Annotated in this window: 52 protein-coding genes (1 of these 52 cut by a window edge); 29 read left to right on the top strand and 23 right to left on the bottom strand. The window is 67.7% G+C overall.

The annotated features are described in order from the left end of the window. Positions 1–58 precede the first annotated feature (58 nt). Genes ACSFBC_RS24025 through ACSFBC_RS24015 form a run of 3 tightly spaced genes read right to left on the bottom strand, consistent with a single transcriptional unit; the run spans position 59 to position 2,857 of the window. Positions 59–1,036, bottom strand: a complete 978-nt coding sequence (locus ACSFBC_RS24025) for a TRAP transporter substrate-binding protein (RefSeq protein WP_435512845.1) — start codon at positions 1,034–1,036, stop codon at positions 59–61. A gap of 47 nt (positions 1,037–1,083) precedes the next feature. Continuing rightward, entirely contained in the window at positions 1,084–1,983 is a 900-nt protein-coding gene (locus tag ACSFBC_RS24020; RefSeq protein ID WP_435512844.1) for an SMP-30/gluconolactonase/LRE family protein, read from the bottom strand. 19 nt (positions 1,984–2,002) lie between these two features. Continuing rightward, complete coding sequence (locus tag ACSFBC_RS24015) at positions 2,003–2,857, bottom strand: NAD-dependent epimerase/dehydratase family protein (protein ID WP_435512843.1); 855 nt, start codon at positions 2,855–2,857, stop codon at positions 2,003–2,005. Positions 2,858–2,951: 94 nt separating this feature from the next. On the opposite strand from ACSFBC_RS24015, the gene ACSFBC_RS24010 reads away from it, so the two are divergent. The 7 genes from ACSFBC_RS24010 to ACSFBC_RS23980 all read left to right on the top strand — a co-directional run bounded on the left by ACSFBC_RS24010 (position 2,952) and on the right by ACSFBC_RS23980 (position 9,934). Further along, entirely contained in the window at positions 2,952–3,764 is an 813-nt protein-coding gene (locus ACSFBC_RS24010; protein WP_435512842.1) for a FadR/GntR family transcriptional regulator, read from the top strand. A 127-nt stretch (positions 3,765–3,891) separates the two neighbouring features. After that, entirely contained in the window at positions 3,892–4,872 is a 981-nt protein-coding gene (locus ACSFBC_RS24005; protein WP_435512841.1) for a Bug family tripartite tricarboxylate transporter substrate binding protein, read from the top strand. A gap of 153 nt (positions 4,873–5,025) precedes the next feature. Continuing rightward, positions 5,026–5,937, top strand: a complete 912-nt coding sequence (gene kdgD / locus ACSFBC_RS24000; RefSeq protein WP_435512840.1) for a 5-dehydro-4-deoxyglucarate dehydratase — start codon at positions 5,026–5,028, stop codon at positions 5,935–5,937. Between the two features lie 39 nt (positions 5,938–5,976). After that, complete coding sequence (locus ACSFBC_RS23995; protein WP_435512839.1) at positions 5,977–6,429, top strand: nuclear transport factor 2 family protein; 453 nt, start codon at positions 5,977–5,979, stop codon at positions 6,427–6,429. Then, the gene (gene gudD, locus ACSFBC_RS23990; RefSeq protein WP_435512838.1) at positions 6,426–7,751 is read left to right on the top strand and encodes a glucarate dehydratase; all 1,326 of its coding nucleotides are present in this window, start codon (positions 6,426–6,428) and stop codon (positions 7,749–7,751) included. Before ACSFBC_RS23995 ends, gudD begins: the two co-directional genes overlap by 4 nt. 84 nt (positions 7,752–7,835) lie before the next feature. After that, entirely contained in the window at positions 7,836–9,272 is a 1,437-nt protein-coding gene (locus ACSFBC_RS23985) for an aldehyde dehydrogenase family protein (protein WP_435512837.1), read from the top strand. An 8-nt stretch (positions 9,273–9,280) separates the two neighbouring features. Beyond that, positions 9,281–9,934: a glutathione S-transferase gene (locus ACSFBC_RS23980; protein ID WP_435512836.1), complete on the top strand. Its 654-nt coding sequence runs from the start codon at positions 9,281–9,283 to the stop codon at positions 9,932–9,934. A 3-nt stretch (positions 9,935–9,937) separates the two neighbouring features. Here ACSFBC_RS23980 and ACSFBC_RS23975 read toward each other — a convergent pair whose 3' ends face one another. Continuing rightward, on the bottom strand, positions 9,938–11,026 hold the full coding sequence (locus ACSFBC_RS23975) for an isocitrate/isopropylmalate dehydrogenase family protein (RefSeq protein ID WP_435512835.1): 1,089 nt from the start codon (positions 11,024–11,026) through the stop codon (positions 9,938–9,940). Between the two features lie 203 nt (positions 11,027–11,229). On the opposite strand from ACSFBC_RS23975, the gene ACSFBC_RS23970 reads away from it, so the two are divergent. Next, a complete protein-coding gene (locus tag ACSFBC_RS23970; RefSeq protein ID WP_435512834.1) occupies positions 11,230–12,231 on the top strand; it encodes a Bug family tripartite tricarboxylate transporter substrate binding protein in 1,002 nt (333 codons plus the stop codon). Between the two features lie 12 nt (positions 12,232–12,243). Here the strand turns inward: ACSFBC_RS23970 and ACSFBC_RS23965 are convergent, their stop codons facing one another. Beyond that, on the bottom strand, positions 12,244–13,785 hold the full coding sequence (locus ACSFBC_RS23965; RefSeq protein WP_435512833.1) for a glycine betaine ABC transporter substrate-binding protein: 1,542 nt from the start codon (positions 13,783–13,785) through the stop codon (positions 12,244–12,246). Positions 13,786–13,899: 114 nt separating this feature from the next. On the opposite strand from ACSFBC_RS23965, the gene ACSFBC_RS23960 reads away from it, so the two are divergent. After that, positions 13,900–15,117, top strand: coding sequence for an ROK family protein (locus tag ACSFBC_RS23960; RefSeq protein WP_435512832.1), 1,218 nt, complete (start codon positions 13,900–13,902; stop codon positions 15,115–15,117). On the opposite strand, the gene ACSFBC_RS23955 is transcribed toward ACSFBC_RS23960, so the two are convergent. From ACSFBC_RS23955 to ACSFBC_RS23945, 3 genes are all read right to left on the bottom strand, one after another. After that, a complete protein-coding gene (locus tag ACSFBC_RS23955) occupies positions 15,114–16,496 on the bottom strand; it encodes a phospholipase D-like domain-containing protein (RefSeq protein WP_435512831.1) in 1,383 nt (460 codons plus the stop codon). The two genes, ACSFBC_RS23960 and ACSFBC_RS23955, sit on opposite strands and share 4 nt — an antisense overlap. Before the next feature lie 335 nt (positions 16,497–16,831). After that, on the bottom strand, positions 16,832–17,791 hold the full coding sequence (locus ACSFBC_RS23950) for a Bug family tripartite tricarboxylate transporter substrate binding protein (RefSeq protein WP_435512830.1): 960 nt from the start codon (positions 17,789–17,791) through the stop codon (positions 16,832–16,834). A 48-nt stretch (positions 17,792–17,839) separates the two neighbouring features. Further along, a complete protein-coding gene (locus ACSFBC_RS23945) occupies positions 17,840–18,757 on the bottom strand; it encodes a dihydrodipicolinate synthase family protein (protein WP_435512829.1) in 918 nt (305 codons plus the stop codon). A gap of 100 nt (positions 18,758–18,857) precedes the next feature. Here ACSFBC_RS23945 and ACSFBC_RS23940 point away from each other — a divergent pair, with 100 nt between their 5' ends. Next, positions 18,858–19,757 (top strand): LysR family transcriptional regulator, encoded by a 900-nt coding sequence (locus tag ACSFBC_RS23940; protein ID WP_435512828.1) that lies wholly within the window; start codon positions 18,858–18,860, stop codon positions 19,755–19,757. Between the two features lie 21 nt (positions 19,758–19,778). Here the strand turns inward: ACSFBC_RS23940 and ACSFBC_RS23935 are convergent, their stop codons facing one another. After that, the gene (locus ACSFBC_RS23935; RefSeq protein ID WP_435512827.1) at positions 19,779–20,900 is read right to left on the bottom strand and encodes a 5-methyltetrahydropteroyltriglutamate--homocysteine S-methyltransferase; all 1,122 of its coding nucleotides are present in this window, start codon (positions 20,898–20,900) and stop codon (positions 19,779–19,781) included. 145 nt (positions 20,901–21,045) lie between these two features. Between ACSFBC_RS23935 and ACSFBC_RS23930 the strand changes: the two genes are divergently transcribed. From ACSFBC_RS23930 to ACSFBC_RS23920, 3 genes are read left to right on the top strand one after another with little or no spacing between them, the layout of a single operon-like run. Further along, positions 21,046–22,152: an aromatic ring-hydroxylating dioxygenase subunit alpha gene (locus ACSFBC_RS23930; protein ID WP_435512826.1), complete on the top strand. Its 1,107-nt coding sequence runs from the start codon at positions 21,046–21,048 to the stop codon at positions 22,150–22,152. After that, entirely contained in the window at positions 22,149–22,925 is a 777-nt protein-coding gene (locus tag ACSFBC_RS23925; protein WP_435512825.1) for a GntR family transcriptional regulator, read from the top strand. Before ACSFBC_RS23930 ends, ACSFBC_RS23925 begins: the two co-directional genes overlap by 4 nt. Positions 22,926–22,960: 35 nt before the next feature. Beyond that, a complete protein-coding gene (locus ACSFBC_RS23920; protein ID WP_435512824.1) occupies positions 22,961–23,947 on the top strand; it encodes a PDR/VanB family oxidoreductase in 987 nt (328 codons plus the stop codon). Positions 23,948–23,966: 19 nt separating this feature from the next. On the opposite strand, the gene ampC is transcribed toward ACSFBC_RS23920, so the two are convergent. Further along, positions 23,967–25,136, bottom strand: coding sequence for a class C beta-lactamase (ampC, locus tag ACSFBC_RS23915; RefSeq protein WP_435512823.1), 1,170 nt, complete (start codon positions 25,134–25,136; stop codon positions 23,967–23,969). 197 nt (positions 25,137–25,333) lie between these two features. Between ampC and ACSFBC_RS23910 the strand changes: the two genes are divergently transcribed. The 5 genes from ACSFBC_RS23910 (at position 25,334) to ACSFBC_RS23890 (ending at position 30,349) form a co-directional block, all read left to right on the top strand. Next, on the top strand, positions 25,334–26,509 hold the full coding sequence (locus ACSFBC_RS23910) for an ABC transporter substrate-binding protein (RefSeq protein ID WP_435512822.1): 1,176 nt from the start codon (positions 25,334–25,336) through the stop codon (positions 26,507–26,509). 383 nt (positions 26,510–26,892) lie between these two features. Continuing rightward, on the top strand, positions 26,893–27,765 hold the full coding sequence (locus ACSFBC_RS23905; RefSeq protein ID WP_435512821.1) for a branched-chain amino acid ABC transporter permease: 873 nt from the start codon (positions 26,893–26,895) through the stop codon (positions 27,763–27,765). 121 nt (positions 27,766–27,886) lie between these two features. After that, entirely contained in the window at positions 27,887–28,894 is a 1,008-nt protein-coding gene (locus ACSFBC_RS23900; RefSeq protein ID WP_435512820.1) for a branched-chain amino acid ABC transporter permease, read from the top strand. After that, positions 28,891–29,649 carry an ABC transporter ATP-binding protein gene (locus tag ACSFBC_RS23895; protein WP_435512819.1) on the top strand — a complete coding sequence of 253 codons (759 nt, stop codon included), beginning with the start codon at positions 28,891–28,893 and terminating at the stop codon, positions 29,647–29,649. Before ACSFBC_RS23900 ends, ACSFBC_RS23895 begins: the two co-directional genes overlap by 4 nt. Further along, positions 29,642–30,349: an ABC transporter ATP-binding protein gene (locus tag ACSFBC_RS23890; protein WP_435512818.1), complete on the top strand. Its 708-nt coding sequence runs from the start codon at positions 29,642–29,644 to the stop codon at positions 30,347–30,349. The genes ACSFBC_RS23895 and ACSFBC_RS23890 overlap by 8 nt, the downstream gene beginning before the upstream one ends. Here ACSFBC_RS23890 and ACSFBC_RS23885 read toward each other — a convergent pair whose 3' ends face one another. After that, positions 30,350–30,928 carry a 7TMR-DISMED2 domain-containing protein gene (locus ACSFBC_RS23885; RefSeq protein ID WP_435512817.1) on the bottom strand — a complete coding sequence of 193 codons (579 nt, stop codon included), beginning with the start codon at positions 30,926–30,928 and terminating at the stop codon, positions 30,350–30,352. Between the two features lie 109 nt (positions 30,929–31,037). Here ACSFBC_RS23885 and ACSFBC_RS23880 point away from each other — a divergent pair, with 109 nt between their 5' ends. Further along, positions 31,038–31,817 carry a response regulator transcription factor gene (locus tag ACSFBC_RS23880; RefSeq protein WP_435512816.1) on the top strand — a complete coding sequence of 260 codons (780 nt, stop codon included), beginning with the start codon at positions 31,038–31,040 and terminating at the stop codon, positions 31,815–31,817. 136 nt (positions 31,818–31,953) lie between these two features. After that, positions 31,954–32,190, top strand: a complete 237-nt coding sequence (locus tag ACSFBC_RS23875; RefSeq protein WP_435512815.1) for a hypothetical protein — start codon at positions 31,954–31,956, stop codon at positions 32,188–32,190. Positions 32,191–32,316: 126 nt separating this feature from the next. Here the strand turns inward: ACSFBC_RS23875 and ACSFBC_RS23870 are convergent, their stop codons facing one another. Next, on the bottom strand, positions 32,317–32,799 hold the full coding sequence (locus ACSFBC_RS23870) for an Lrp/AsnC family transcriptional regulator (RefSeq protein ID WP_183023974.1): 483 nt from the start codon (positions 32,797–32,799) through the stop codon (positions 32,317–32,319). 121 nt (positions 32,800–32,920) lie between these two features. On the opposite strand from ACSFBC_RS23870, the gene hppD reads away from it, so the two are divergent. Beyond that, positions 32,921–34,009: a 4-hydroxyphenylpyruvate dioxygenase gene (gene hppD, locus ACSFBC_RS23865; RefSeq protein ID WP_435512814.1), complete on the top strand. Its 1,089-nt coding sequence runs from the start codon at positions 32,921–32,923 to the stop codon at positions 34,007–34,009. A 2-nt stretch (positions 34,010–34,011) separates the two neighbouring features. After that, a complete protein-coding gene (gene phhA, locus ACSFBC_RS23860; protein WP_435512813.1) occupies positions 34,012–34,911 on the top strand; it encodes a phenylalanine 4-monooxygenase in 900 nt (299 codons plus the stop codon). 116 nt (positions 34,912–35,027) lie between these two features. Here phhA and ACSFBC_RS23855 read toward each other — a convergent pair whose 3' ends face one another. The 3 genes from ACSFBC_RS23855 to dnaG form a co-directional block, all read right to left on the bottom strand. Next, a complete protein-coding gene (locus ACSFBC_RS23855) occupies positions 35,028–36,260 on the bottom strand; it encodes a multidrug effflux MFS transporter (protein WP_435512812.1) in 1,233 nt (410 codons plus the stop codon). 162 nt (positions 36,261–36,422) lie between these two features. After that, positions 36,423–38,774, bottom strand: a complete 2,352-nt coding sequence (gene rpoD / locus ACSFBC_RS23850) for an RNA polymerase sigma factor RpoD (protein WP_435512811.1) — start codon at positions 38,772–38,774, stop codon at positions 36,423–36,425. A 325-nt stretch (positions 38,775–39,099) separates the two neighbouring features. Continuing rightward, positions 39,100–41,175, bottom strand: coding sequence for a DNA primase (gene dnaG, locus ACSFBC_RS23845; RefSeq protein ID WP_435512810.1), 2,076 nt, complete (start codon positions 41,173–41,175; stop codon positions 39,100–39,102). A gap of 89 nt (positions 41,176–41,264) precedes the next feature. Here dnaG and ACSFBC_RS23840 point away from each other — a divergent pair, with 89 nt between their 5' ends. After that, on the top strand, positions 41,265–42,152 hold the full coding sequence (locus ACSFBC_RS23840; protein WP_435512809.1) for a YihY/virulence factor BrkB family protein: 888 nt from the start codon (positions 41,265–41,267) through the stop codon (positions 42,150–42,152). 116 nt (positions 42,153–42,268) lie between these two features. Here the strand turns inward: ACSFBC_RS23840 and ACSFBC_RS23835 are convergent, their stop codons facing one another. Beyond that, complete coding sequence (locus tag ACSFBC_RS23835; RefSeq protein WP_286552236.1) at positions 42,269–43,027, bottom strand: 3-hydroxyacyl-CoA dehydrogenase; 759 nt, start codon at positions 43,025–43,027, stop codon at positions 42,269–42,271. 144 nt (positions 43,028–43,171) lie between these two features. Further along, complete coding sequence (locus ACSFBC_RS23830) at positions 43,172–43,729, bottom strand: phasin family protein (RefSeq protein ID WP_286552238.1); 558 nt, start codon at positions 43,727–43,729, stop codon at positions 43,172–43,174. A 221-nt stretch (positions 43,730–43,950) separates the two neighbouring features. On the opposite strand from ACSFBC_RS23830, the gene ACSFBC_RS23825 reads away from it, so the two are divergent. After that, complete coding sequence (locus ACSFBC_RS23825) at positions 43,951–44,400, top strand: acyl-CoA thioesterase (protein WP_435512808.1); 450 nt, start codon at positions 43,951–43,953, stop codon at positions 44,398–44,400. A gap of 49 nt (positions 44,401–44,449) precedes the next feature. Here the strand turns inward: ACSFBC_RS23825 and ACSFBC_RS23820 are convergent, their stop codons facing one another. Together ACSFBC_RS23820 and ACSFBC_RS23815 are read right to left on the bottom strand one after the other, a co-directional pair. After that, the gene (locus ACSFBC_RS23820) at positions 44,450–44,854 is read right to left on the bottom strand and encodes a hypothetical protein (RefSeq protein ID WP_435512807.1); all 405 of its coding nucleotides are present in this window, start codon (positions 44,852–44,854) and stop codon (positions 44,450–44,452) included. A gap of 61 nt (positions 44,855–44,915) precedes the next feature. Further along, entirely contained in the window at positions 44,916–45,149 is a 234-nt protein-coding gene (locus ACSFBC_RS23815) for a CsbD family protein (RefSeq protein ID WP_435512806.1), read from the bottom strand. A gap of 198 nt (positions 45,150–45,347) precedes the next feature. Between ACSFBC_RS23815 and pncB the strand changes: the two genes are divergently transcribed. The 5 genes from pncB (at position 45,348) to ACSFBC_RS23790 (ending at position 51,554) form a co-directional block, all read left to right on the top strand. Next, positions 45,348–46,559, top strand: coding sequence for a nicotinate phosphoribosyltransferase (pncB, locus tag ACSFBC_RS23810; protein ID WP_435512805.1), 1,212 nt, complete (start codon positions 45,348–45,350; stop codon positions 46,557–46,559). Positions 46,560–46,585: 26 nt separating this feature from the next. Beyond that, complete coding sequence (locus ACSFBC_RS23805; RefSeq protein ID WP_435512964.1) at positions 46,586–47,992, top strand: sodium:proton antiporter; 1,407 nt, start codon at positions 46,586–46,588, stop codon at positions 47,990–47,992. Between the two features lie 20 nt (positions 47,993–48,012). Then, positions 48,013–49,017, top strand: a complete 1,005-nt coding sequence (locus tag ACSFBC_RS23800) for a 2-hydroxyacid dehydrogenase (RefSeq protein ID WP_435512804.1) — start codon at positions 48,013–48,015, stop codon at positions 49,015–49,017. A 93-nt stretch (positions 49,018–49,110) separates the two neighbouring features. Then, positions 49,111–50,394 (top strand): DNA recombination protein RmuC, encoded by a 1,284-nt coding sequence (locus ACSFBC_RS23795; protein WP_435512963.1) that lies wholly within the window; start codon positions 49,111–49,113, stop codon positions 50,392–50,394. Continuing rightward, a complete protein-coding gene (locus tag ACSFBC_RS23790) occupies positions 50,391–51,554 on the top strand; it encodes an MFS transporter (protein WP_435512803.1) in 1,164 nt (387 codons plus the stop codon). Before ACSFBC_RS23795 ends, ACSFBC_RS23790 begins: the two co-directional genes overlap by 4 nt. 39 nt (positions 51,555–51,593) lie before the next feature. On the opposite strand, the gene ACSFBC_RS23785 is transcribed toward ACSFBC_RS23790, so the two are convergent. The 4 genes from ACSFBC_RS23785 to efp form a co-directional block, all read right to left on the bottom strand. Further along, on the bottom strand, positions 51,594–52,460 hold the full coding sequence (locus ACSFBC_RS23785) for an LOG family protein (RefSeq protein WP_435512802.1): 867 nt from the start codon (positions 52,458–52,460) through the stop codon (positions 51,594–51,596). A 112-nt stretch (positions 52,461–52,572) separates the two neighbouring features. After that, positions 52,573–53,676 carry a YncE family protein gene (locus ACSFBC_RS23780; protein ID WP_435512801.1) on the bottom strand — a complete coding sequence of 368 codons (1,104 nt, stop codon included), beginning with the start codon at positions 53,674–53,676 and terminating at the stop codon, positions 52,573–52,575. Positions 53,677–53,726: 50 nt separating this feature from the next. Continuing rightward, a complete protein-coding gene (locus tag ACSFBC_RS23775) occupies positions 53,727–54,842 on the bottom strand; it encodes a YncE family protein (protein WP_435512800.1) in 1,116 nt (371 codons plus the stop codon). A 370-nt stretch (positions 54,843–55,212) separates the two neighbouring features. Further along, positions 55,213–55,407: the end of an elongation factor P gene (efp, locus tag ACSFBC_RS23770; RefSeq protein WP_435512799.1), read on the bottom strand. Its footprint extends 360 nt past the window's final position; 195 of the gene's 555 nt are visible here — the last part of the coding sequence; its start codon lies beyond the right edge, outside the window — the gene reads right to left on this strand; its stop codon occupies positions 55,213–55,215.

The raw sequence follows: 55,407 nt of genomic DNA, 5'->3' as shown, positions 1-55,407 counted from the left end.
TGCCCCCGGTAGGGGGGTGGCGAAGCGACACGAAGTGCGCGAAGCCTGGGGGCGAGCCTTACTTCGTGTCCTGCACCCGCTTCACGAGGTCCTTCAACTTCGCATCGGTGATGAACTTGTCGTACACCGGCTTCATCGCGGCCTGGAACGGCGCCTTGTCGACGTCGATGATTTCCGCGCCGCCGGCCTTCACCGTGGCCAGCGACTTGATCTCGCGCTCTTCCCACTGCTTGCGCATGTAGGGCACCGACTCCTTGGCGGCCTGGCGGATCCAGCCCTGTTCCTGCGGCGTGAGCTTGTCCCACACGCGCTTGGAGAACAGCAGCATCTCGGGCGCCATCGAGTGCTCGGTCTTGCTGTAGTACTTGGCGACCTCGAAGGCGCGTGCGCTTTCGTAGGTGGGGTAGTTGTTCTCGGCGGCGTCGATCAGGCCGGTCTTGAGGCCGGTGTAGACCTCGCCCATGGGCATCGGCGTGGCGTTGGCACCCATGGCCTCGAGCATAGAGACCCACAGGTCGGACTGCTGCACGCGGACCTTCAGGCCCTTCATGTCGGCGAAGCTGCGCACCGGCTTCTTGGCGGTGAACATCGAGCGCGCGCCGCTGTCGTAGTAGGCCAGACCGATGAAGCCCTGCTTCTCGCAGCTCTTCAAGATCTCCTCGCCGATCGGGCCGTCGAGCACCTTGTGCAGGTGGTCGACCGAGCGGAACAGGAAGGGCATGGTGGGCACCTGCGTCTCGGCGCAGATGTTGTTCATCGGAGCGATGTTCACGCGCACCATCTGCAGCGCGCCGATCTTGGTCTGCTCGATGGTGTCCTTCTCGTTGCCGAGCGAGCTGTTGTTGAAGACCTTGATGCTGTGCTTGCCACCCGACAGCGCCTTCAGGCGCTCGCTCATGAACTTGACCGCGGTCACGGTCGGATAGTCGTCGGGATGGATATCGGCCGAGCGGAACTCGGTGGCGTGGGCGCCGGTGCCGATCAGCGCTGCGCCGGCACAGGCGGCGAGCGCGATCAATGTGCGTCGGATGGTCATTTGTCTTCCTCTTGCTCTCGTTGGTGGGATCGAAATCTGGGGGCGCGCTAGAAGGCGCAGGCCGGCTCGGGCAGGCCGCGCACGCCGGGGCGCAGCGCGAACACGCCGCCGGCCAGCGGCTGGTCGGCCACATCGCCGCCGGGGCGAATGGACGTCACATAGAGCGTGTCGAGCCCGGCGCCGCCGAAGGCGCACATCGCGGGCTTCTTCACCGGCACTTCGAGCGAGCGGTCGAGCCGGCCCGCGGGCGTGAAGCGGTGCACCAGCCCCGCGTCGTTGCCGCAGATCCAGTAGCAGCCGTCGGCATCGACGGCCGCGCCGTCGGGTCGGCCGGGCAGGGGCTTCATGTCGACGAACAGGCGGCGGTTGTGCGGCGTGCCGGTGGCGGTGTCGTAGTCGAAGGCCCAGATGGCCTGCACCGTGGGATGCGAATCCGACAGGTACATCGTGCGGCCGTCGGGGCTGAAGCCCAGGCCGTTGGGCACGACCAGTTCGTCGAGCTGCAGGCGCAGCGCGGCCTCGGCGTTGACGTCGCGCTGGTAGCGGTAGAGCCGACCGGCCTGCTGCCCCGCGGCCATGTCCATCCGCATCGTGCCGGCCCAGAAGCGGCCCTGGCGGTCGCAGCGGCCGTCGTTGAAGCGCATGCCGTGTGCGGCGTGCACCGCATGGGCCAGCGGTGTGGACGCGAGCGTGCCGTCGTCCTGCGTGGCGATGGCGAACAGGCCGCTCTCCATGCCCGCGATCCACTGGCCGGGGTGGCCCGCGCGCGGCGCGATGCAGGCCAGCATCTCGTCGCCGGTCCAGCTGGTGTGCGCGCAGCTTTCAGGGTCGAGCCGATGCAGTTGCTTCGCCGGGATGTCGACCCAGTAGAGCGCTTGTTCGGCTGCAAGCCAGACCGGGCTTTCGCCCGTGGCATTGCGGATGTCGAGGACGAGTTCGGCTTGCATGGATGTCCTCGGCTTGGGCTCAGTCGCCGAATGGGCCTTGTGCCGTGAAGGCTCCGCCCTGGTAGATCGCGTTCGGGTCGTTGGGCGCCACCGGGGGCTGCGCCTCGACCTGCTCGCGAAACACTTCCGAGCCGTCTTGCGGCACGAAGCCCAGGTGCGCGGCCGCCGCGTTGTTCCACCACAGGTCGCGGTTGGCGCCCATGCCGTAGACCACGGTGTGCTTCACGTCGGGCGTGAACAGCGCCTTCTCGATCAGCGTCGCGAGGTCGCGGTAGCTGAGCCAGGTGCTCATCATCCGGCGGTTGAGCGGCGCGGGGAAGGACGATCCGATGCGGATGCTCACCGTCTCGATGCCCCAGCGGTCGAAGTAGAACTGCGCCATGTCCTCGCCGAAGGACTTCGACAGGCCGTAGTAGCCGTCGGGCCGGCGCAGGGCGGTGGCGTCGATGGCCTCGTCCTGGCGGTAGAAGCCGGTCACGTGGTTGGAGCTGGCGAACACCACGCGCTTCACGCCGTGGCGTCGCGCAGCCTCGTAGATGTGGAACACGCCCTTGATGTTGGCCTCGAGCACTTCCTCGAAGGGCCGCTCGACCGAGACGCCGCCGAAATGGACGATCGCGTCGCAGCCGGCCACCAGCGCATCGACCGCGACCTTGTCCGAGAGATCGCAGGGCACGACTTCCTCGTGGGCGCCGGAGGCTGGCGCCATGGGCGCCACGTCCGACAGGCGCAACGTGCGGGCCAGCGGCTGCAGGCTCTCGCGCAGCACCTTGCCCAGGCCGCCGGCTGCGCCGGTCAGCAGCAATCGGTGAAGGCGGACTGCTGCGCCGGGTGTGGCGAGGGATGCAGCGGGGACGGGGACGGAAGCACGCATGGGCAGCCTGTGTCTCGTTAGTTATCTGTTGTCGTACAACTCTTCGGACGATTATCATCAGGCCATGCCGCGCCTGTCAACAGAAGTTCCCTCCATGCCGGAAGCGGCCCGCGCCGCCCGTGCGGAGGGCGTGTCGGCGCCTTATGTGGCCCGGCCCCGGCAGCGCGGGCGCGGACTGGCGCATGCGCTGGTCGACGACTTCGGCGCGCGCATCCGCGACGGCGTGCTGCGCCCGGGCGACAAGCTGCCCACCGAGTCGGCCATCATGCAGAGCTTCGGTGTCAGCCGCACCGTGGTGCGCGAGGCCCTGTCGAAGCTGCAGGCCGCGGGACTGGTCGAGACGCACCACGGCATCGGCACCTTCGTGCTGCAGCCGCGCGCGGGCGGCGTGTTCCGGCTCGACGCGGGCGACATCGCGACCTCGGTCGACGTGCTGGCGGTGCTGGAACTGCGCATCAGCCTCGAGACCGAATCCGCGGGCCTGGCCGCGAGCCGCCGCACCGAGGAGCAGTTGCAGGCCATGCGCCAGGCGCTCGACGACTTCGAACGCAACGTGGCGGTGGCCGGCGATACCGTCGCGCCGGACTTCCGCTTCCACCTGCAGATCGCGCAGTCGACGGGCAACCCCTATTTCGCGGACATCATGAGCCACCTGGGCACCACGATCATCCCGCGCACCCGCATCAACGCCATCCGCACGCTCGACCGCAGCGGGGCCTACCTGAGCCGTGTCAACCGCGAGCACGAAGAGATCTACGCGGCCATCGCGCGGCGCGACCCCGAGTCGGCGCGCGCCGCGATGCGCATCCACCTGACCAACAGCCGCGAGCGGCTGCGCATCGCGCAGGAAGAGGCGGCGCAGCGGGTCGAGCAGGACGCGGCAGCGGCCACCCCCACGCACGACTGAAGCCGCGTTTTCACGTCATCCGGTCGATCGGGGTGGACAAGTCATCCGCTGAGTTGTACGATGACTGACCACTTCGCCGCTTCACGGTGCAGGGAAGCCTTCTTTTCAACGACAGGAGACAGACCTCATGCCCTCTCATCGCCGCCGCCTCCTGGGCGCCGCCTGCCTTGCCGCACTTTCCGTGGGCCTGCCCCTGGCCGCCAGTGCGCAGGCCAACTGGCCGGCCAGACCCATCAAGATCATCGTGCCGTACCCGCCGGGCGGGTCGTCGGACATCATTGCGCGTGCCATCAGCCAGCCCTTGTCGGAAGCGCTCAAGCAGAGCGTGATCGTCGAGAACAAGCCGGGTGCCAACGGCAACCTCGGCGCGGACTTCGTGGCCAAGTCGGCACCCGACGGCTACACGATCCTGCTGTGCGACGTGGGTGCGCTGGCCATCAGCCCCTCGGTCTACACCAAGCTGCCTTTCGATCCGTCGACCGACCTGCGTGGCGTGACCATGCTGGCCTATTCGCCGCACCTGCTGGTGGTGCATCCGTCGGTCAAGGCGAACAACCTCAAGGAACTGGTCGCGCTGTCGAAGACCAGCGACCTCAACTTCGCGGTCACGGCCACCGGCAGCGCGCCGCACCTGGCCGGCGTGTCGCTCGAGCGCGCCAGCGGCGCCAAGTGGACCTACGTGCCCTACAAGGGCGGCGTGCAGGCGGTGCAGGACACCGTGTCGGGCCAGACCAACGTGCTGATGAACGGCATGCTCGCCACGCTGCCGCAGGTGCAGGCCGGCCGGCTCAAGGTGCTGGCGGTGTCCAAGGCCACGCGCATGCCGCTGATCGGCGACGTGCCGACCATCGCCGAACAGGGCGTGCCGGGCTACGAGTCGGGCACCTGGCAGGGCGTGAAGGTCGCGAAGGGCACGCCCGACGCGATCATCCAGCGCCTGAACAAGGAACTGATCACCGTGATCCGCTCGGCCGACATCCGCTCGCGGCTGGCCGGGCAGGGCGCCGAGGTCGTGACCATGGCGCCGGCCGAAGAAGAGCAGTTCTTCAACAAGGAACGGGCGCGCTGGGCGGCGGTGGTCAAGGCCGCTCAGATCAAGCTGGACTGACTCTCCCCCCGAAAGCGTCGCGCACTGCGTGTCGCGACGCTCCCTCCCCAGGGAACACAACCAGCGGCCCGGCGAAGCCGGTTCCGCGGTTGCTCACGAACAGAAGCGTTGGCTTCCTGTGCTTATTTTTCTCAACTTCTTCATGGTGCGTCGATGAACCCCCAAGAACTCAAATCCATCATGGGCTCCGGCCTGCTCTCGTTTCCGCTGACCGACTTCGATGCGAACGGCGACTTCCACAAGAAGGGCTACGAGAAGCGTCTCGAATGGCTGGCGCCGTATGGCGCGAGCGCGCTGTTCGCTGCCGGCGGCACGGGTGAATTCTTCTCGCTGACCGGCGACGAGTACCCGGGCATCGTCCAGACCGCGGTCGACACCTGCCGCGGCGTGGTGCCGATCATCGCGGGCGCCGGCGGTCCGACGCGCTTCGCGATCCAGTGCGCGCAGGCGGCCGAGAAGGCCGGCGCGCACGGCATCCTGCTGCTGCCGCACTACCTCACCGAAGCCGGCCAGGAAGGCCTGGCCGCGCACGTCGAGGCGGTGTGCAAGAGCGTGAAGTTCGGCGTGATCGTCTACAACCGCGCGACCAGCCGCCTGAAGCCCGAGACGTTGGCCGGTCTGGCCGAACGCAACCCGAACCTGGTGGGCTTCAAGGACGGCGTGGGCGACATCGAGGCCATGGTCGCGATCTACCAGCGCATGGGCGACCGCTTCGCCTACCTGGGCGGCCTGCCCACGGCCGAGGTCTATGCCGCGGCCTACAAGGCGCTGGGCACGCCCGTGTATTCTTCGGCCGTCTTCAACTTCATCCCGAAGACCGCGATGGACTTCTACAAGGCCGTCGCCGCCGACGACCTGCCGACGCAGCACCACCTGCTCAAGACCTTCTTCATGCCCTACCTCGAGCTGCGCAACCGCGTGCCAGGCTATGCCGTGAGCATCGTCAAGGCCGGCGCGAAGATCGTGGGCCACGACGCGGGCCCGGTGCGTGCGCCGCTGACGGACCTGAAGCCCAACGAAGTCGAGATGCTCAAGGCCTTGATCGACGAGCTCGGCCCTCAGTAACAGGGCACGCGCTTCCAACAACAAGAACGGAGACAAGAAATGCTGCTCAAGAAACTGGTCCTCATCGCCGCCGCCTCGGCGGTGCTCGCCGGCTGTGCCGGCATGTCCTCGGGCTCTGGCGCTGCCGACGGCCCGGCCGTGGCGGCGGCCGCAGAAAAGCTGCGCCTCGCCATGATCGACCCGACCCCTGTTGCGCTCGACGCGCTGGTCGCCGACGACCTGAGCTACGGCCATTCGGGCGGCAAGGTCGACACCAAGGCCAGCTTCATCGGCGACCTGGTGAGCGGCGCCTCGGACTTCGTCACCATCGCCATCACCGAGCAGACCGTCAAGGTGGTCGGCGATGCGGCGATCGTGCGGCACACGCTCACCGCCGACACCCGCGACGCGGGCAAACCCGGCAAGGTCAGCATCAAGATCCTCCATGTGTGGCAGAAGCAGGGCGGCCAGTGGAAGCTGCTCGCGCGCCAGGCGGTGAGGCCGCCGCAATGACGACACCCGTCGTCACCGAACTGCGCGTGGTGCCGGTGGCCGGCCACGACGGCATGCTCATGAACCTGAGCGGCGCGCACGGCCCCTTCTTCACGCGCAACCTGCTGATCCTGAAAGACAGCGCGGGCCATACCGGTGTCGGCGAAGTCCCGGGGGGCGAGAAGATCCGCCAGACGCTGGAAGACGCGCGCGGCCTGATCGTGGGCCAACCCATCGGCCGCCATAACGCCGTGCTGAACGCCATGCGCGCGCAGTTCGCCGACCGCGACAGCGGCGGCCGCGGCACGCAGACCTTCGACCTGCGCATCGCGATCCACGCGGTCACGGCCGCCGAGGCCGCGCTGCTCGATCTGCTGGGCCAGCACCTCGAGGTGCCGGTGGCGGCGCTGCTCGGCGAAGGGCAGCAACGCGACGCGGTGCAGATGCTGGGCTACCTGTTCTACGTCGGCGACCGCACCAGGACCGACCTGGCCTACCGCAGCGAGCCCGAGGCCGACAACGACTGGTTCCGCCTGCGCCACGAGAAAGCCATGACACCCGAGGCCATCGTGCGCCTGGCAGAGGCCAGCCATGCGCGCTATGGCTTCACCGACTTCAAGCTCAAGGGCGGCGTGCTGCGCGGCGAGGAGGAGGTCGAGGCGATCCGCGCGCTGCACGAGCGCTTCCCCGAGGCGCGCGTCACGCTCGACCCCAACGGCGGCTGGCTGCTCAAGGACGCGATCCGCCTCACGCGCGACCTGCACGGCGTGATGGCGTACGCCGAAGACCCCTGCGGCGCCGAAGGCGTGTTCTCGGGCCGCGAGGTGATGGCCGAGTTCCGCCGCGCCACCGGCCTGCCGACCGCGACCAACATGGTGGCCACCGACTGGCGCGAAATGGTGCACAGCCTGTCGCTGCAGTCGGTCGACATCCCGCTGGCCGACCCGCACTTCTGGACCATGCAGGGCTCGGTCCGCGTGGCGCAGCTGTGCCAGGCCTGGGGCCTGACCTGGGGCTCGCATTCGAACAACCATTTCGATGTCTCGCTCGCGATGTTCACGCATGTCGCGGCCGCGGCACCGGGCCAGGTCACGGCCATCGACACGCACTGGATCTGGCAGGACGGCCAGCGCCTGACGAAAGAACCGCTGCGGATCGAGGGCGGTCATGTGCAGGTGCCGCAGAAGGGTGGCCTGGGCGTCGAGCTCGACATGGACGAAGTCGAGAAGGCGCACCGGCTGTACCTGCAGCACGGCCTGGGTGCGCGCGACGACGCGCAGGCCATGCAGTACCTGATCCCGGGCTGGCAGTTCGACAACAAGCGGCCCTGCATGGTGCGCTGACGCGCTAACCTCGCACCTACGGTTTCTTCCCAAGCCGAAGCGCGGTCGCTTCGGCTTTCTCACTTTTCACCACAAGGATTCGACATGCAACAACACGACAACCTGATCGGCGGCGAATGGAAGAAGGGCAATAGCTACAGCCCGAACCTGAACCCGTCGAACCTGGGCGACACCATTGCCGAATACACGCAGGGCGATGCGGCCCACGTCGATGCGGCGGTGGCCGCGGCGACGGCCGCCTTCCCGGCCTGGGCCACGGGCAGCATCCAGGCACGCTCGGACGCGCTCGACAAGATCGGCACCGAGATCCTGGCGCGCAAGGAAGAGCTGGGCACGCTGCTGGCCCGTGAAGAAGGCAAGACCAAAGCCGAAGGCATCGGCGAAGCCACGCGCGCCGGCCAGATCTTCAAGTTCTTCGCTGGCGAGTGCCTGCGCCTGTCGGGCGAGACGCTGCCCTCGGTGCGCCCGAACATCGGCGTCGAGATCACGCGCGAGCCCGTGGGCGTGGTGGGCCTGATCACGCCCTGGAACTTCCCCATCGCGATCCCGGCCTGGAAGATCGCGCCCGCGCTGGCCTTCGGCAACTGCGTGGTGATGAAGCCGGCCGACCTGGTTCCGGGCAGCGCGTGGGCGCTGGCCGAGATCATCAGCCGCTCGGGCATCCCGGCGGGCGTGTTCAACCTGGTGATGGGCCGCGGCAGCGTGATCGGCAATGCGCTGGTGGCGCACCCGGGCGTGCATGCGATCAGCTTCACCGGCTCGGTGGGCGTGGGCCGCGCGATCGGGATCCAGTGCGTCACCAACCACAAGAAGGTGCAGCTGGAGATGGGCGGCAAGAACCCGCAGGTCATCCTGGACGATGCCGACCTCACGCAGGCGGTCGAGCTCAGCGTGCAGAGCGCCTTCTATTCCACCGGCCAGCGCTGCACCGCATCCAGCCGCCTGATCGTGACCGACGGCATCTACCCGAAGTTCATCGAGGCGATGAAGGCCCGCATGGAGAAGATCAAGGTCGGCGACGCGCTGGCGCAGGGCACGGACATCGGCCCGGTGTCGAGCCTGAGCCAGCTCGAGCAGGACCTGAGCTACATCGAGATCGGCAAGAGCGAGGGCGCGGTGCTGGCCGTCGGCGGCGAGCGCCTGAAGCGCGACACCGAGGGCTTCTACATGGCGCCGGCGCTGTTCAGCGAGTCGGCCGCGGGCATGCGCATCAACCGCGAGGAGGTGTTCGGCCCGGTGGCGAGCGTGATCCGCGTGAAGGGTTACGAAGAAGCGCTGGCCACGGCCAACGACACCGAGTTCGGGCTGTCGGCCGGCATCGCGACGACCAGCCTGAAGTACGCGACGCACTTCAAGCGCCACAGCCAGGCGGGGATGGTGATGGTCAACCTGCCGACGGCGGGTGTGGACTACCACGTGCCTTTCGGCGGCCGCAAGGGTTCGAGCTACGGCCCGCGCGAGCAGGGCAAGTACGCGCAGGAGTTCTTCACCACGGTGAAGACGGCCTACACCTTCGCTTGATCCCGGCCGTGCAGAGCACCGCGCTGCCGGTGCTCTATTCGTTCCGGCGCTGCCCGTATGCGATGCGGGCGCGCTTCGCACTGCTCGCGAGCGGCACGCGCTGCGAATTGCGCGAGGTGGTGCTGCGCGACAAGCCGGCGGCGTTGCTGGGCGCATCGCCCAAGGCGACGGTCCCGGTGCTGGTGCTGCCCGACGGGCAGGTGATCGACCAGAGCCTGGACATCATGCGCTGGGCCCTGGCGCGCCGCGATCCACAGGCGTGGCTGCAGCCGCCCAATGAAACGCTCGAAGCCATGCTCGTGTTGATCGCGCATTGCGACGGCGCGTTCAAGCAGCAGCTCGACCGCTACAAGTACCCCGATCGCTTCGAGGGCGTCGACGCGTTGCAGCAGCGCGCCGAGGGGGCCTTGTTCCTGCAGACATTGAATGCGCGCCTGGCCGCGACGTCGCATCTGTTCGGCGATCGGCCCACGCTCGCCGACATGGCGATCGCGCCTTTCGTGCGCCAGTTCGCGCAGGTCGACGCCGCGTGGTTCGCAGCGCAGCCCTGGCCCGCTCTCGCGCAATGGCTCGCGGACCTGACGGCGAGCGAGACATGGCGCGAAGCCACGCAGAAGTACCCGCCGTGGGTGCCGGGCGCCGCGGTTCAGGTGTTTCCGTAGCGCTCAGAGCGCCAATTGGCGGCACACGGCCGCGGTGATCTCGGTGCAGCTCGCGCGGCCACCCAGGTCGCGTGGCACGGTCTGGCCCTCGGCCAGCACCGCTTCGACCGCCTGCTCGACGCGGTCGGCATCGCGCTTCAAGGCCTCGTCTCCATGCTGCTCGCCGAGCCAGCGCAGCATCAGCGCACCCGAGAGGATGGTCGCGAGCGGGCTGGCCGCGTTCTGGCCCGCGATGTCGGGGGCCGAGCCGTGCGCGCCCTGGAACAGCCCGTGGGTCTCGCCGAGTTCGGCCGAGGCCGCGATACCCAGGCCGCCCACGGTGCCCGCGCCCAGGTCCGAGATGATGTCGCCGAACATGTTTTCGGCCACGATCACGTCGTAGAAGTCGGGCTTCTTGAGCATGTGCACGGTGATCGCATCGGCATAGGCGTAGTCGATCTGCACGTCGTCGTATTCGCGCGCCACCTCGTCGCACACCGCGCGGAAGAAGGCGTAGGTGCGCAGGATGTTGGCCTTGTCGCAGACCGTCACGCGGCGCTGGCCGTCGCGCGGTGCGCCCTTGCGGCGGCGCGACAGCTCGAAGGAGAAGCGTGCCACGCGCTCCACGCCCTTGCGCGTGACGACCAGCGTGTCGGTCGCGACTTCGCCGCGCAGGTTGACGCCGCCGCCGCGGCTCGCGTAAAGGCCTTCGGTGTTCTCGCGCACGATCACATAGTCGATCTGCCCGGGCTGCCAGTCGCGCAACGGCGACTGCACGCCCTTGTACAGCCGGATGGGGCGCACATTGGCGAACAGGTCGAGCCGGAAGCGCAGTTGCAGGTGCAGGTCGTTGCCGACCTCGGTGCCGTCGGCGTAGGTCACGCCGGGCAGGCCGGCCGCGCCGTGCAGGATCGCGTGCGAGTTCTTGCAGGCGGCGAAAGTGTCGTCGGGCAGCACCGCGCCGGTCTTGACGTAGTGGGCCGCGCCGCCGTCGAACTGGGTGAAGCGCAGGCGCTGGGTACCGCAGGCTTCGGTGAGCACCGACACGGCCGACTGGCAGACCTCGGGTCCGATGCCGTCGCCTTCGATGGTCGCGATGTCGTAAGTTTGCATGGTGGCTTGGAAAAGAGTGGATTCGAATGATTTGTATGATGAATATATCAGACGACTCGGAGCGCGCGTCGAGGGTATTTCCCGGTGTCTTAGCGTGAGCTCGGCCTTTCTTGAGGTTCGAGTTGTATGATAAATTGATGTGATGTGTCGACGCCTGCGCCCACACCTGAGCTCATGAAACCAAGAACAGAAGGAGACAAGACGTGTTCAGAAGATCCGCCATCACCACCCTCATCGCGCTGTGCCTGGGCGCTGCCGCGACATCGCAGGCCCAGGCCCAGGCCGCCGCTGATCGTCCGATCACGATGATCGTCACCGTCCCGCCCGGCGGCAGCTCGGATGCGCTGGCACGCCTCACGGCCAATGCGCTCGCGACGCGGCTCGAGCGCTCGGTGGTGGTGGAGAACGTCACCGGCGCGGGAGGGCTGGTCGGCATGCAGAAGTTCCTGCGCTCGCCGGCCGACGGCAACGTGCTGCTGTTCATCAACCAGTCGCTGCTGATCCTGCCGCACCTGCACCCCAAGTCGGCCTACAGCCCGTCGAACGACGTGGAGCCGATCGGCATCATCGCCAAGGTGCCGATGGTGCTGTCGGTCAGCAACGCGACCGGCGTGACGCAACTGCCCGCATTGATCGACAAGATGAAGAAGGCGCCGGGCAAGGTCAACTTCGGCTCGGGCGGCCCGGGCACCACCGCGCACCTGGCCGAGGCGCTGTTCCTCCAGCAGGCGGGCGTGCAGGCCGAGATGATCCAGTACCGCGGCTCGGGTCCGGCGCTGAGCGACCTGATGGCCGGCACCATCGACGCCGTGATCGACCAGACCGTGACCATGCTGCCGCTGCACAAGGACGGCCGCGTCAAGGCGATCGCGGTCACCGGCGGCGCGCGGCTCGCGCAGCATCCGGAGATCCCCACCTTCGCCGAAGCCGGCCTGCCGGCCTTCGACCTGAGCATCTGGAACGGCCTGCTCGCGCCCAAGGGCACACCGGGCGAGGCGATGGCCAAGCTCACGAGCGCGCTGTCGGCCGTGGTGTCGAGCGCCGACTTCAAGAGCCGGCTCGCGGTGTTGGCGGCGCAGGGACCGGGCGAGGCGGAGAGCGGCCCGGCGCCGTTCCGCCGTGTGATCGCGCAGGAGAGCGAGCGCGTGGCGGCCCTGGCCAGGTCGGGCGCTTTCGCCAGCGCGCCGCCGGCCGCAGCCAAGTAGGCGCGCGCGGGCTCAGCGGGATGCGGCTTCGCGCGGCGCGCGTCGCACCAGCAGCCGCTCGATCGCCTCGAACACCAGTTCGCTCGCGAGCGCCAGCGCGGCCGCGGGCAGCGCGCCGGCCAGCAGCAGCTGCCGGTCGTTGAGCGCCAGTCCGGTCACGATGCGTTCGCCGAAGCCGCCCGCGCCGATGAACGCCGCGATGGTGGCGGTGCCGATCGCGATCGCCGTGGCGGTGCGCACGCCCGCGATCAGCGTGGGCAGGGCCAGCGGCAGCACGACCAGGCGCAGGTTCTGTGCGCGCGTCATGCCCAGTGCGGTGCCCGCGTGGCGCAGACCGGTCGGCACTTCGCCGAGGCCCGTGACCGTGTTGCGCATGATCGGCAGCAGCGAATAGAGCGTGAGTGCGATCAGTGCCGGCCCGGTGCCGATGATCCCGAGCAGCGAGATCAGCACGGCCAGCAGCGCGAGCGAGGGCACGGTCTGCAGCAGGCCCGCGACGCCTAGCACCAGCGCGCGCGTGCGGGCATGCGGCGCCACGAGGATGGCCAGCGGCACGGCGATCAGGATCGCGAGGCCGACCGACACCGCCACCAGCAGCAGGTGCTGGCGTGCGAGCCGCCCCAGGTCGTCGCCGAACAGCTTGGCCATGAAGCCGCGCCGGGCCGACGGCGCGGTACCGCCGGCCAGGAAGTCGCGCGCGATGGTGTCGAAGGCCGTGCCCTGCAGCTCGGCGCGTGCGTTCATCGCGATCATCGCGCGCTCGTCGACGCGGCCCTCGAGCTTCTGCAGTGCGGCCCAGGCCTGCGGCAGACGCGTCGGCAGATCGAGCCGGTGCAGCACGATCGCGTCGTAGTGCGGGAAGTGGCCGCGGTCGTCCTGCAGCACGCGCAGGCCCAGGTGCGTGATCTTGGCGTCGGTCGTGTAGATGTCGATCACGTCGACCTGCTTCGCGGCGATGGCGTCGTAGGCCAGGCCATGGTCGAGGCCGGTGGGCTTCTGCGCGAAGCCATAGCGCGTGGCCAGCCCCTGCCAGCCGTCGGCGCGGCCGATGAACTCGTTCGACAGGCCCAGCGTCAGTTCGGGGTGGCGTGCCAGGTCGCTCAGCGTGCGCACCTGCAGTCGGTCGGCATCGGCCGCGCGCATGGCCAGCGCGTAGCCGTCGTTGAAGCCCAGCGGCACCGCGACGCCCAGGCCCAGCGGTGCGAGCCGGGCGTTCATCTCCTCGCGCGTCATCGAGGCCGAGCCCTGCAGGATCTCGAGCGCGATGGTGCCGGTGTACTCGGCATACAGGTCGATCGCACCCGAGCGCAGCGCCTCGTAGACGATCGAGGTGTTGCCCAGGCCCTGCCGCACCACGGGCGGTGCGGCCGTGTGCGGTGCGGCGCTCTGGGCCAGCAGCTCGGCCAGGATGTAGGACTCGGTGAAGCGCTTGGAGCCGATGCGCAGCGTGTCGCGGTCGGTCTGGGCGGACACCGGCAAGGCGAGTGCCACGGCCATGGCCACGAGGCAGGCCATGGCGAGAAGCCATGCACGGCGGAGCAGGGGCAGGCGCATCGGGCCAGTGTATCGGTCAGGCCGCGCTCCTACAGCCGTACGTGCGCCGCGCCGATGCGTGCGGGGTGCGGGCGCGGCGACATTCATGGCATCCCATTTTTCTCGAAAGCATCCATGGCCCCATCGTCCGTGCCGTCCCACCTTGCCGCCGAACATGGTGCGCGTGAGCTTCCCTCGGTGCTGGTCGACGGCTACAGCCTGCAGGTGCGCGACAACGAAGGCTTCGCCGGGGACCAGGCGAGCCAGACGGCCTTTCGCGCGCTGCTCGAGCAGTGGCGCAAGCGCCGGCGCAAGAACGGCGGCGAGGACCCGATGGGTGCGCTGCCTTCGCGCGAGCTGAGCAAGAAGGTGCTCGACCGCATGCTGACGCGCGACGGCTCCGAAGCCTCCGACATGCTGCACGGCGCGATCGAGGAGTTCGCCGAGGAACTCGCGCACGTGACGCGTCGCTTCCTGCGTGAGCCCTCCTGGCGGAAGGTCGAGCGCATCGTGATCGGCGGCGGCTTTCCCGAGAGCGATGTGGGCGAGCGCGCGATCCTGCAGGCCGCGGCGATTCTTCAGGAGATGAAGGTGCGGGTGCCGCTGGCGCGGCTGTCGCACGAGGTCGACGACGGCGGCCTGATCGGCTGGGTGCACCTGGTGCCGCCCGACATGCTGGCGGCCTACGACGCGATCCTGGCGGTCGACATCGGCGGCACCAACCTGCGCTGCGGCATCGTGAAGACGCGGCTGCGCAAGGCGCCCGACCTGTCGATGGCCAAGGTGGTGCGGCGCATGAAGTGGCGTCATGCCGAAGACAAGCCCAGCCGCAGCGGGATGCTCGAGCGGCTGGCGCAGATGCTGCAGGAACTGATCGATCACTGCACCGCCAAGGGCGTGCGGCTCGCGCCTTTCGTCGGTATCGCCTGCCCGGGTCGCATCCGCACCGACGGCTCGATCGCGGCTGGCACGCAGAACCTGCCGGGCGATTGGGAGAGCGACACCTTCCATCTGCCCAGCGAGCTGTGCAAGCGGTTGCCCACCATCGGCGGCGTGCCCACCACGGCGCGGCTGCACAACGACGCGGTGGTGCAGGGCCTGAGCGAATTGCCCTTCATGCGCGACGTCAAGCACTGGGCGATCCTCACGATCGGCACCGGGCTGGGCAATGCGAGCTACACCAACAAGCCCGAGGCGCGGGTGCCGCCGTCCAGTGAAGCGCCCGAAAAGAGCGGCAATCCGCCGAAACCGCTGAAGCCGATCGAGGACGCCAAGAAGGCCAAGGCCGCCAAGGCCACCAAAGCTGCGGAATCAGCGAAGACCACAAAGACGGCCCCGGGCCGCGCGCGCTAGAGCTGAAAGGCGATGGTGAGCAGCAGGCCTTCGGCCAGGTCGCGCAGCAGGCCCGGTCGACGCGCGCGGTAGGGCGCGCCGGCCGACGCGGTGGTCTCGATCCATTGCGCCAGCCAGTCGATCGGTCCGCAGCCGTAGAACACCACCGCCGCTTCGTGGTTGAGCAGCAGGCTGCGCAGGTCGAGGTTGATCGAGCCGCACATCGCCAGTTGCTCGTCGACCACCACGGCCTTGGCGTGCGCCATGAAGGGCAGCATGCGGAAGGTCACGCCCGCGCCAGCCAGGTCGCGCATGGCGCGCGCCCGCACGAAGTCGGCCAGCCGGTGGTTCGAACATTCGGGCACCGCGATGGTCACCTGCACGCCACGCCGCGCGGCCAGGCGCAGTGCATTGCGCAGGCCGTCGTCGGGCACGAAGTAGGGCGTGATCACGAGCACGCGGTGCTCGGCGCGGAAGCACGCATCGATCAGCAGCGCATGCGCGGTGTCTTCGGTCTGGTCGGGCCCGCTGGGCAGGAACTGCGCGAGCGTGCCGTCTTCGCGCATCGTATCGGTCGCGCTGGGCGGGATGTCGCGCGGCGTGGTGTCGCGCACCGAGGACCAGTCGTGCTCGAACTGCACCGCCGCGGCCTCGGCCACGCTGCCGTGCAGGTCGAAGGAGAGGTCGCGCCAGGGCACCGGATGCGCGTCGTTGCCGGTGAAGTATTCGCCCGCCAGGTTGCGCCCACCCGACCAGAGCCAGCGGTCGTCGGCGATCACCAGCTTGCGGTGGTTGCGCAGGTTGCGCGGGCCGTTGCGGCGCAGGCTGAACAGCGGCCGGAACACCGCCACCGTGCCGCCGGCCGAACGCAGCGCATCGAAGTGATGGGCCGGCAGCGTGAGCGCACCGAAGCCGTCGAGCAGCACGCGCACCGCCACGCCGTCGCGCGCCCGCCGGGTGAGCCGCGTCACGACCTCATGGCCCAACGTGTCGTCGCCGATGATGAAGGTGCAGACGTCGAGCCGCGTGCGCGCGCCGTCGATCACCTGCCACAGCGCATCGCGTGCCGCGGCGCCGTCGGCATGGAAGCGCGGCGCGCAGCGCCCGGGCGCGGGCAGGCCGAAGCTCTCGATGAGTTCGGCCGCCCAATGGCCCGCCGGCAGCGTGCGCGGCGGCCGCGGTGCGCCCACGGGCCGCAGCTTGCGCTGGCCGAACAGCAGGTAGATCGGCAGCGTGACGTAGGGGATCAGCAGCAGCCCCATGACCCATGCGATGGCCGTGGTCGGCGCCCGCTGCTCACGCCGCGCGCGCGTCGTCAGCACATAGACGAGCAGCGCGAAGGTCACGACCAGGAAGTGCTGGGAGGGCGAAGGCAGCCAGGGCTGGAGCAGGTGCGGCATGTCCGCAGAGATTAACCGGCTCGCGCCCGAGCGCCCTTAAGCCCGTCCAGCGAAGTACCAGGGACACCGCGGAACCGGCTTCGCCGGGCCGCCGGTGTCGCCCCCTTAGGGAGAGGGCGAAGCGACACGCAGTGCGCGAGACTTCGGGGGAGAGCCAAGTGCTCCGGGCCGCCGGTGTCGCCCCTTGAGGGGGAGGGCGCAGCGACACGAAGTGCGCGAGCCCTCGGGGGTGGGCCAAGGACACCGCGGAACCGGCTTCGCCGGGCCGCCGGTGTCGCCCCCTTGAGGGGGAAGGCGAAGCGACACGCAGTGCGCGAGCCCTCGGGGGGGAGTCATCACTCGGCTTCGATGCCCGCCGCCTTGATGATCCGACCCCAGCGATCCAGCTCCGACAGCTGGAACTTGGCCAGTTCCTCGGGCGGTGCGAAAGCGACTTCCTGCCCGGTCTTCTCGATCGCCTGGCGCACCGACGGCTGGGCCAGTGCATCGCGCATCAGTTCGCTGAGTCGCTTGACCACGGGCGCGGGCGTCTTCGCCGGTGCATAGAGCGCGTTCCAGTAGCCGAACTCGTAGCCGGGCAGCGAGGTGGCGATGGGCGGCACGTCGGGCACGAGCGGCGAGGGCGTCGTGCTGCTGATGCCCAAAGCGCGCAGCTTGCCGGCCTTGACCTGCGGCAGGCTGGTCGTGAGGTCGACGATCATCAGGTCGATCTGTCCGCCCACCAGGTCCAGCACGGCCGGCGGGTTGGCCTTGTACGGCACGTAGGTGAATTTCGTGCCGGTCGATTGCTGGAACAGCTCGGTCGCCACCTGCGCCGACGAACTGCCCGAACCGTAGTTGAGCTTGCCCGGTGCGCTCTTGGCCAGCGCCACCAGCTCGGCCACGTTGTTGGCCTTGACCTTGGGATTGACCACCAGCGCCAGGTAGCCGCGCGCCAGCAGCGCCACCGGCGCGAAGTCCTTGATCGGGTCGTAGCTCAGCTTCTTCAGCAGATGCGGATTGGCCGCCTGCGTGGTGTTGGTCGTCATGAACAGCGTGTAGCCGTCGGGCTGCGCGTTGGCCGTGTACTGCGCCGCGATGCTGCCGAAGGCGCCGGCGCGGTTGTCGACGACCACCGGCTGGCCGCTGGCCTTGGTGACCTCGGCCGCGATGGCGCGGGCCAGGCCGTCGGTCGCGCTGCCAGCGGTCGAGCCGAGCACGATGGTGATCGGCCGCGTGGGGTAGGTCTGGGCCAGTGCCGCACTGCCCAGGGGCAGCAGGGTGGCGAGCAGCAGCAGGGAGCGACGCAGTTTCATGGTTTGTCCTTGATAGTTATGAGGTAGCGCAAGAGAACAGAGGCGGCATCAGCGTGTGAGCTGCCAGCCCTTCAGCAGCGCGTGCAGCGCCTGCTGTTGTGCATCGGTCAACGGCCAGGCCGAGGGTGCACGGGTGGCGCCGCAGTCGTTGCCCATCATCTGCAGCGCGGTCTTGACCACGGTCACGTTGGTGCCGTTGTTCTCCTGCGCGCGCAGTTCCTCGAAGGGCAGCATGTCGTCGATCAGCCGCATGGCGCGTTCGTGGTTGGCGTCTTCGAGCGCGTGGTAGATCGCGACCGAGCGCTCGGGCATCACGTTGATCAGCCCCGAGGTGAAACCACGCGCACCGACCGCATAGAAGGGCGGCGCCCAGACCTCGGCCAGCCCGCCGACCCAGGCCAGCTGGCGATCGGCGGTGCGGCGCATCGCCTGCGCGAGCACCAGCGGCGTGGGCGAGGCCCACTTCACGCCGATCACCTCCGGCACGCGGCACAGCGCCTCGATGGCGTCGAGCCCGATGTTCTCGTTGCGCAGGTAGAGCACCAGCGGCAGGCCCTCGCCGGCCTCGGCGATCCGTTGCACATAGGCGAGCACGCCGCGCGGCGAGACGAAGGGGTCCGGCGGCTGATGCACCATCAGCGCATCGGCGCCGGCCGCGCGCGAGACGCGGGCCAGCGCGCAGGCCTCGTGCACGCTGCGGCCGATGCCGGCCAGGAGCGGCACGCGGCCGCGCACGCAGTCGGCCGAGATGCGCACGGCGTGTTCGGCCTCGTGCGCCTGCAGGCCGTAGAACTCGCTGGTGTTGCCGTTGGCCACCAGCACCTGCACGCCGGCGGCGATGGCGCGGTCGACCACCGGTTGCAGGGGTGCGGGCGCGATCGCGTCGTTCGCGTCGAAGGGAGTGACCAGAATGCCCGAAATGCCATTCAGCGCCTGGCGCAGTGCCGCGCCGTGAAAGAAACTCATCGCTTGTCTCCAGAATCATGAAAGCCGAGTGCTGACTCTAGAAAGCGGCGACGATGGCGTCCAATCCAATCAGGCGATGCCGCCATTCAAAAACTGAATCGTGTTCCAGCTCTCCCAACTCCGCTGCTTCGTGGCCGTGGCGACCGAACTTCATTTCGGTCGCGCCGCCGTCCTGCTGAACATGACCCAGCCGCCGCTCACGCGCCAGATCCAGCTGCTCGAGCACGAGGTGGGCGTGCGCCTGCTCGAACGCGCGGGCGGCACGGTGCGGCTCACGCTGGCCGGCAGCGTCTTCCTGCGCGAGGCCGAGGACATCCTGCGTCGCAGCCAGGCCGCCGCGCTCGCGGCACGGCGCGCGATGCAGGCCGATGCGGGCAGCATGACGCTGGGCTTCATCGCGGCGGCCAGCTTCTCGGTGCTGCCGACGGTGCTGCTCGCGCTGCGCTCCGCGCTGCCCGACGTGCAGGTGATGCTGCGCGAGATGCAGACCACCGACCAGCTCGACGCGCTGGCCGGCGACCGCATCGAGCTCGGCATCGTGCGGCCCTTCGCGCCGCGCAGCTTCGCCGCGGCGAGCACGCTGCTGCGCGAGTCGCTGGTGCTCGCCGCGCCAGTCGGCCATGCGCTGGCCGAGGGGCCGGCGATGCCGCTGTCGGCCCTGCAGGGCCAGCCCTTCATCGAGTTCTGTCCCTCGGAAACGCGCTATCTCTACGAGCTGATCGCCGGCCGTCTGCGCGCCGAGGGCGTGGCGCCCGAGACGGTGCAGACGCTGAGCCACACGCATTCGATCCTGTCGCTGGTGGACGCGGGCATGGGCGTGGCGCTGGTGCCCGCTTCGGCACGACGCCTGGGTTATGCCCACGTGGCCTTCCGCGCGCTGCAGCCGCATGCGGCGCTCGAATCGGAGTTGCACCTGGTCTGGCGCAAGGGCAGCCGCGATGGTGTGGCGAATACCGTGCGCGGGGTGCTGCAGCGGGCCTTTGCCGACACGCCCGGCTGAGCGCTCGCGCGGACAGGGACCCTAGTCGGTGCCCCAGACCTCGCGCGCCGTCTCGATCACCAGCCGCAGCTTGTTGCGCTGCGCCTCGACCGCGATGTTGTTGCCGTGCACCGTGCTCGAGAAGCCGCATTGCGGCGACAGCGCCAGCTGCTCCAGCGGTGCGTACTTGGCGGCCTCGTCGATGCGGCGCTTGAGCTCGTCCTTGTCTTCCATCTCGCCGAACTTGGTGGTCACCAGACCGAGCACCACGGTCTTGCCCTTGGGCAGGTAGCGCAGCGGCTTGAAGTCGCCCGAGCGCGCATCGTCGTACTCCATGAAGTAGGCGTCGAGGTCCATCTCCTGGAGCAGCGCCTCGGCCACGGGTTCGTAGTTGCCGGCGGCGGCGTGCGTGCTCTTGAAGTTGCCGCGGCACAGGTGCATGGCCAGCAGCATGCCCGGCGGCTTCTGCGCCACCACCTTGTTGATGAAGGCCGCATAGCGGTGCGGCAGCTCGTTCGGGTCGTCGCCGCGCTGGCGGGCGGCTTCGCGCATGTGCTCGTCGCAGAGGTAGGCGAGGTTGGTGTCGTCCATCTGCACATAGGTGCAGCCGGCCGCGGCCAGCGAGCGCAGTTCGTCGCCGTAGGCCTTGGCCACGTCGTCGTAGAACACCGGGTCGAGCTCGGGGTAGGCCACCTTGCTGATGCCCGCGCGTCCACCGCGGAAATGAAGCATGGTGGGCGAGGGGATGGTCACCTTGGGCGTGCGGCCCGCGGCCACCTGGCTTTTCAGGTAGGCGAAGTCGGCCAGCTGTATGTTCTTCGCGTGCGTGACCTTGTCGATCACGCGCAGCACCGGCGGCGCGAGCTCCTCGCGGCCGTCGGGCTTTCGGATCGTGACCGGGATATCGGTCTTCACGCCGCCCAGCTGGTCGAGGAAGTCGATGTGGAAGTAGGTGCGCCGGAACTCGCCGTCGGTGATGCTCTTGAGGCCCACGTCCTCCTGGAACTTCACGATCTCGGTGATGGCCCGGTCTTCGACCGTGCGCAACTGCTCGGGCGTGATCGCTCCCTTGGCCTTCTGCTCGCGGGCTTCGAGCAGGTAGTGGGGGCGCAGGAAGCTGCCGACATGGTCGTAGCGGGCGGGGAGGGCGGCATGCTGGGACATCGATGACTCCGTTGGATTCTGGACAACGAGACGCATCCTATCCGCTCCAAAGTGCCGTTGGGTGTGTACAGCGAGGCCAGTGTTTACCCTCGTTTCGGCGATGAATCGCTGTGAGTTCTTCGATTTCTGTATACATTGGGTATTCATGAAATCGCCTGCGAACACCTTTCCGCTGAACGCCTGGTATGCCGCCGCCTACGACGTCGAAGTGCGTCACGCGCTGCTGCCACGCACCCTCTGCAATCAGAAGGTGGTGCTGTTCCGCCGCACCGACGGGCAGGTGGCCGTGCTCGAGGACGCCTGCTGGCACCGGCTGATGCCGTTGTCGCTGGGTCGCCTCGAAGGCGATGAACTGGTCTGCGGCTACCACGGCCTGGTCTACAACAGCCAGGGCCGCTGCACCCACATGCCGAGCCAGGAAACGCTCAACCCCTCGGCCTGCGTGCGCAGCTTTCCGGCGGTGGAGAAGCACCGCTTCGTCTGGGTCTGGCCCGGCGACCCGGCCAAGGCCGACCCGGCGCTGATCCCCGACATGCACTGGAACGACGACCCGGCCTGGGCCGGCGACGGCAAGATGATCCGGGTGAACTGCGACTACCGGCTGGTGGTCGACAACCTCATGGACCTGACGCACGAGACCTTCGTGCACGGCTCGTCCATCGGCAGCCGCGAAGTGGCCGAGGCGCCCTTCGTGGCCACGCACGGCGACCGCTCGGCCACCGTCACGCGCTGGATGGAAGACATCGACCCGCCGCCCTTCTGGGGCAGCCAGATCCGCCATGCGCGCGGCTACACCGGCAAGGTCGACCGCTGGCAGATCATCCGTTTCGAAGGCCCGTGCACAGTCAACATCGACGTCGGCGTGGCCGAGGCCGGCAGCGGTGCGGTGCCGAAGAACGGCGACGCGGGCGATCGCAGCAAGGGCGTCAACGGCTATGTGCTCAACACCATCACGCCGGAAACCGACAAGACCTGCCTGTATTTCTGGGCCTTCTCGCGCAACTACTGCATCGGCGAACAGCGCCTCACGCACGAGCTGCGCGAGGGCGTTTCGGGCATCTTCCGCGAGGACGAACTGGTGCTCGAGGCCCAGCAGAAGGCCATGGACGACCACCCCGACCACCAGTGCTACAACCTCAACATCGACGCCGGTTCGATGTGGGCGAGGCGGCTGATCGACCGCATGGTCGAGAAGGAAAAGCCCGCGCGTTCGCCGATTCCCATCCACGCCGTCGAGGGGCAGGGCGCATGAAGGTCGCCGCCATGTCCCCCGCCGCCGAGCCCGGCGACAGCGGGAGCTCGCAGGCCGTGAAGGCGCAGCTGCGGCTGCGCGAAATGATCCTGGCGGGTGAACTGCCTGGCGGTGCGCGCATCGCCGAAGTGGCCATCTCCGAGCAGCTCGGCGTGTCGCGCACGCCGGTGCGCACCGCGCTGATGCGGCTCGAACAGGAGGGCCTGCTCGAAGCGCTGCCGAATGGCGGCTATGCGGTGCGCACGTTCTCCGAACGCGACGTGGCCGACGCCATCGAACTGCGCGGCACGCTCGAAGGCCTGGTCGCGCGGCTCGCGGCCGAGCGCGGCGCGGCGCCGGTGGTCTTGCGCGAGGCGCGCGCCTGCCTGACGCGCATCGACGAACTCCTGCGCGAGCCCGCGCTCGACGACGCGGCCTTCTCACGCTACGTGACGCACAACGAACGCTTCCACGCGCTGCTGTGCGAGATGGCGGGCAGCCCGGTCATCGCGCAGCAGCTGGCGCGCGTGGTGAACCTGCCGTTCGCGTCGCCCTCGGGCTTCGTCATCGTGCAGGCCAATTCGCCCGCCGCGCGCGACATGCTGGTCATTGCGCAGGACCAGCACCTGCAGGTGCTCGACGCCATCGAGTCCGGCGAAGGTTCGCGCGCCGAGGCGCTGATGCGCGAGCACAGCCGCATCGCGCGGCGCAACCTGCGCGAGGCGCTGCATGGCGCGCCCACCGCCGAGCAGCGCCCCTTGCCGGGCGTGCAGCTGATCCGCCGCCGCGGCTGAGCGGTCGCCCTTCCTTCGCCTTGGGTGTTCTCTCGATGAAAAGCGATCTTCAATGGCTGCGGGCGCAGGTCCTGGCGTTGCGCGATGTCACGCCCACCGTGCGCGAATTCGAATTGCGGCCCGACGACGGCTTTGCGGGCGCCTGCGAGCCCGGTGCTCACCTGCAGGTGCAAGTGATGACGGCGCAGGGCAAACTGCAGACCCGGTCGTACTCGCTGGTCGGCGAGGGCGATGGCCAGTGCTGGCGCATTGCAGTGAAGCGGCTCGACGATGGCCGTGGCGGCTCGCGCGCGATGTGGCAACTGGGCGTGGGCGACCGCCTGCAGGTGAGCGCGCCGCAGAACCACTTTCGGCTCGACCTCGGCGCACCCGGTTACCTGCTGGTGGCGGGCGGCATCGGCATCACGCCGCTGGTGGGGATGGCACAGCGTCTGGGCGCCCATGCGCAACGTACCGGCGTGCCGGTGCGGATGCTCTACGGTGCGCGCCATGCAGGCGAGTTCGGCTACCTCTCGCTGCTGCAAGACGCACTGGGCGAGGGCGTGTCGGTCCACGAAGGCGGGGAACCCATCGACTTCGATGCCGCCATCGCCGCGCTGCCGCCCGGCGGCCAGCTCTACACCTGCGGCCCGGTGCCGATGCTGGAAGCGATCAAGCGCGCCTGGCATGCAGCGGGCCGGCCGCTCGAAGACCTGCGCTTCGAGACCTTCGGCAGCAGCGGCCGGCTGCCCACGCAGGCCTTCCAGGTCCGCATTCCGCGCCACGACCTGACGATCACCGTGCCGGCCGACAGCACGCTGCTCGATGCGCTCGAGGCGGCCGGCGTGCAGACACTCTGGGACTGCAAGCGCGGCGAATGCGGCCTGTGCGCGATGGACGTGCTGGCCGTGGACGGGGAAGTCGACCACCGCGACGTGTTCCTCGGCGCCCACGAAAAAGCGTCATGCACGCGCATCTGCGCCTGCGTGTCACGCGCCGTGGGCACGCTCACGCTCGACTCCGCCTACCGCCCGGACGCCTGAGCCCGCGATGCCGACCCGATCACTCCAGCTTGTGCAGGATCTCGTAGGCCAGCCGGATCCGCGGCGCGATCGGCATGTTCCTGTTGGCCAGCACCACGATGCCGATCTTCTTCGCGGGCACGAAGGCCACATAGGCCGCGAAGCCGTTGGTCGAGCCGGTCTTGTTGATCCACACGGCCTGCTGCGGCGGCTGCGGCGGGTCGATGGGCGTGACGTCCTGGCTTTCGTAGGCGACCTTGTCGGCATTGCCTTCGAGCAGCGCCGGCAGCGTGACCGGATGGCTGTACTGCTCCCAGACCAGGTCCTGCGTCATCGCGCCCATCCGGAAGTAGCCGGTGTGGGTGTCGGCGATGGCGCGCTGCAGCGGTGTCGTGCCCGGTCCGCGCAGGTTGGCCTCGACGAAACGGATCAGGTCGCGTGCGCTGGTCCGCACGCCGTAGGCCTCGGCGCCCAGCACGCCGCCGCGCAGGCGGATCGGCGCGTCCGCCTTGGTGTAGCCCTGCGCGTACGACGGCATCTGCGCGGCGGGCACGTCGAGGGTGGTGTGCTTCAGGCCGAGCGGGCGGAAGACGTGCTGCGCCATCGCCTCTTCGAAGGACATGTCCAAACTTTTCGCCGCGATCAGGCCCAGCATGCCGATGCTCGGGTTGGCGTAGGTCCGACGCGTGCCTGCGACGTACTGCGGCTGCCAGGCCCGGAGGTAGTCGAACAGCTGCCCGGTGGTCTGCACCGCATCGGGCACCTGCAGCGGAAATCCGCCCGCGGTATGGGTGCCGAGGTGCATCAGCGTGGTCTTGTCGCCGAAGGCGCTGCCTTCGAGCGGCGGCAGGTATCTGGCCGGGTGGTCGGTGAGCGCCAGCCGGCCGGTGGCCTGGGCGTAGCTGGCCAGCGTGGCGGTGAAGGTCTTGCTGATCGAACCGATCTCGAACAGCGTGTCGCTGCTGACCGGGCGCTGCGTCTGCTTGGACGCGACGCCGTAGTTGAAGAAGTGCTGCTTGCCGTCGACGGTGATCGCGATCGCCAGGCCGGGGACGCCGTTCTGCTGCATCAGGGTGCTGGCCGCTTCGCGCACGACCGCGTCGAGCTTCGAGGGCGACGTCGGCGCCTTGGCGAGGGCGGCGCTTCCGAGAGAGAAGAACGCGCCGACGAGGAGGACGATGCCAGCGCGGTGTCTGCGTCTTGCGTGCATGGGTTTCTTTCGTGTGTGACAGGAGAAAGAATGCTACCCGCGGCCCGCCGTTGCGCGATCACCGCACATGTTGCATGTTGTTCGCGCACAATGCCGCCGCGGCATCGGTCGCCTAGGGGATTGCCGCGCAGTCGGCGCGCCCGGGCGTGTTCACAATGACGCCGGTCACGGCATTCCATATTCCTCAGGAGACAACCATGCAACGTCGCCATCTCGTCCAGGCTGCAGGCCTGACCGCCATCGCACTGGCCCTGCCTTTCGCCGCGCAGGCGCAGACCACGCCTTTCAAGATCGGTCTGATCCTGCCGATGACGGGCCAGTCGGCTTCCACCGGCCGCCAGATCGAAGCGGCGGCCCGCCTGTACATGGCGCAGAACGGCGACACCGTCGCCGGCCGGAAGATCGAGCTGATCGTCAAGGACGACACCGGCCTGCCCGACGTGACCAAGCGCCTGGCGCAGGAGCTGGTGGTGAACGACAAGGTCGGCGTGCTCGCCGGCTTCGGCCTGACGCCGCTGGCGCTGGCCGTGGCGCCCATCGCCACCCAATCGAAGACGCCCCAGCTCGTGATGGCCGCGGCCACATCGAGCATCACCGAAGCGTCGCCCTACATCGTCCGTTCGAGCTTCACGCTGCCGCAGGTGTCGGTGGCCATGGGCGACTGGGCGCCGAAGAACGGCGTGAAGACGGTGGTCACGCTGGTGGCCGACTATGGCCCGGGCAACGACGCCGAGAAGTTCTTCACCGAACGCTTCCAGCTCAACGGCGGCAAGGTGCTCGACAAGCTGCGCGTGCCGCTGCGCAACCCCGATTTCGCACCCTTCCTGCAGAAGGTGCGTGACACCAAGCCCGATGCGCTCTTCGTGTTCGTGCCTTCGGGCGCGGGCGCGGCGGTGATGAAGCAGTTCCTCGAACGCGGCATGGACAAGGCCGGCATCCGGCTGATCGCGACCGGCGACGTGACGGACGACGATCAGCTCAACGACATGGGCGACGGCGCGCTGGGCGTGGTCACCTCGCACCACTATTCGACCGCCCACCCGTCGGCGATGAACAAGAAGTTCGTCGAGGCCTTCGAGAAGGCCAATCCGAAGATGCGCCCCAACTTCATGGCCGTCGGTGGCTATGACGGCATGCGCGTGATCTACGAGGCGCTCAAGGCCACGGGTGGCAAGGGCGAAGGCACCGCGCTGCTGGAGAAGATGAAGGGCCAGATCTTCGAGAGCCCGCGCGGCCAGGTGCTGATCGATGCGCAGACGCGTGACATCGTGCAGGACGTGTACCTGCGCAAGGTCGAGAAGAAGGACGGGCAGCTGTACAACGTGGAGTTCGACGTGATCAAGGGCGTGAAGGACCCGGGCAAGGCGAACTAAGGCCCCGGACTGTTTAGGTAAGCCCCCGTCCGTTCGGCCTGAGCTTGTCGAAGGCTGGCGCGCACTGCGCCCCGGCTTCGACAGGCTCAGCCCGAACGGTTGCCGGCGAATCCCGAACGGTTGCCGACGAGCCCGAACGGTTGCCGACGAACCTGAACGATTGCCAACGAACCCGAACGGTTGCCGACAACTCCGTCCGTCCGGCGTGACAACCCCGTCCGTTCGGCCTGAGCTTGTCGAAGGCTGGCGCGCACTGCGCCCCGGCTTCGACAGGCTCAGCCCGAACGGTTGCCGACGAGCCCGAACGGTTGCCAACGAATCCGAACGTTGCCGACGAACCCGAACGATTGCCAGCGAACCCTTGAACGGCTACCAGAAATTTCATGCTCACCATTCTTTTCGATGGCATCGCCTACGGCATGCTCCTCTTCGTGCTCGCGGTCGGGCTGGCCGTGACGCTGGGACTGATGAACTTCATCAACCTCGCGCACGGTGCGTTCGCCATGGCGGGCGGCTACCTCACGGTGTTCGCGATGCAGAAGCTGGGCATCCCGTTCCTGCTGTGCCTGCCGCTGGCCTTCGTGGTGGTGGGCGGTGCCGGTGCGCTGCTGGAGCGCACGCTCTACCGGCCCATGTACGGCAAGTCGCACCTCGACCAGGTGCTGTTCTCCATCGGCCTGACCTTCATGGCGGTGGCCGCCATCGACTACTTCGTCGGCTCCTCGCAGCAGAACCTCCAGTTGCCCGAGTGGCTGCGCGGGCGCACCGAACTCGGCGACGGCGCGTGGATGCTGGGCATGGGCCATTACCGGCTGTTCATCGTCGCGGTGTGCGCGGTGCTCACCGTGGTGCTGCAGTTGATCCTGTCGAAGACGCGCTTCGGCAGCCGCCTGCGCGCCGCGGTCGACGACCCGCGCGTGGCCTCGGGGCTGGGCATCGACGTCAACCGCGTGTTCCTGCTGACCTTCGCGGTCGGCTCGGGGCTGGCCGGGCTCGGCGGCGCGCTGGGCGCGGAGATCCTCGGGCTCGATCCGACCTTCCCGCTCAAGTACATGATCTATTTCCTGATCGTGGTCTCGGTCGGCGGCACCTCGTCCATCACCGGGCCGCTCGCGGCCGCATTGCTGCTCGGCGTGGCCGACGTGGCCGGCAAGTACTTCATTCCGAAGATGGGGGCGTTCACCGTCTACCTGCTGATGATCCTGATCCTGATGTGGCGCCCGCAGGGCCTGTTCACGCGCAAGGGGGGCCGGTGAATGAGCGCTCCCCCAGGCTTCGCGCACTTCGTGTCGCTTCGCCACCCCCCTCTCCGGGGGCAACACCAGCGGCCCGGCAAAGCCGGTTCCGCGGTGTTCCCCGCATGGATCGGAGGCTGAAATGACCGATCTCGACGCTGTTGCCGATTTCCAGTCGGCCCTGTTGCGCAAGGCGCGCTGGCACCCGCTCGAATTCGTGGTCTGGGCCGCGGCCTTCGCGCTGCCGCTCGTGATGCCTTCGCATTCGCTGCTGGTCAACGAGATCGCCATCGTCGCGCTGTTCGCGATGTCGCTCGACCTGATCCTGGGCTACGCCGGCATCGTGTCGCTGGGCCACGCGGCCTTCTTCGGTTTCGGCGCGTATGCGGCGGCGCTGTTCGCCAAGCTCGTGATGCCCGATCCGACCGTGGGCCTGGTGTTCGCGACCGTGCTGTCGGCCGTGCTGGGCCTGATCGCCAGCGTGACGATCCTGCGCGGCAGCGACCTCACGCGGTTGATGGTCACGCTGGGCACCGCGCTGTTGCTGCTCGAACTCGCCAACAAGCTCGACTGGCTCACCGGCGGTGCCGACGGCCTGCAGGGTGTGGTGATGGGGCCGGTGCTCGGCGTGTTCGAGTTCGATCTGTACGGCCGCACGGCGGCCTGGTATTCGCTGGCCGTGATGCTGGTGCTGTTCCTGCTGATGCGCCGCCTGGTGCATTCGCCCTTCGGCGCCACGCTCAAGGCGATCCGGGACAACCGGCTGCGCGCGATGGCCATCGGCATCCCGGTGGTGTCGCGGCTCGCGACGGTCTACACCATCGCTGCCGGCGTGGCGGGTGCCGCGGGCGCGTTGCTGGCGCAGACCACGGGCTTCGCCTCGCTCGACGTGCTGGCCTTCGACCGCTCGGCCGATGTGCTGCTGATGCTGGTGATCGGCGGCGTGGGCTGGCTCTATGGCGGCGTGGTGGGGGCCATCGTGTTCAAGCTGCTGCAGACCTGGCTCTCGTCCGTCACGCCGCAGTACTGGATGTTCTGGATCGGCCTGATCCTGGTGCTGCTGGTGCTGGTGGGACGCGACCGTCTGCTCAAGCCCTGGACATGGTTCGGCGCGGGCGCCGGAACGAAGAAGAAGGAGGGCGCGGCATGACCGACACCGTGCTCTCGACCCAGGGCCTGGTGATGCGCTTCGGCGGCATCACCGCCACCCACGACGTGACGATGGAACTCAAGCGCGGCGCACGCCATGCGCTGATCGGCCCCAACGGCGCGGGCAAGACCACGCTGATCAACCAGCTGACGGGCGTGCTCACGCCGAGCGAAGGCCGCATCACGCTGCTGGGTGAAGACATCACGACCCTGGCACCGCACCAGCGTGTGGCGCGCGGGCTGGTGCGCACCTTCCAGATCAACCAGCTCTTCGATTCGATGACGCCGCTCGAGACGCTGGCGCTGGTGGTGTCGCAGCACCAGGGCATCGGTGCGCAGTGGTGGCGGCCGCTGGGCTCTGCCAAGGCGGTGACGGCGCGCGCGGCACAGCTGCTCGAACAGTTCCATCTGGCCGACGTGGCGGGACAACCCACGAAGCAACTGGCCTACGGCAAGCGCCGGCTGTTGGAGATCGCGATCGCGCTGGCCTGCGAGCCGCGCGTGCTGCTGCTCGACGAGCCGGTGGCCGGCGTGCCCGCGGGCGAGCGCGAGGAGTTGCTGCAGACTGTTTCCGCGCTGCCGGCCGAGGTCACGGTGCTGCTGATCGAGCACGACATGGACCTGGTGTTCGGCTTCGCCGATCGCATGACGGTGCTGGTCAACGGCGCGGTGCTGACCGAAGGCACGCCCGAGGCCATCGCGGCGGACCCGCGCGTCAAGGAGGTCTACCTCGGACACGGAGCCCTGCATGACTGAGCCGCTGCTGCAGATCGACCACCTGCGCGCCGGCTACGGCGAGGCGGTGGTGCTCGACGGCGTGTCCTTCGCCCTGGCCGAGGGGCGCACGCTCGCACTGCTGGGCCGCAACGGCACCGGCAAGACCACGCTGATCAACACGCTGGCCGGCGTCACGCGACAGCACGGCGGGCGCATCGCGCTGGCGGGTGTCGAATTGAACCGGCTCGCGCCGCACCGCCGCGCGGCGGCCGGGATCGGCTGGGTGCCGCAGGAGCGCAACATCTTCAAGTCGCTCACGGTGCACGAGAACCTGACGTCGGTGCAGCGCCCCGGCAAGTGGACGCCCGACGGCGTCTACGCGATGTTCCCGCGGCTCGCCGAGCGCAAGGGCAACCTGGGCACGCAGCTCTCGGGTGGCGAGCAGCAGATGCTCGCGGTGGGCCGCGCGCTGGTGCTCAACCCGCGGCTGCTGCTGCTCGACGAGCCGCTCGAAGGGCTGGCGCCGATCATCGTGGAAGAGCTGCTGCGCGCGATCCGCCGCATCACGCAGGCCGAGGGGCTGGCCGCGATCATCGTCGAGCAGCATCCGCAGGCCGTGCTCGCGATCTCCGACGAGGCGGTGGTGCTCGACCACGGCCGCGTGGTGCATGCCTCGAGCGCGCCTGCGCTGCGCGCGCAGCCCGCGCTGCTCGACCGCTTGCTCGGCGTGGCGCGATAGTTACAGCGCCGCGAAATCCGAGCGCGGCGGCGGTGGCGTGGTCGGCAGCACCAGGCGGAAGGTCGCGCCGCCGTCGCCGGTCGCGACCAGGCTCACCTCGCCGCCATGCCGGCGCGCGATCTCGCGCGACAGGTGCAGCCCCAGGCCCGAGCCCGCCACCTTCGCCACGCTGGCCGAGCGGTAGTAGGGCGCGGGCGTCGTGCCGACCGTCAGCGGGAAAACGAAATGGTGGTCGGCGATTTCGCGCTGCGCGAAGGGCATTCTCGCGCCGAGGGCCGTGGCGATGTGGCCGCCTTGCCCGTCGGGTGCGTACAGCGTCACCTCCTGCAACCGGGCCGGCAGGATGCGCAGCAGCCAGCGCTCCGGCGTCTCGGATGCACGCGCGAGTGAGAGGCGCAGCCAGACCACGTCGTGGGTGAAACCCGCCACGAGGGGGCGGGCCAGCGGCACGAAGTCCCGGCTGTGTGGCCCTCGGCTGACGGCCTCGATGTCCCAGGCGCCCGAGGGATCGCTCAGCACGTCGACGGCGCCCGCCGGCAGCATCGGACGCTCCAGGCCGTCCGAGGGGGTCAGTGTCAACGCGCCCCACGCCGGTGCGGTCAGACACAAGCAGAGCGCCACCAGACAGCGCCGCAGCAAGGAGGGGAAAAACATCAGCGGGAGCGCGTTCCAGAACAAGAAAAGCGAGGTGGGCGTGAATTCCTGTCGGACGCGACCGAAAAGACGTAATTACAATTTATTAAGAATTATGAAAATTAACACCGTTCCGCGACGTCTTCGGGTTCATGTCGTTGAAGACGATGACGATCTTCGCGAAGAAATGCTCTTCAGTCTGGCTGCATTGGGATTTCAGACCGCCGGGTTTCCGGCGGCGCCCGAGTTCTACAAGGCATTTGCCATCGCGCCCTGCGACGTGGCTGTGATCGACATCGGTCTGCCGGGCGAAAGCGGGCTGTCGATCGTGTCGCACTTGCGTGCCGCGGGCGGCGTGGGCGTGGTGCTGGTCACGGCGCGTGGCCAGCTGGACGAGCGGCTGCTGGGCCTGCGCACGGGTGCCGACGCCTATCTCGTCAAGCCGGTGCACATCGACGAGCTGGCCGAGACCTTGAACGCGCTGGGGCGGCGCCTGCCTGCCAAGGAGGTTCCGGTGGTCGATGCGCCGCCTTCGGTCGAAACGCGCGCCGCCTCCTGGCGCCTGCTGGAAGGCGAATGGATTCTCAGCGATCCGGACGGCCTGGAAATGAAGCTCACCACCAGCGAGCGCGCCTTCATGGGCTGTCTGTTCCGCCGCCGTGGTCAGACGGTGAGCCGGGACGAGCTGATCCTGGCGCTGGGCGGGGATGTCTTCGATTTCGACGGTCATCGTGTCGACGCCATTGCGAGCCGGGTGCGCCGCAAGGCGCGCAAGCTGGGCATGCGCCTGCCCCTGTATTCGGTGCGCGGCACCGGCTACGTGCTGGCCAAGTAACACGTCGCTGCGACAGCGGCAAAAGAATCGGAGACCGAAACCGCCGGTCTCCGCGCCGTGCCGTGCGTTCACATTTGAAAGTGCGGCGCGCTCAACGCCGCCAAGTACACCGAGGCCATGGTCGGCCGAACGCGCCGTGGTCCGCCTCGACGGGAAGCTGGTGCGCAATTGGGACTGGATGCTCGAACTGCGCTCGCTGCGCACCAAGGAACTGCAGGACCGCAAGACCGGCTGGCTCACGGCCGGGTACTACCACGTCAACGAGAACTTCAAGGTCGGCGTCGGCTGCAACTTCGCCGACTACTCCGACGACCTGACCGACCTGAGCTACCGCAGCAAGGGCTTCTTCCTGAACGTGCTCGGGGAGTTTTAACCGAGTCTTCCACCGGAGGGGCTCCATTCCAGGGACAGCACGGAACCGGCTTTGCCGGGCCGCCGGTGTCGCCCCCTGGGGGGAGGGCGAAGCGACACGCAGTGCGCGAGCCTTCGGGGGGGGGGGTTATATGGGTAGAGCAGTCGTCGTCTTGACCTTGTCGAGCACGAAGCTCGTCTTGCAGTCCTGCACGCTGGGGTGCTTGAGCAGCGTGTCCATCACGAAGCGCGAGTAGTGCGCCATGTCGGCCACCACCACGCGCAGCAGGTAGTCCATGTCGCCGGTGAGCGAGGCGCACTCGATCACCTCGGGCCAGCCCTGGATGGACGCGCGGAAGGCGTCCATCGGGTTGCGCTTGTGGCTCTCGGTGTGCTTCTCCAGCCGGACGTTGATGTAGGCCGTGAGCGGCAGGCCCACGCGCTCGGGCCGCAGCAGCGCGACGTAGCCCTGGATCACACCCGATTCCTCCAGCCGCTTGACGCGCCGCAAGGTGGCGGACGAGGACAGGCTGACCTGCGCGGCCAGCTCGTCGTAGGTGGCACGGCCGTTGGCCTGCAACGCGCGAAGTACGCGCAAATCAATGGTGTCGAGTTCGACTGGAGCGCTCATGCGTCATATTTTGCAGGAATCCTGCGTGTGCTGCCCGTGCACGACCCCAAGTTGCAGGAATCGTGTGTGCCGAGCGCCTAGCATCGAGTGCAACCCCACCTGATTATTCTGGAGACACACGATGGCCGATCTGTACGACAACCCCATGGGCCTTCAAGGCTTCGAATTCGTCGAGTTCGCATCCCCCACGCCGGGCGTGCTCGAACCCGTGTTCGAGATGATGGGCTTCACGCTCGTCGCCAAGCACCGCTCCAAGGATGTGGTGCTGTTCCGCCAGGGCGACATCAATTTCATCGTCAACCGCGAACCCAAGAGCGCCGCCGCGTACTTCGCGGCCGAGCACGGCCCCTCGGCCTGCGGCATGGCCTTCCGGGTGAAGGATGCCCACAAGGCCTACAACCGCGCGCTCGAACTCGGCGCGCAGCCGATCGAGATCGCCACCGGCCCGATGGAACTGCGCCTGCCGGCCATCAAGGGCATCGGCGGCGCGCCGCTGTACCTGATCGACCGCTTCGAGGAAGGCAAGTCGATCTACGACATCGACTTCGAATTCATCGAGGGCGTGGACCGCCATCCGGTCGGCCATGGCCTGAAACTCATCGACCACCTGACGCACAACGTCTACCGCGGCCGCATGACCTTCTGGGCCGACTTCTACGAGAAGCTCTTCAACTTCCGCGAGATCCGCTATTTCGACATCTCGGGTGAATACACCGGCCTCACGTCGAAGGCCATGACGGCGCCCGACGGCATGATCCGCATCCCGCTGAACGAGGAATCGAAGAAGGGCGGCGGCCAGATCGAGGAGTTCCTGATGCAGTTCAACGGCGAAGGCATCCAGCACATCGCCCTGATCTGCGACAACCTCCAGGACGCGGTCGACAAGCTGGCCCTGGCCGGCGTGCAGACGGCCACCGCCCCCAACGACGTCTACTACGAGATGCTCGACGGCCGCCTCCCGGGCCACGGCCAGAACGTGGCGGAACTGCAGGCACGGGGCATCCTGATGGACGGCACCACCGAGGGTGGCAATGCCCGCCTGCTGCTGCAGATCTTCTCCACGCCGACCTTCGGACCGGTGTTCTTTGAGTTCATCGAGCGCCGCGGCGACTACCGCGAAGGCTTCGGCGAAGGCAACTTCAAGGCGCTGTTCGAATCGCTCGAACGCGACCAGATCCGCCGCGGCGTCCTAGACACCACCGAGGCCTGAACATGCTGGCCGCCGAAGCGACCAAGCACGGGCTCGCGGCCGGTGATGCCGCCATGCCCGAGCGACCGGACTGGACCATCGACCAGGGCTGGCAGAACTACACGCCGGCCGAGCATGCGGTGTGGAAGACGCTGTTCGAGCGCCAGACGAAACTGCTGCCCGGCCGTGCCTGCGACGAATTCGTCGAGGGCATGAAGAACCTGCCGATCGGCGCCGACCGCATCCCCGACTTCGAGGAACTCAGCGAGGTGCTGATGCAGCGCACCGGCTGGCAGGTGGTGGCCGTGCCGGGCCTGGTGCCGGACGAGGTGTTCTTCGAACACCTGGCCAACCGTCGCTTTCCGTCGGGCAACTTCATCCGCAAGCCGCACGAGCTCGACTACCTCGAAGAGCCCGACGTGTTCCACGACGTGTTCGGCCATGTGCCGATGCTGATGAACCCGTCCATCGCCGACTACATCCAGGCCTACGGCCAGGGCGGTTTGCGCGCGAAGGAACTGGGCGTGCTCGACAAGCTGGCGCGGGTCTACTGGTACACGGTCGAGTTCGGCCTGATCCAGCAACAGGACGGCCTGCGCATCTACGGCGCGGGCATCGCGTCCTCGCGCACCGAGAGCGTGTTCTCGCTCGACGACGCCTCGCCCAATCGCATCGGTTTCGACCTGGAGCGCGTGATGCGGACGAACTACCGCATCGACGATTTCCAGGAAAGCTATTTCGTCATCGACAGCCTGGCGCAGTTGCTCGAACTCGCGAAGATCGACTTCGCCCCGATCTACGACCGCATTGCCGGCCAGCCCGAGCACCAGCCCGGCGACGTGCTGCCCAGCGACCGCGTGCTGGTGCGCGGCACGGGGCAGTACCACGACGCCAAGCGCCGGACTGCATCAGCAGCCGCCTGAGCAAGCACGTCCGGTCTTTTCCAGGGACACCGCGGAACGGGCTTCGCCCGGCCGCCGGTGTCGCCCCCTGGGGGGAGGGCGAAGCGGACACGAAGTGCCGCGCCGCCTTCGGGGGGCTAATATTCAGCGACCTTGCGCCCGATCTCCGGCCAGCGCGCATGCAGCCAGACCCACGCCACCAACCCGATCCCCATCATCAGGATCGACGTCACGGCCAGGGCCAGCGTCGAATGCATCACCAGCGGCGCGATCACGCCGGCCACCAGGCCGTTGGCCGTCGAGCCGATCACCGCCTGCAGCGACGAGGCCATGCCGCGGCGCTCGGGGTGCAGGTCGAGCACCAGCAAAGTCACGACCGGCACCATCAGCGCCCAGCCGAAGGCGAAGAAGCCGATCGGCCACATGGCCCAGGCCGCATGCGGCGCGAACAGGGCGTTGGCCACCACGTTGACCACGGAGGTCGCCAGCATGATCACGAAGCCGTCACGGATCTGCCGCTTGGGCGGCACCTTGCCGGCCATGCGTCCGCTGACCCAGGCGCCGGCCATGATGCCGCCGATGGTCAGCAGGAAGAACCAGAAGAATTGCGTCGGGGCCAGGCTCAGGTGGTCGCCGAGGAAGGCCGGCGCCGAGAGCACGTAGAGGAACATGCCGTTGAAGGGCACGCCGCTCGCGAGCGCGAGCAGCAGGAAACGGGGGTCGGAGCACAGTTCGCGGTAGCCCCGCATCAGATGACCGGCCCGGAAGGATTGACGCTGTGTCGGGTGCAGCGTCTCGGGCAGCAGCTTCCAGTTGGCCACGAACAGCACCACGCCGACGCCGACCAGGAACCAGAAGATGCTGTGCCAGCCCGCGTGCACGAACAGAAAGCCGCCGACGATCGGGGCGATGGCCGGCGCCACGCCGAAGTAGATCGTGACCTGCGCCATCACTTTCTGCGCCTCGGCCGGCGGGAACATGTCGCGGATCACCGCACGCGAAACCACGATGCCCGCACCGGTCGACAGGCCCTGCAGCGCCCGGAACAGCACCAGCTGGCCGATGGTCTGCGAGAGCGCGCAACCCAGCGACGCGATGGTGAACACCGCCAGCCCCCATAGCACCACGGGCCGTCGGCCGAAGCTGTCCGACAGCGCGCCGTGGAACAGGTTCATGAAGGCGAAGCCGAACAGGTAGGCCGACAGCGTCTGCTGCATCTCGACCGGCGTCGCACCGATCGAGCGCGCGATGCCCGAGAACGCCGGGATGTAGGTGTCGATGGAGAACGGGCCCAGCATGCCGAGCACGGCGAGCAGCACCGCGAGGGCCCAGCGGGGCGCTTTCCAGAGGGTTTGTGCGTCGGGATTCATGCAAGCGGTTCCGGCTGATCGGGGCGGAAAAAGAAAGAGCGCCCGAAGGCGCTCATAGTATTTACCAGAAACACCGCGGAACCGGCTTCGCCGGGCCGCAGGTGTTGCCCCCGGTAGGGGGTGGGAGAAGCGACACGCAGTGCGCGAAGCCTGGGGGCGAGCTCAAAGTGTATCGATGAACGAACGCAGCTTGTCCGAACGCGACGGGTGCTTGAGCTTGCGCAGCGCCTTGGCCTCGATCTGGCGGATGCGTTCACGGGTCACGTCGAACTGCTTGCCGACTTCTTCCAGCGTGTGGTCGGTGCTCATCTCGATGCCGAAGCGCATGCGCAGCACCTTGGCTTCGCGTGGCGTCAGCGAGTCGAGGATGTCCTTGACCACGTCGCGCAGGCCGGCCTGCATCGCGGCCTCGATGGGCGCCGTGTTGCTGCTGTCCTCGATGAAGTCGCCCAGGTGCGAATCGTCGTCGTCGCCGATCGGCGTTTCCATGGAGATCGGCTCTTTCGCGATCTTCATGATCTTGCGGATCTTGTCTTCCGGGATCTCCATCTTCGCGGCCAGGATGCCGGCGTCGGGCTCGAAGCCGAACTCCTGCAGATGCTGGCGCGAGATGCGGTTCATCTTGTTGATCGTCTCGATCATGTGCACCGGAATCCGGATGGTGCGCGCCTGGTCGGCGATCGAACGCGTGATGGCCTGGCGAATCCACCAGGTGGCATAGGTCGAGAATTTGTAGCCGCGACGGTATTCGAACTTGTCGACCGCCTTCATCAGGCCGATGTTGCCTTCCTGGATCAAATCCAGGAACTGCAGACCGCGGTTGGTGTACTTCTTGGCGATGGAGATCACGAGGCGCAGGTTGGCCTCGATCATTTCCTTCTTGGCATCGCGCGACGAGCGTTCGCCGTCGTTCATGCGCTTGTTGATTTCCTTGAGCTGGGTCAGCGGCACCACCACGCTCGACTGGATGTCGGCGAGCTTCTGCTGCAGTTCCTGCACCGGCGGGATGTTGCGCGCGAGCACCGTGCTCCACGGCTTGCCGGCAGCGGCCTGCTTCTCGACCCACTTCTGGTTCAGCAGGTTGGAGGCGATGCGGTTGCCGTTCTTGTCGTAGCCGCTGAAGTCGCGGATGAAGTCTTCCTGCGGGAAGCCGCACTTGTCCACGATGATGCGGCGCAGCTCGCGTTCCTTCTTGCGCACGTCGTCGACCTGCGTGCGCACCAGGTCGCACAGCTTCTCGATGGTCTTGGCCGTGAAGCGGATGGTCATCAGCTCGTCGGACATGGCCTGCTGCGCCTTGGCGTAGGCCGGCGTGCCGTAGCCTTCCTTCTCGTAGATCTTGTGGATCTTCTCGAACATGGCCGCGATGCGGTCGAAGCGTTCGAGCGCATCGCGCTTGAGTTCTTCGAGCTTCTTGGTCAGCGCCTTGGAGCCGCCCTTGCCGTCGTCGTCGTCTTCTTCGTCGAATTCGTCGAAGTCCTCTTCGGCCACATAGTCGTCGGCCTCGTTCGGGTTCGAGAAACCGTCGACGATGGTCGAGATCACGACCTTGCCGTCACGGATGGTGGCGGCCATTTCCAGGATCGCGGCGATGGTCGCGGGCGATGCGGAGATCGCCTCCATCATGGCCATCAGGCCGCCTTCGATGCGCTTGGCGATTTCGATTTCGCCTTCGCGCGTCAGCAGCTCGACCGTGCCCATTTCGCGCATGTACATGCGGACCGGGTCGGTGGTGCGGCCGAATTCGCTGTCCACCGTGGAGAGCGCGGCTTCGGCTTCTTCTTCGGCTTCCTCGACGGTGGCGGCGGTCGGCGCGACGTTGTTCTGGAACAGCGTCTCGGCATCCGGCGTCTGCTCGTACACGGCCACGCCCATGTCGTTGAGCATCGTGACCACGACTTCCATGGTCTCCGCATCGACCAGCTTGTCGGGCAAGTGGTCGGAGATTTCGCCTTGCGTCAGGTAGCCGCGGGTCTTGCCCAGCGTGATCAGGGTCTTGAGGCGCGAACGGCGCTTGGCCATGTCCTCTTCGGACAGGACGGTTTCGTCCAGGCCGAATTCCTTCATCAAGGCGCGTTCTTTCGCCTTGCTGATCTTCATGCGCAGCGGCTTGACCTTCTCGACAGTGGCCGTCTCGGTGCTGGCAGCGGCGGGCTCTTCTTCGGCGAACTCGGCTTCGACGTCGGAGAAGTCCTCTTCGATCTCACCGGCTTCGGCGCCGGCCTTGGGCTTGCGGCCGCGCTTGGCGCCGGTGGCGGGCGTGGCGGCACCGGCCGCTTTGGGGGGGCGACCGACCTTCTTGGCGGTGGCGGGGGCGGCGGCCTTGGCGGCGGCGGTCTTGATCGGGTCGGCTGGAGTCGTTTTCGTGGGCACGGGTTTCACTTTCGTTGCGGCAGTCGCCTTGGACGCGGTGGCACTCTTCTTTGCAGGTGCAGGCGATGCTGTCGCTTTCAACGGTTTGGCCCCGACGGGTTTCTTGGCAACGGACACGGCAGGCTTCTTTGAACTGGGCATACAACCTCGTAGGACAAGAATGAAACAAGCGGAATCACAGGCGCCACTGACCCGGCGCGGGCACGGACACAGGTAACGAGGAAGCGAGTCACGTCGACACGACGGAGCAAGGCTCCCCGTGCGAGCGAACCGGAGTCCCCTCAGGAAGCAAGATGTAGGGCGAACATTTGGTATGCAATCCTTGCGGTGTATTGGCCCGTTTCCCTTTGGGAAGTGCGTTGCGCGTGGGGCCGGCCCGGAGGTGTTGCTGTCGCTCTTGCTTCATTCGCCGCGAGGCGAAGCCTTACATTATAGCGCCAAAGCCATTTTTCAATGGGGGTTGTCCTTATCCGGGCACCGAAGGCTTCAGCCGATGGCGCAATTCGAGCCGCCGCGTCTCGAGCGCCTTGTAGCGCTCCAGCGCTTGCGGGTCGCTGCCCACCGCGGCGATCGCCTCGCTCTGGCGGGCCTTGAGCAGGTCGTCGAGCATGAAGTCGAGCACGTTGCGCAGCTCCTTGGCTGCATCGGCCGCCTGCTCGCCCTCGGGGTCCGCGACGGGGCCGCCGTCCGGGCCGGTCATGAGGCGTTCGGTCATGGCCTCGAAGGGCTGGCCGCGCAGGCCTTCGCGCAGGGCGGCCCAGGGCTGGACGCCATGCTCGTGCATCTGGCCGTCGAGCCAGGTGAACAGCTGGCCGTGCTCGCCCGGCAGCGCGCACAGCAGCTCGTGCAGTTCGTGCGACTGGGCTTCCCATTCGTGCATGTTCGACAGCAGCAGCCGCGCGGCCACGTCGGCCCGGCCCGGCGGGCGCAGGCGCGGGCGGGTGGCCGAACCGTCGGTGGCGCCGAAGGCACCGCGCGCGCTGCGCCAGTCGCCGCCCTTGCCCTTCCCCTTGCCGCCTTTGCCGCCCCAGCTGCCGCGGTCCTTGCGGTTGCCCCAGCCGGAGCTGATGGGCGTGCCGTCGTCCTCGTAGCGGGGGGCACCCCCTGCCTGGGCGCCGGGGGAGCCCTGGTAACCCTGGTAACCCTGGGAATCCGACGCGACGGGATAGTCGAGATAGTCCGGCGGCGCGTCGCGCGACGCCTCACGGGGTGCGTCGCGGCGGGCCCCGCCGCGCGCCGGGGCCGCGGCGGACCACAGGGCCTCGATGTCCGCGGCGCCGAGCTGCACCAGTTCGGCGATCTCGCCCAGCAGCTGCCGTTTCAACGCGCCGTCGGGCATGGCGCTCCAGAGCGGCCGGGCGTTGGCCGTCATGTGGGCGCGGCCCTCGGCGCTGCCGAGGTCGCAGCCTTCGCGCGCGGCCTCGATCATGAAGCGGCTGAGCGGCGTGGCCTCGCTCACGAAGCGGGCGAAGGCCTCGGCACCGTGTTCGCGGATGAAGCTGTCGGGGTCGTGCTCGGCCGGCAGGAACAGGAACTTGACGCTGCGCACGTCGGTGGCATAGGGCAGGGCGCCGTCGAGCGCCTTGCGTGCCGCGCGCCGGCCCGCTGCATCGCCGTCGAAGCTGAAGACCACCGAATCGGTGAAGCGGAACAGCTTCTGCACATGCTCGGTGGTGCAGGCCGTGCCCAGCGTGGCGACGGCGTTCGGAAAGCCCAACTGCGCCAGCGCGACCACGTCCATGTAGCCCTCGGTGACCAGCGCATAGCCGCGGTCGCGGAAGGCGGCGCGCGCCTCGTACAGGCCGTAGAGCTCGCGGCCCTTGCTGAAGACCGGCGTCTCGGGCGAGTTGAGGTATTTGGGCTTCTCGTCGCCCAGCACGCGGCCACCGAAGCCGATGCACTCGCCCTTGACGTTGCGGATCGGGAACATCACGCGGTCGCGGAAGCGGTCGTAGCGCTTGTCCTCGCCGTCCTCGCCCACGATCACCAGGCCGCTTTCGGCCAGCAGCGGGTTGTCGTACTCGGGGAACACGCTGGCCAGCGTGCGCCAGCCCGGCGGCGCGTAGCCGATGCCGAACTGCTTGGCGACCTCGCCCGAGACGCCCCGGCCCTTGAGGTAGTCGATGGCGCCCGGGGACTGCCGCAGGTGCTTGCGGAAGGCCTCGCCGGCCTTCTCGAGCACGTCGGTCAGCGTGGCCTGCTTCTGCCGCTGGTTGGCGGCGCGGGCGCGCTCCTCGGGCGAGGCGTCGTCCTCGGGTACCTGCAGGCCGTACTGGCCGGCCAGGTCGTGCACCGCTTCGACGAAGCCCATGCCCGCATGTTCCATGAGGAAACCGATGGCGTTGCCGTGCACGCCGCAGCCGAAGCAGTGATAGAACTGCTTGGTCGGGCTGACGGAGAACGAAGGCGACTTCTCGCCGTGGAAGGGGCACAGCCCCATGAAATTGGCGCCGGCCTTCTTGAGCGGCACGTAGCGCCCGACGATTTCCACCACGTCGGCGCGCGCGATGAGTTCCTGGATGAAAGAAGCGGGGATGGTCATGGTGGCGCGGAGCGGCAAATCATACGCAAGCGGCTGACACGGCGCGCGGACACATGTCGGCATACTGCGTTCGACACCTCTCTCATTTCATGCCCAACCCCCGCTTCGTCCACGTCACCCCGCTGCTGCAGCATCCGCTTCGCTTTCTGTGGTCGGCTCTGAAAGGTTTCAAGGCCAACCAGGGCTTGCTGCTGGCGGGCGCCGTGGCCTATTACGCGCTGTTGTCGATGGTGCCGCTGCTGATCCTGAGCGTGATCGCGCTGTCGCACGTGATCGAGCAGGCCGAACTGTTGGCCACCGTGGGCCGCTACCTCGAATGGCTGCTGCCGGGCCAGTCGCGGGCGGTGGTCGACGAGCTGCGCAATTTCCTCGCACACCGCGACGTGCTCGGGCCGGTGCTGCTGGTGACCATGATCTTCTTCAGTTCGCTGGCCTTCACCGTGCTCGAGAGTGCGATGGCGAACATCTTCCACCACCGCAAGGCCGAACGGTCGCGGCACTTCCTGGTGTCGGCGGTGATGCCCTACCTCTACATCCTGTTCCTGTGCGTCGGCCTGCTGCTGGTGACGCTGGTGTCGGGTGCGCTGCAGCTCATCGGCCAGGAAAGCGTCGAACTGTTCGGCTACAGCTGGTCGCTGTCCGGCGTCTCGGGCGTGCTGCTCTATCTGCTGGGGCTGGCGGGCGAGATCTTCATGCTCACCTCGCTGTACCTGGTGATGCCCGTCGGCCACCTGTCGCTGCGCCACGCCCTGCTGGGCGGCGTCACCGCCACGCTGCTGTGGGAAATCACGCGGCGCCTGCTGGTCTGGTATTTCTCCACCTTGTCGCAGGTGAGCGTCGTCTACGGCTCCCTCACCACCGCCATCGTGGTCCTGCTGAGCCTGGAAATCGCCGCCACGCTGGTGCTCTTCGGCGCCCAGGTCATCGCGCAGTACGAGCGGCTGGAACGCAAGCAGGCCGTTCCAGCCGTTTCATAGCGCGCAGGCGAAAGGCCAGAGACACCGCGGAACGGGCTTTGCCCGGCCGCCGGTGTCGCCCCCCTGGGGGGGAGGGCAAGCGGACACGAAGTGCCGCGCCGCCTTCGGGGGGGGAGTTATTTCGGCGCGAGCCGGATCGCCCCGTCCAGCCGGATCACCTCGCCATTCAGCATCTCGTTCTCGATGATGTGCTTGGCCAGCTTGGCATAGTCCTCCGGCGTGCCCAGGCGCGACGGGAAGGGCACGTTGGCGGCCAGTGCGTCCTGCACTTCCTGGGGCATGCCGAACAGCATCGGAGTGCCGAAGATGCCGGGAGCGATGGTCATGTTGCGGATGCCGCTGCGCGCCAGGTCGCGTGCGATCGGCAGCGTCATGCCCACCACGCCGCCCTTGGAGGCCGCGTAGGCGGCCTGGCCGATCTGGCCGTCGTAGGCCGCGACCGAGGCGGTCGAGATCAGCACGCCGCGTTCGCCCGTGGCTTCGGGCTCGTTCCGGGCCATGGCATCGGCGGCCAGGCGGATCATGTTGAAGCTGCCGATCAGGTTGATCGTCACGGTCTTGCTGAAGGCCGCCAGCGCGTGCGGGCCGTTCTTGCCGACCGTCTTCTCGCCGATGGCGATGCCGGCGCAGTTGACCAGCCCGACCAGCTTGCCCAGCTTCAGGGCCGCGGCCACGGCGGCCTGGCCGTCGGCTTCCTGCGTCACGTCGCAGCGCACGAACACGCCACCGATCTCGCGGGCCACGGCCTCGCCCTTGTCGGCCTGCATGTCGGCCACCACCACCTTGGCGCCCTGGGCTGCCAGCATTCGTGCCGTGCCCTCGCCCAACCCCGAGGCAGCGCCCGTGACGATGAAAACCTTGCCTTCGATCTGCATGTTCGTATCTCCTGATGTAGAGCGGGGATTATCGAAGACTGGCCTGGCGGGCACCAAGGTGCGCGCCCATGAAAAAAGGCCCCGTCGAAAGACGGGGCCTTGAAAGGGTCCACGGGGGACCCAGGAGACAACTTGCAAAAAGGCTCAGCGCTTGCGCGAAGCGGTCTGGGCGGTGGTCTTGGCGGCGTTCACGGCGGTGGTGGACACCGCGTTGAAGTTGGCTTCGGCCACATCCGAGGCTTGCTTGACGGCCTTCTGGACCGATTCGAAGGCATTGTTGGCCGCGGCGACGGCGCTCTTCATCACGGCGACGGCGGTTTCCGAACCGGCCGGGGCGTTCTTGGCGGCGCTGTCGACCAGACCGACGAAGGACTGCTGGGCTTCAGCGGCCTTGGCTTCGAAAGCCTTGCCGAATTCGCTGCCGGCGCCTTGGGCGATGTCATACAGGTGACGGCTGTAGGCAGCGGTCTTTTCGGCCAGCGGCTGGAACAGGCTGGCTTGCAGGGCCAGCAGCTCCTGGGCGTCCTTGACGCTCAGCACCGCTTGCGTGGTGTTGGCGGCTTCGCTCAGGGCGGCCTTGGAAGCGGTCACGTTCAGCTCGACGAGCTTTTCGACGCCTTCGAAGGCCTTCGAGGTCAGGCCGAACAGGGTTTCGAGGTTGGCTTTTTGGGCGGCGAGGATTTGGTCAGCGGTCAGTGCCATGGTGTTAGCTCCAGAAATGATGATGGAATGGATCACGTTTGCGCTGCCCCTGTCTCGTCTATGTTGCGGTGCAGCATGGTGCCAAGTATAGGGAGATGCGCACGGCAAGCAAGGGTTTGAGCGCCTGTTGCCGCAGTTTAGAAGGCAGGGTCTAAAACGGTGCGAACCTGCGCCGGCGCAGGGCAGGCGCCGCTTTCGCGGGGCTGGCAGAATGCCGCGCCATGACGCCTTCTCCGTCCCCCCGTCCCCGTCCCGACCACCGCGACAGCTACCGCGCGTTCCGCCGCATCTCGACCCGCTGGGCCGACAACGACATGTATGGACACGTCAACAACGTCGTCTACTACGGCTGGTTCGACACGGCGGTCAACGCGCTGTTGATCGAGCGCGGCGCGCTGGACATTCACCAGGGGCGGACGATCGGCTTCGTGGTCGAGACGCACTGCAACTACTTCGCGCCGCTGGCCTTCCCTCAGACGGTGGAAGCCGGCATCCGCGTGGCCCATGCCGGCGGGTCGAGCGTGCGATACGAGATCGGCCTGTTTGCCGAAGGTGCTGCCGACGCCGCTGCGCAGGGGCACTTCGTGCATGTGTACGTGGACCGTGCGACACAGCGTCCTGTGCCCTTGCCCGAAGCCTTGCGCGAGGTGGTCGAGTCCTTGAAGCCCTGACGCACGAGCGGCGCCCGAGGGCGCCGCATCGATTCGTCGAGGAAGACGATTACATCTTCTTCATGGCCTTGATGTCGGCCTTGCCCTTGGCTTCGTCGGCCTTGGCTTGCTTCACGCAGGCGCTCTTGGCGTCACCGGTCTGGTCGTCGCACTTTTCCTTGGCGACGTTGTAGGTCATCGCGACCTTTTCTTCCGCGACCTTGCGCGCATGGGCGTCGCTCGGCTTGTATTGCTGTTCGAGGTCGGCCTTGGCAACCTTCTCGGTGCCTTCGGCTTCCTTCTGGCACACGTCCTTGGCGTTGTCCTTCAGCGTGTCGCATTGGGCCTTGGCGACCTTGTAGTCGGCTTCGATCTTTTCCTTGGCGACCTTGTATTCGTCCTTGGTCAGGGCGCTCGCCTGGGCGCCGATGAAGCAGGTCGAAGCGATGGCGAGCATGAGCAGATGTTTTTTCATGAGAGTTCTCTGTTGAGTTTTTGGATGGGTTTTTGGAGAGGGGAAATCTGAATTCGCGTGCTCAGTACTTTTCGAACCAGAGCGTGCTGGGCGTGCGGCCTTCAGCCGATTCCCAGGTCTTGACCTGCTGTTCGGCTTCTTCGCGGCTGATGCCATGACGTTCCTGGATGCGGCCGAGCAACTGATCGCGCTTGCCGGCGATGACGTCGAAATCGTCATCGGTCAGCTTGCCCCATTGCTCTTTGACCTTGCCCTTGAGCTGCTTCCAGTTGCCTTCGATGGTGTCTTTGTTCATGACGGTCTCCTTCAGGTCAGTGAATCGATGGCCGCTCTGCCTTGCGGTGGAGCTGTGTGGCCGGCGTGGAATCACTGTAGAAGCAGTGACATTCCCGACCCGGTAGGACGCCCGGGGATGCAACCGTAGGCACAAGCCGACGGGGACCGTGATAATCGAGCGCACGCCTCAACGACACAGAGACACGCGCGCCGAACCATGATCATTCACAGCCTGCTGGACACCGACCTCTACAAGTTCACGATGATGCAAGTCGTGCTGCATCATTTCCCGGGGGCGCGGGTCGAGTACCGCTTCAAGTGCCGCAATCCCGGCGTCGACCTGGCGCGCTTCGCCAGCGAAATCCGCGAGGAAGTGCGCGGCCTCTGTTCGCTGCAGTTCAAGGACGCCGAACTGTCCTACCTGCGGTCGATGCGTTTCATCAAGAGCGACTTCGTCGACTTTCTCGGGCTGTTCCGGCTCAACGAGAAGTACATCGACATCACGCCGCTGCCCAACGGCGAGCTCGACATCAGCATCAAGGGTCCCTGGCTGCACACCATCCTGTTCGAGATCCCGGTGCTGGCCATCGTCAACGAGGTCTATTTCCGCAACACGCAGCCCCAGGCCGATGTCGCCGAGGGACGGCGCCGGCTCGAGACCAAGATCGGGCAACTGCAGGCCGAAGGGCTGTCGGATCTGAAGATCGCCGACTACGGCACCCGCCGCCGCTTCTCCAAGTCCTGGCACGAAGAGGTTCTGCGCACGCTGAACGCGCGGCTCGGTGCGGTCACGACGCCGGTGCAGCGCGGCGCGCAGTTGCCGCAACTGGCCGGCACCAGCAACGTGCTCTACGCCATGAAGCTCGGCCTGATTCCGCTGGGCACCATGGCGCACGAATACCTGCAGGCCTGCCAGGCGCTGGGGCCGCGGCTGCGCGACAGCCAGATCTTCGGCTTCGAATCTTGGGCCCGCGAGTACCGCGGCGACCTGGGCATCGCGCTGTCCGACGTCTACGGCATGAGCGCCTTCCTGCGCGACTTCGACCTGTACTTCTGCAAGCTCTTCGACGGCGCGCGTCACGACAGCGGCGATCCGTTCCAGTGGGGCGAACGCATGCTCGCGCATTACCTCGCGAACCGGGTCGATCCGCTGACCAAGACGCTGATCTTCAGCGACGGCCTTACGGTGCCGCGCACCATCGAGCTGTACCGCCAGTTCCGCGGCCGCTGCCAGCTGGCTTTCGGCATCGGCACCAACCTGACCAACGACCTGGGCTACGAACCGCTGCAGATCGTGATCAAGATGATCCGCTGCAACGACCAGCCGGTCGCCAAGCTGTCCGACACCCCCTCCAAGAACATGTGCGAAGACGAGAAGTACCTGGCCTATCTGCGCCAGGTCTTCGAGATCGCGCAACCCGCAGCGTGAGCGGCCTCGTTCGCACCGCGCCCGTTGTGCGGCGCGTGGCGCTGCCGGCCGGGCTCGTGCTCCTGCTGTGCCCCGCGCTGGCGCAGGCGGCGGCGTTCGATGGCAGCCAGCTGTCCGCATGGTGGGGCGTTCCCTTCGCCGCCATGCTGCTGTCGATCGCGTTGATGCCGCTGCTCATTCCCGCCTTCTGGCACCACCACTACGGCAAGGTCACGGCGGGATGGGCACTGGCCTTCCTGGTTCCCTTCGGCCTCGTGTTCGGACTGCCGGTGGCCGGCGCCGAATTCGTGCATGCGCTGCTGGCCGAATACATTCCCTTCATCCTGCTGCTCACGGCGCTCTACACGGTGGCCGGCGGCATCCACATCCGCGGCAACCTGCGTGGGGCGCCCGGTCTCAACGTGGCGATCCTCGCGCTCGGCGCGGTGCTGGCGAGCTTCATGGGCACCACCGGCGCGTCGATGCTGCTGATCCGTCCGCTGATCCGCGCCAACGACAACCGCGTCCACCGCGCACACGTGGTGGTGTTCTTCATCTTCATCGTGTCGAACATCGGCGGCTCGCTCACGCCGCTTGGCGATCCGCCGCTGTTCCTGGGTTTCCTCAAGGGCGTCGACTTCTTCTGGACCGCGCGCAACATCCTGCCCGAGACGCTGTTCATGACCGCCGCCCTGCTGGCGATGTTCTGGCTGATCGATCGCCACTTCTACCGAAAGGAAGGCGTGCTGCCGGTCGATCCGACCCCGGACACGCGGCGCATCGGCTTCGACGGCGCGATCAACTTCTGGCTGCTCGGCGGCGTGGTCGCGCTGGTGCTGATGAGCGGCACCTGGAAATCGACGCTGGCGTTCGACGTCTACGGCACGCCGGTCGGCCTGCCCGGGCTGCTGCGCGATGCGGGGCTGGTGGCGCTGACCCTGCTGTCGCTCAGGATCACGCCGCGCGCGGTGCACACGGCCAACCAGTTCGGCTGGGCGCCGATGGCCGAAGTGGCCAAGCTCTTCGCCGGCATCTTCCTGACCATCGTGCCGGTGATCGCAATGCTCAAGGCGGGTGCGAACGGGCCCTTCGGCGCGGTGGTGGCTGCCGTCACGCGCGCCGATGGCCAGCCCGATCCGGCGATGTACTTCTGGGCCACGGGCGCGCTGAGCTCCTTCCTGGACAACGCGCCGACCTACCTGGTGTTCTTCAACACCGCTGGCGGCGATCCGGTGGCTCTGATGACCACCTACGCCAGCACGCTGGCGGCCGTGTCCGCCGGCGCGGTGTTCATGGGCGCCAACACCTACATCGGCAATGCGCCCAACCTCATGGTCAAGGCCATCGCCGAAGACCGCGGCGTGCGCATGCCGAGCTTCTTCGGCTACATGGCGTGGTCGGGCGTGTGCCTGCTGCCGCTGTTCGTCCTCGTCACCTTCATCTTCTTCCGCTGAATTTCCAGGAGTCCCGACCGATGCTCAAGCCCCATATCCTCGTCACCCGCGCCGTGTTTCCCGAGATCATCGAGAAGCTCAAGCTCCACTTCGAGGTGGAGGCCAACACGGACGATGTCGAATGGCAGGGCGAGGAACTGGTGCGTCGGCTGCAGGGCAAGCAGGGTGCGTTCACCACCGGCGGCGTCAAGATCGACGCGGCGGTGCTGGCCGGCTGCCCCGAACTCAAGATCTGCGCCAACATGGCGGTGGGCTACAACAACTTCGACATCGAGGCCATGACGCGCCACGGCGTGATGGCGACCAACGCGCCCGACGTGCTGACCGAAACCACCGCCGACTTCGGTTTCGCGCTGCTGATGGCCACCGCGCGCCGCGTCACCGAGAGCGAACATTTCCTGCGCCGCGGCGAGTGGAAGACCTGGCGCTACGACATGTTCGCCGGCTCCGACGTGCACGGCAGCACGCTCGGCATCCTGGGCATGGGACGCATCGGCCAGGGCATCGCGCGGCGCGGTGCGCTGGGCTTCGGCATGAAGGTGATCTATCACAACCGCTCGCGCCTCGACGCCGGCATCGAGGCCGAACTCAAGGCCGACTACGTGAGCAAGGAGGAGCTGCTGAAGTCGGCCGACCACCTGGTGCTGGTGCTGCCGTATTCGCCGGCGTCGCACCATGCGATCGGCGCCGCCGAACTGCGCCAGATGAAGCCCACGGCCACGCTGGTCAACATTGCGCGTGGCGGCATCGTGGACGACGCCGCGCTGGCCGCGGCCCTGCGCGAGCGCACGATCTCGGCGGCCGGCCTGGACGTGTTCGAGGGCGAACCGTCGGTGCACCGGGACCTGCTCACGGTGCCCAACGTCGTGCTCACGCCGCACATCGCGAGCGCGACCATCCCCACGCGCCTGGCCATGGCCAACCTGGCGGCCGACAACCTGATCTCCTTCCTGGGTGGCAAGGGGCCGCTGACGCCGATCGTTCCCGTCGCGCCCGCCGTGCCCGCCGTGCCCGCCCGCAAGTAAGCGAGGCACCCCCACGTGCCGACTGCCGAAACCGGACTCTGGATCCTGCTGGCCCTGGTGGCCTTGAACTTCGTCCTGCTGGTGGTGCTGCTGATGCGGCGCCCGCCGGCAGACCACCATGCCGAATTGACGGCCGCGCTCGCCGCCGGCAACGAACGCGCCGAACGCGGGCTGCGCCAGGAGATCGGCGACTCCGCGCGCAGCACGCGGCAGGAGCTGGGCCAGAACTTCGCCAGCTTCCAGGCCGCGCTGGTACAGCAGGGCGCCGAAGCGACGCGCACGCAGAACGCGCAGATCGACGCTTTCGCGCAGCAGCTCACTTTGCTGCAGAAGACGCTGGCCGACACGCTCAGCACGCAACTGCAGGGCCTGTCCGAATCGAATGCGCGCCGCCTGGCCGAAGTCCGCGCGACCATGGAGACGCAACTCGCGCAGCTGCAGCAGAGCAACGCCGCCAAGCTCGACGAGATGCGCCAGACGGTCGACGAGAAACTGCAGACCACGCTGGAGGCGCGCCTCGGCGAGAGCTTCAAGCAGGTGGCCGACCGGCTCGACCAGGTGCACAAGGGCCTGGGCGAGATGCAGACGCTGGCCGTCGGCGTCGGCAGCCTGCAGCGCGTGCTGACCAACGTGAAGACGCGCGGCGTGTTCGGCGAGGTACAACTCGAGGCCTTGCTCGAACAGGTGCTCACGCCCGACCAGTACGCCAAGCAGGTCGAGACCAGGCCGCGCAGCGGCCAGCGCGTCGACTTCGCGATCCGCTTCCCGGGGCGCGGTGACGATGGCGCACCGGTCTGGCTGCCCATCGATGCCAAGTTCCCGCGTGACGACTACGAGCGCCTGATCGACGCCCACGAGCGCGCCGATGCCGCCGGCGCCGAACTGGCAGCCAAGGCCCTGGAAGCACGCATCCGCACCGAAGCCAGATCGATCGCCGAGAACTACCTCGCGGCGCCGCACACCACCGACTTCGCGATCCTGTTCCTGCCGGTCGAGAGCCTCTACGCCGAGGTGCTGCGCCGGCCCGGCCTGATGGACGCGATCCAGCGCCAGCACCGTGTGACGCTGGCCGGCCCGACCACCCTGCTGGCCATGCTCAACAGCCTGCACATGGGCTTCCGCACGCTGGCGCTGGAGCACCAGGCTTCAGAGGTGTGGAAGGTGCTGGGCGCGGTCAAGACCGAATTCGAGCGCTACGGCGAATGGGTGGCGCGCATCAAGGAGCAGGTGGCCAAGGCCTCCGACACGCTCGACAAGGCCGACACGCGTGCCAAGCAGATGCGCCTGGCGCTGCGCAAGGTGGAAGCCCTGCCCGAAGCGCAGTCGCAGGTGCTGCTGCCGACCACGGCCGACACCGACGGCGACGGCACGCCGTGAAAGGCGCCGAACTCCTGCGCGTCATCGGGGCCCAGGTGTGCCTGCATGCCACCATGGCGGGGATGCGGCTCGCCACCCCCTTGCTGGCGCTGCAGCAGGGCTACAGCGCGGCCGCGGTCGGGGTGCTGATCGCGCTGTTCGCGCTCACCCAGGTGTTTCTGGCGCTGCCCGCGGGCCGCTTCACCGACCGGTACGGGTTCAAGCGGCCGCTCTGGTTCTCGGTCATCGCGGCGTCGGTCGGCGCGGGGCTGGTGGTCGTCTTTCCGACCTTCCCGGTCATGTGCCTGGCGGCCCTGCTGACCGGCGGCGCCACGGGCGCGACGGTGATTGCGCTGCAGCGCCACGTGGGGCGCTCGGCCACCGACTCGACGCAGCTCAAGCGCGTGTTCAGCTGGCTCGCGATCGCGCCGGCCGCGGCCAACTTCGTCGGCCCCTTCCTGGCCGGCATGCTGATCGACCACGCCGGCCTGGCGCCGGCGGACCTGATGGCCTTCCGCATCTGCTTCGCGGTGATGGCCGTGCTGCCGATCCTGTGCTGGATGCTCGCGCGTGGCGCGCACGAGCCGCCGCTGGTGGTTGCCGCCGCGGGCGCCGTGCCGACGCGCGCCTGGGACCTGCTGCGCGAGCCGATGTTCCGGCGCCTGTTGTTCGTGAACTGGCTGCAGTCGTCGAGCTGGGACGTGCACGCCTTCGTGCTGCCGGTGCTGGGGCATGAGCGCGGCATCAGCGCCTCGGTGATCGGCTCGATCCTCGGCGCCTTCGCGATCGCCGCGGCCTTCATCCGCGTGGTGCTGCCGCTGATCGCTTCGCGCGCCTCGGAGCGCAGCGTGATCCTGATCTCCACGCTGGTCACGGCGGCGGTGTTCTCGGTCTATCCGCTGCTCGAGTCGCCCTGGACCATGGGCCTGTGCTCGGTGTTGCTGGGCTTCGCGCTGGGGGCCGTGCAGCCGATGGTGATGAGCATGCTGCACCAGATCACGCCCCACACGCGGCATGGCGAGGCGCTGGGCCTGCGGCTGATGACCATCAACGCGTCGAGCGTGGCCATGCCCATGCTCTTCGGCTCGCTCGGCGCGCTGATCGGCATCACCGGCGTGTTCTGGGTGGTGGGCGGCGTGCTGGTGGTCGGTGCGCGTGCGACCTGGGGACTGAAGCTCTGAGCCGAGCCGGCACCGACGCGGTGCCGGCCTCGGCGCGACCTACAACGCGTAGAAGCGCTTGACCGCGGCCCAGGCGTCTTCGGGCGTGTCGACGTAGCGGAACAGGTCGATGTCCTGCGGCGAGATCACGCCTTCGTCCACCAGGAAGTCGAAGTCGATCAGGCGCTTCCAGTACTCGGAACCGAACAGCACGATCGGCACCGCCTTGGACTTGCGCGTCTGCACCAGCGTGACCACTTCGAACAGTTCGTCGAGCGTGCCGAAGCCGCCGGGGAAGGCCACCAGTGCCTTCGCCCGCATCATGAAGTGCATCTTGCGAATGGCGAAGTAGTGGAACTTGAAGCTCAACGCCGGCGTGACGTAGGGGTTGGGTTCTTCCTCCATCGGCAGCGCGATCGCCAGGCCGATGTTGAGACCGCCGCCTTCATGCGAGCCGCGGTTGGCCGCCTGCATGATGCCCGGGCCGCCGCCGGTGCAGATGAAGAGCTTGTCCTCGGGCTCCTTGTCGAGGCTGTACTGCGCCACCAGCTTGCCGAAGGCGCGGGCCTCCTCGTAGTAGTGCGAGTTGCGCGCCAGTTTGCGCCAGCGCTCGGCGGTCACGGTATCGCCCGCGGCTTCGGCCTGGGCGATGAGCGTGGCCGACTCCTCCTCGCTGCGGAAGCGCGCGCTGCCGAACACCACCACCGTGTTCTCGATGCCGTGTTCGCGCATCTGCAGGTCGGGCTTCATCAGCTCCAGCTGCATGCGCAGGCCACGGGTCTCGCGGCGCAGCAGGAATTCGGGGTCGGCGAAGGCCAGGCGCGACGGGTCGCGGTCCAGCGGCAGGCCCTTGTCCGAATGCGCCTGCAGCGTGGCCCAGGCGTCGGCCAGTCGCTTGTCGTGAAGGTCGTGTGTGGTGTTGGTCATGGGTGAATCGAACGAGAAGCAAGCATCCGATTGTGCCGCCTGACCATCGGCGGCTTGGGCGGCCCCCCAAAGACCGTGCGCTCGCCTGAGGCGATGCGCACCGTCTGCCTGCTCAGAAGTACACGCCGACGATCGGGCCGGTGCCGGTGGCAACCGGGCGCCCGATCGGCTGGTGGGTGTTCGTGTCGTAGGTCACGACGTTGCCGGGCAGCCCGGGCACGAACGAGAAGAACGCCGCCCCGATCGTGCCGCCCAAGGGCGCGGAAAAGGCCGGAGACGCGGCGCCCAGGTCGCTCACGTAGGCGCGCCGACCGTCCGCGCTGAAGGCTGCGACCACGGGCGCGTGCTGCGTCGGCACCACCTTGACGACGGTGTCGGTGCGCGTGTCGACGATCGAGAGGGTGCGGGTGCCGACATTGCACACATACAACTGGCTGCCATCGGGCGTGAGCGTGCCCGAGACCGGGGCGCTGCCTGGCGGCAACTGCAGGCTCTTCACCACCGCCCAGGCCTGGGTGTCGATCACCGAAATGCTGTCGCTCAGCTCGTTCATCGCGTAGAGCTTGCTGCCATCGGCGGTCAGCGCGCCCCAGTCGGGGCCGACCCCCTGCACCGGCAGACGGGGCCGGAGCTGGGCACCGGTCTGCGCATCGTACGGCGCCACCGTGCTGTCGGAAAAGAACACGTAGAGGCGCTGGCCGTCGGGACCGATTTCCACGGCGATCGGCGATCCCGACAGGGCAAAGCTGCGCACCACCTGATCGCGCCGGGTGTCGATCACGTCGACCACCGAAGCCGAGGTGGGCACATACAGAAAGCGGCCGTCGGGCGAGAGCTGTATCGAGGCGAAGGGCAGGCCGTGGGTGGGGATCTTCTTGACCACGGTGTCGGTGCGCGTGTCGATGACCGCGATCTCGCTGCGCTCCGGTCCGAAGTTGTCGACGTAGATCTTCGAATGGTCCGGCAACACCCGCAGCACGGTGGGGTGCGAGCCGACGTCGGTGATCTTCTTCACCAGGGTCTGGGTCGCGGTGTCGATCACATAGACCGCGCCTTCGCCGGACACCGGCACATAGCCGAGATGGCGCGCGGCTGCGGCCGGCGCCGGTGCGGCGGGTTCGGCGGCTGCCAGCCGCATCGCCGGCAGCAATGCGGCTGCCAGCAGCAGGGCGGCGACGGCACGTGGCCATCGTGTCAAGGGGTGAGGGCTGTTCATGGCCGTGGGCTCCTGCAGGCGCTTCGATGGACGCACGTGTGCGACGCGCCTCAGAGCAGAGGCACCCAGGCCGGAACGCCCGGGCCGGCTTGGGTCGGGATCGGCGCGCCCACCGTTTGATCGGTCTTCGGATCGAACACGATCACCTGTCCCGGACCGAGCAGGCCCAGGGTCACGAGGTTGCCGAACAGCACCGCCTCGCCCAGCGGTCCCTTGAACTTCGCCGAGCTCGGGCCCAGGTCGCTGATGTAGCCGCGCGTGCCGTCGGCGCTGAACATCACGCTGGTGGTGGAGCCGGTGGTGGGAATGATCTTGGTGATCTTGTCGGTGGCCACGTCCAGCACGCGCAGGCCGGTGTCGCCGAACACCGTGACATAGAGCTTCGTGCCATCGGGCGACAGGGTGGAGACGAAGGCGCCCGGATCGGAGGGGCGGTAGATGCCGCTGGCGTTGGTGCTGATGGTTTTGGTCAGCATCCAGTTGGCGACGTCGATCATGCCGATCTGGTTGACCGTGTCGACATAGAGCTTCTTGCCGTCGGCGGTGAAGCTGAACCAGAAGGGCGCGAGGCCGCCGCTCCAGATCGGCCGGCGGATCTCTGCGCCGGTGAGCGGGTCGTAGACGCCCAATAGGCCGGATTGGAAGCCCACGTACAGCTTGCCGTCGGGCCCGCTGATCGAGGACACCGGGATGTCCGGAAAGCGCAGCCGGCGCACCACGGCATCGGTCTTGGTGCTGACCACTTCGACCACGAAGCCCACCTCGGGCAGGTAGATCTCGCTGCCGTCCTGGGAGGTGAAGGCGCCCAGTGGAGTGCTTTCGACCGGCACCGTTTTCACCCCGCCGCTCTTGCGGTCGATCACCGAAATGGTGGCGGGCACGAGGCCGAAGTTGTCGACGTAGATCTTGCTGCCGTCGAGCGTGGCCGCCATCACCGCGGGACGCGATGCGGGGCGCGGCAACGAGAAGCGTTCGGTGATTCTGGCGGTGGCCGTGTCGATCACCGCGACCGTGTCGTTCGCCACCTCGGGGAGGTACAGCTTGCCGGGTGGCCCGACCGGGGCGGGTGCCTGGGCCTGGGCCAGGCCGGCGACGAGGCACAGGCTCGTCAGCAGGGCGCGCAAAGAGCGCCTGCCGTGGTCCATCGGCGTTTGAATGGTGCGCATGAGAGCAACCTTTTTGGAGTGAGTTGAAGGAAGGTGCAGAAACGGCGGCGATCGTAGGAGCGCGCCGGAGCCTTCGAACGTCTCGACAACGACAGGGATGCAGTCAGCCTCCAAATCCATCACGCTTCGGGAACGCGCACGACGACCGGCACGCGCACGCGGTGCCGGGGGACACGAACCGATGACAAACGCGGAGGATCAGCGCCTCTTGCGTGAGGGGTGAGGGCGGCCTCTGAGCGCTCGAGGCACTCGAAGGCCGTGCGCAAGGCCTCGGTCATGCGCAGGCATCGAACAGGGCACAAACGACAAGGGCTCCTTGCGGAGCCCTGTGGGAGGTGTCGGAACAAGGCCCGGAGGGCCTCGTTTCTCGTCAGACGCGCTTGCGGTATTCGCCCGTGCGGGTGTCGATTTCGATCTTGTCGCCTTGCGCCACGAACAGCGGCACGGGCACTTCGAAGCCGGTCGAGATCTTGGCAGGCTTGAGCACCTTGCCCGAGGTGTCGCCCTTGACGGCGGGTTCGGTCCAGGTGATTTCGCGCTCGACGCTGGTCGGCAGTTCGACCGA

Source organism: Variovorax frigidus (assembly GCF_051216515.1).
In the GTDB taxonomy this organism is placed as follows: Bacteria; Pseudomonadota; Gammaproteobacteria; order Burkholderiales; family Burkholderiaceae_C; genus Variovorax.
The sequence above is the reverse complement of the archived record's forward strand: the minus strand, read 5'-3'. Positions and strand labels throughout refer to the sequence as shown.

What these genes read in the sequence shown, in the direction of transcription:
- ACSFBC_RS24025 (WP_435512845.1), bottom strand. Translation starts at nt 1,036, where the DNA reads ATGACCATCCGACGCACATTGATCGCGCTCGCCGCCTGTGCCGGCGCA.
- ACSFBC_RS24020 (WP_435512844.1), bottom strand. Translation starts at nt 1,983, where the DNA reads ATGCAAGCCGAACTCGTCCTCGACATCCGCAATGCCACGGGCGAAAGC.
- ACSFBC_RS24015 (WP_435512843.1), bottom strand. Translation starts at nt 2,857, where the DNA reads ATGCGTGCTTCCGTCCCCGTCCCCGCTGCATCCCTCGCCACACCCGGC.
- ACSFBC_RS24010 (WP_435512842.1), top strand. Translation starts at nt 2,952, where the DNA reads ATGCCGGAAGCGGCCCGCGCCGCCCGTGCGGAGGGCGTGTCGGCGCCT.
- ACSFBC_RS24005 (WP_435512841.1), top strand. Translation starts at nt 3,892, where the DNA reads ATGCCCTCTCATCGCCGCCGCCTCCTGGGCGCCGCCTGCCTTGCCGCA.
- kdgD (WP_435512840.1), top strand. Translation starts at nt 5,026, where the DNA reads ATGAACCCCCAAGAACTCAAATCCATCATGGGCTCCGGCCTGCTCTCG.
- ACSFBC_RS23995 (WP_435512839.1), top strand. Translation starts at nt 5,977, where the DNA reads ATGCTGCTCAAGAAACTGGTCCTCATCGCCGCCGCCTCGGCGGTGCTC.
- gudD (WP_435512838.1), top strand. Translation starts at nt 6,426, where the DNA reads ATGACGACACCCGTCGTCACCGAACTGCGCGTGGTGCCGGTGGCCGGC.
- ACSFBC_RS23985 (WP_435512837.1), top strand. Translation starts at nt 7,836, where the DNA reads ATGCAACAACACGACAACCTGATCGGCGGCGAATGGAAGAAGGGCAAT.
- ACSFBC_RS23975 (WP_435512835.1), bottom strand. Translation starts at nt 11,026, where the DNA reads ATGCAAACTTACGACATCGCGACCATCGAAGGCGACGGCATCGGACCC.
- ACSFBC_RS23965 (WP_435512833.1), bottom strand. Translation starts at nt 13,785, where the DNA reads ATGCGCCTGCCCCTGCTCCGCCGTGCATGGCTTCTCGCCATGGCCTGC.
- ACSFBC_RS23960 (WP_435512832.1), top strand. Translation starts at nt 13,900, where the DNA reads ATGGCCCCATCGTCCGTGCCGTCCCACCTTGCCGCCGAACATGGTGCG.
- ACSFBC_RS23955 (WP_435512831.1), bottom strand. Translation starts at nt 16,496, where the DNA reads ATGCCGCACCTGCTCCAGCCCTGGCTGCCTTCGCCCTCCCAGCACTTC.
- ACSFBC_RS23950 (WP_435512830.1), bottom strand. Translation starts at nt 17,791, where the DNA reads ATGAAACTGCGTCGCTCCCTGCTGCTGCTCGCCACCCTGCTGCCCCTG.
- ACSFBC_RS23945 (WP_435512829.1), bottom strand. Translation starts at nt 18,757, where the DNA reads ATGAGTTTCTTTCACGGCGCGGCACTGCGCCAGGCGCTGAATGGCATT.
- ACSFBC_RS23935 (WP_435512827.1), bottom strand. Translation starts at nt 20,900, where the DNA reads ATGTCCCAGCATGCCGCCCTCCCCGCCCGCTACGACCATGTCGGCAGC.
- ACSFBC_RS23930 (WP_435512826.1), top strand. Translation starts at nt 21,046, where the DNA reads ATGAAATCGCCTGCGAACACCTTTCCGCTGAACGCCTGGTATGCCGCC.
- ACSFBC_RS23925 (WP_435512825.1), top strand. Translation starts at nt 22,149, where the DNA reads ATGAAGGTCGCCGCCATGTCCCCCGCCGCCGAGCCCGGCGACAGCGGG.
- ACSFBC_RS23920 (WP_435512824.1), top strand. Translation starts at nt 22,961, where the DNA reads ATGAAAAGCGATCTTCAATGGCTGCGGGCGCAGGTCCTGGCGTTGCGC.
- ampC (WP_435512823.1), bottom strand. Translation starts at nt 25,136, where the DNA reads ATGCACGCAAGACGCAGACACCGCGCTGGCATCGTCCTCCTCGTCGGC.
- ACSFBC_RS23910 (WP_435512822.1), top strand. Translation starts at nt 25,334, where the DNA reads ATGCAACGTCGCCATCTCGTCCAGGCTGCAGGCCTGACCGCCATCGCA.
- ACSFBC_RS23905 (WP_435512821.1), top strand. Translation starts at nt 26,893, where the DNA reads ATGCTCACCATTCTTTTCGATGGCATCGCCTACGGCATGCTCCTCTTC.
- ACSFBC_RS23900 (WP_435512820.1), top strand. Translation starts at nt 27,887, where the DNA reads ATGACCGATCTCGACGCTGTTGCCGATTTCCAGTCGGCCCTGTTGCGC.
- ACSFBC_RS23895 (WP_435512819.1), top strand. Translation starts at nt 28,891, where the DNA reads ATGACCGACACCGTGCTCTCGACCCAGGGCCTGGTGATGCGCTTCGGC.
- ACSFBC_RS23890 (WP_435512818.1), top strand. Translation starts at nt 29,642, where the DNA reads ATGACTGAGCCGCTGCTGCAGATCGACCACCTGCGCGCCGGCTACGGC.
- ACSFBC_RS23870 (WP_183023974.1), bottom strand. Translation starts at nt 32,799, where the DNA reads ATGAGCGCTCCAGTCGAACTCGACACCATTGATTTGCGCGTACTTCGC.
- hppD (WP_435512814.1), top strand. Translation starts at nt 32,921, where the DNA reads ATGGCCGATCTGTACGACAACCCCATGGGCCTTCAAGGCTTCGAATTC.
- phhA (WP_435512813.1), top strand. Translation starts at nt 34,012, where the DNA reads ATGCTGGCCGCCGAAGCGACCAAGCACGGGCTCGCGGCCGGTGATGCC.
- ACSFBC_RS23855 (WP_435512812.1), bottom strand. Translation starts at nt 36,260, where the DNA reads ATGAATCCCGACGCACAAACCCTCTGGAAAGCGCCCCGCTGGGCCCTC.
- rpoD (WP_435512811.1), bottom strand. Translation starts at nt 38,774, where the DNA reads ATGCCCAGTTCAAAGAAGCCTGCCGTGTCCGTTGCCAAGAAACCCGTC.
- dnaG (WP_435512810.1), bottom strand. Translation starts at nt 41,175, where the DNA reads ATGACCATCCCCGCTTCTTTCATCCAGGAACTCATCGCGCGCGCCGAC.
- ACSFBC_RS23840 (WP_435512809.1), top strand. Translation starts at nt 41,265, where the DNA reads ATGCCCAACCCCCGCTTCGTCCACGTCACCCCGCTGCTGCAGCATCCG.
- ACSFBC_RS23835 (WP_286552236.1), bottom strand. Translation starts at nt 43,027, where the DNA reads ATGCAGATCGAAGGCAAGGTTTTCATCGTCACGGGCGCTGCCTCGGGG.
- ACSFBC_RS23830 (WP_286552238.1), bottom strand. Translation starts at nt 43,729, where the DNA reads ATGGCACTGACCGCTGACCAAATCCTCGCCGCCCAAAAAGCCAACCTC.
- ACSFBC_RS23825 (WP_435512808.1), top strand. Translation starts at nt 43,951, where the DNA reads ATGACGCCTTCTCCGTCCCCCCGTCCCCGTCCCGACCACCGCGACAGC.
- ACSFBC_RS23820 (WP_435512807.1), bottom strand. Translation starts at nt 44,854, where the DNA reads ATGAAAAAACATCTGCTCATGCTCGCCATCGCTTCGACCTGCTTCATC.
- ACSFBC_RS23815 (WP_435512806.1), bottom strand. Translation starts at nt 45,149, where the DNA reads ATGAACAAAGACACCATCGAAGGCAACTGGAAGCAGCTCAAGGGCAAG.
- pncB (WP_435512805.1), top strand. Translation starts at nt 45,348, where the DNA reads ATGATCATTCACAGCCTGCTGGACACCGACCTCTACAAGTTCACGATG.
- ACSFBC_RS23800 (WP_435512804.1), top strand. Translation starts at nt 48,013, where the DNA reads ATGCTCAAGCCCCATATCCTCGTCACCCGCGCCGTGTTTCCCGAGATC.
- ACSFBC_RS23795 (WP_435512963.1), top strand. Translation starts at nt 49,111, where the DNA reads ATGCGGCGCCCGCCGGCAGACCACCATGCCGAATTGACGGCCGCGCTC.
- ACSFBC_RS23785 (WP_435512802.1), bottom strand. Translation starts at nt 52,460, where the DNA reads ATGACCAACACCACACACGACCTTCACGACAAGCGACTGGCCGACGCC.
- ACSFBC_RS23780 (WP_435512801.1), bottom strand. Translation starts at nt 53,676, where the DNA reads ATGAACAGCCCTCACCCCTTGACACGATGGCCACGTGCCGTCGCCGCC.
- ACSFBC_RS23775 (WP_435512800.1), bottom strand. Translation starts at nt 54,842, where the DNA reads ATGCGCACCATTCAAACGCCGATGGACCACGGCAGGCGCTCTTTGCGC.